Annotated in this window: 55 protein-coding genes; 45 read left to right on the top strand and 10 right to left on the bottom strand. The window is 44.1% G+C overall.

The features are described from left to right. Positions 1-347 precede the first annotated feature (347 nt). On the top strand, positions 348-1,337 hold the full coding sequence (locus Q0K03_RS01020) for a DUF3089 domain-containing protein (protein ID WP_297236807.1): 990 nt from the start codon (positions 348-350) through the stop codon (positions 1,335-1,337). 72 nt (positions 1,338-1,409) lie between these two features. After that, positions 1,410-2,039: a hypothetical protein gene (locus Q0K03_RS01015; protein WP_297236805.1), complete on the top strand. Its 630-nt coding sequence runs from the start codon at positions 1,410-1,412 to the stop codon at positions 2,037-2,039. On the opposite strand, the gene Q0K03_RS01010 is transcribed toward Q0K03_RS01015, so the two are convergent. Continuing rightward, positions 2,018-2,554, bottom strand: coding sequence for a biotin transporter BioY (locus Q0K03_RS01010; protein WP_297236803.1), 537 nt, complete (start codon positions 2,552-2,554; stop codon positions 2,018-2,020). The two genes, Q0K03_RS01015 and Q0K03_RS01010, sit on opposite strands and share 22 nt — an antisense overlap. Positions 2,555-2,667: 113 nt before the next feature. On the opposite strand from Q0K03_RS01010, the gene Q0K03_RS01005 reads away from it, so the two are divergent. From Q0K03_RS01005 to Q0K03_RS00935, 15 genes are all read left to right on the top strand, one after another. Beyond that, positions 2,668-3,162 (top strand): MarR family winged helix-turn-helix transcriptional regulator, encoded by a 495-nt coding sequence (locus tag Q0K03_RS01005; RefSeq protein WP_297236801.1) that lies wholly within the window; start codon positions 2,668-2,670, stop codon positions 3,160-3,162. Positions 3,163-3,305: 143 nt separating this feature from the next. Next, positions 3,306-3,533 (top strand): acyl carrier protein, encoded by a 228-nt coding sequence (locus tag Q0K03_RS01000; RefSeq protein ID WP_297236799.1) that lies wholly within the window; start codon positions 3,306-3,308, stop codon positions 3,531-3,533. 60 nt (positions 3,534-3,593) lie between these two features. Next, complete coding sequence (gene accB / locus Q0K03_RS00995; protein ID WP_297236797.1) at positions 3,594-4,010, top strand: acetyl-CoA carboxylase biotin carboxyl carrier protein; 417 nt, start codon at positions 3,594-3,596, stop codon at positions 4,008-4,010. Next, positions 4,007-5,374, top strand: coding sequence for an acetyl-CoA carboxylase biotin carboxylase subunit (accC, locus tag Q0K03_RS00990; protein WP_297236795.1), 1,368 nt, complete (start codon positions 4,007-4,009; stop codon positions 5,372-5,374). The genes accB and accC overlap by 4 nt, the downstream gene beginning before the upstream one ends. Continuing rightward, positions 5,358-6,230 (top strand): acetyl-CoA carboxylase, carboxyltransferase subunit beta, encoded by an 873-nt coding sequence (gene accD / locus Q0K03_RS00985; RefSeq protein WP_297236793.1) that lies wholly within the window; start codon positions 5,358-5,360, stop codon positions 6,228-6,230. The genes accC and accD overlap by 17 nt, the downstream gene beginning before the upstream one ends. Continuing rightward, positions 6,227-7,162: an acetyl-CoA carboxylase carboxyltransferase subunit alpha gene (locus Q0K03_RS00980; RefSeq protein WP_297236791.1), complete on the top strand. Its 936-nt coding sequence runs from the start codon at positions 6,227-6,229 to the stop codon at positions 7,160-7,162. Before accD ends, Q0K03_RS00980 begins: the two co-directional genes overlap by 4 nt. Beyond that, positions 7,144-8,130 carry a beta-ketoacyl-ACP synthase III gene (locus Q0K03_RS00975; protein WP_297236789.1) on the top strand — a complete coding sequence of 329 codons (987 nt, stop codon included), beginning with the start codon at positions 7,144-7,146 and terminating at the stop codon, positions 8,128-8,130. Before Q0K03_RS00980 ends, Q0K03_RS00975 begins: the two co-directional genes overlap by 19 nt. Further along, positions 8,117-9,064: a nitronate monooxygenase gene (locus Q0K03_RS00970; protein WP_297236787.1), complete on the top strand. Its 948-nt coding sequence runs from the start codon at positions 8,117-8,119 to the stop codon at positions 9,062-9,064. The genes Q0K03_RS00975 and Q0K03_RS00970 overlap by 14 nt, the downstream gene beginning before the upstream one ends. Further along, a complete protein-coding gene (locus tag Q0K03_RS00965) occupies positions 9,058-10,116 on the top strand; it encodes a nitronate monooxygenase family protein (RefSeq protein ID WP_297236785.1) in 1,059 nt (352 codons plus the stop codon). The genes Q0K03_RS00970 and Q0K03_RS00965 overlap by 7 nt, the downstream gene beginning before the upstream one ends. 1 nt (position 10,117) lies before the next feature. Then, the gene (gene fabD, locus Q0K03_RS00960) at positions 10,118-11,053 is read left to right on the top strand and encodes an ACP S-malonyltransferase (protein ID WP_297236783.1); all 936 of its coding nucleotides are present in this window, start codon (positions 10,118-10,120) and stop codon (positions 11,051-11,053) included. Continuing rightward, on the top strand, positions 11,041-11,784 hold the full coding sequence (gene fabG, locus Q0K03_RS00955; protein WP_297236781.1) for a 3-oxoacyl-[acyl-carrier-protein] reductase: 744 nt from the start codon (positions 11,041-11,043) through the stop codon (positions 11,782-11,784). The genes fabD and fabG overlap by 13 nt, the downstream gene beginning before the upstream one ends. Positions 11,785-11,792: 8 nt before the next feature. Then, positions 11,793-13,028: a beta-ketoacyl-ACP synthase II gene (gene fabF / locus Q0K03_RS00950; protein WP_297236779.1), complete on the top strand. Its 1,236-nt coding sequence runs from the start codon at positions 11,793-11,795 to the stop codon at positions 13,026-13,028. Between the two features lies 1 nt (position 13,029). After that, entirely contained in the window at positions 13,030-13,467 is a 438-nt protein-coding gene (gene fabZ / locus Q0K03_RS00945; protein ID WP_297236777.1) for a 3-hydroxyacyl-ACP dehydratase FabZ, read from the top strand. Further along, positions 13,467-13,793 carry a 4'-phosphopantetheinyl transferase superfamily protein gene (locus Q0K03_RS00940; protein WP_297236774.1) on the top strand — a complete coding sequence of 109 codons (327 nt, stop codon included), beginning with the start codon at positions 13,467-13,469 and terminating at the stop codon, positions 13,791-13,793. The genes fabZ and Q0K03_RS00940 overlap by 1 nt, the downstream gene beginning before the upstream one ends. Then, positions 13,780-14,499: a lysophospholipid acyltransferase family protein gene (locus Q0K03_RS00935; RefSeq protein WP_297236772.1), complete on the top strand. Its 720-nt coding sequence runs from the start codon at positions 13,780-13,782 to the stop codon at positions 14,497-14,499. Before Q0K03_RS00940 ends, Q0K03_RS00935 begins: the two co-directional genes overlap by 14 nt. On the opposite strand, the gene Q0K03_RS00930 is transcribed toward Q0K03_RS00935, so the two are convergent. Together Q0K03_RS00930 and Q0K03_RS00925 are read right to left on the bottom strand one after the other, a co-directional pair. Beyond that, positions 14,439-15,206: a biotin--[acetyl-CoA-carboxylase] ligase gene (locus Q0K03_RS00930; protein ID WP_297236770.1), complete on the bottom strand. Its 768-nt coding sequence runs from the start codon at positions 15,204-15,206 to the stop codon at positions 14,439-14,441. The two genes, Q0K03_RS00935 and Q0K03_RS00930, sit on opposite strands and share 61 nt — an antisense overlap. Positions 15,207-15,228: 22 nt before the next feature. Continuing rightward, positions 15,229-16,572 carry an MATE family efflux transporter gene (locus tag Q0K03_RS00925; RefSeq protein WP_297236768.1) on the bottom strand — a complete coding sequence of 448 codons (1,344 nt, stop codon included), beginning with the start codon at positions 16,570-16,572 and terminating at the stop codon, positions 15,229-15,231. A gap of 146 nt (positions 16,573-16,718) precedes the next feature. Here Q0K03_RS00925 and Q0K03_RS00920 point away from each other — a divergent pair, with 146 nt between their 5' ends. Next, positions 16,719-17,177, top strand: a complete 459-nt coding sequence (locus Q0K03_RS00920) for an Lrp/AsnC family transcriptional regulator (protein WP_297236766.1) — start codon at positions 16,719-16,721, stop codon at positions 17,175-17,177. A gap of 56 nt (positions 17,178-17,233) precedes the next feature. Here the strand turns inward: Q0K03_RS00920 and Q0K03_RS00915 are convergent, their stop codons facing one another. Then, positions 17,234-17,770, bottom strand: coding sequence for a PepSY domain-containing protein (locus Q0K03_RS00915; protein ID WP_297236765.1), 537 nt, complete (start codon positions 17,768-17,770; stop codon positions 17,234-17,236). 172 nt (positions 17,771-17,942) lie between these two features. On the opposite strand from Q0K03_RS00915, the gene Q0K03_RS00910 reads away from it, so the two are divergent. The 12 genes from Q0K03_RS00910 to Q0K03_RS00855 all read left to right on the top strand — a co-directional run bounded on the left by Q0K03_RS00910 (position 17,943) and on the right by Q0K03_RS00855 (position 29,456). After that, complete coding sequence (locus tag Q0K03_RS00910) at positions 17,943-18,425, top strand: flavodoxin (protein WP_297236762.1); 483 nt, start codon at positions 17,943-17,945, stop codon at positions 18,423-18,425. A 66-nt stretch (positions 18,426-18,491) separates the two neighbouring features. After that, entirely contained in the window at positions 18,492-19,007 is a 516-nt protein-coding gene (locus Q0K03_RS00905; protein ID WP_297236760.1) for a methylated-DNA--[protein]-cysteine S-methyltransferase, read from the top strand. Then, positions 19,004-19,561 (top strand): DNA-3-methyladenine glycosylase I, encoded by a 558-nt coding sequence (locus Q0K03_RS00900; RefSeq protein WP_297236758.1) that lies wholly within the window; start codon positions 19,004-19,006, stop codon positions 19,559-19,561. Before Q0K03_RS00905 ends, Q0K03_RS00900 begins: the two co-directional genes overlap by 4 nt. After that, positions 19,558-22,023 carry an excinuclease ABC subunit UvrA gene (locus Q0K03_RS00895; RefSeq protein ID WP_297236756.1) on the top strand — a complete coding sequence of 822 codons (2,466 nt, stop codon included), beginning with the start codon at positions 19,558-19,560 and terminating at the stop codon, positions 22,021-22,023. The genes Q0K03_RS00900 and Q0K03_RS00895 overlap by 4 nt, the downstream gene beginning before the upstream one ends. Before the next feature lie 126 nt (positions 22,024-22,149). Continuing rightward, entirely contained in the window at positions 22,150-22,986 is an 837-nt protein-coding gene (locus Q0K03_RS00890; protein WP_297236754.1) for a DUF3737 family protein, read from the top strand. Between the two features lie 174 nt (positions 22,987-23,160). Next, positions 23,161-24,558, top strand: coding sequence for a DUF438 domain-containing protein (locus Q0K03_RS00885; protein ID WP_297236752.1), 1,398 nt, complete (start codon positions 23,161-23,163; stop codon positions 24,556-24,558). 121 nt (positions 24,559-24,679) lie between these two features. After that, positions 24,680-25,042, top strand: coding sequence for a hypothetical protein (locus tag Q0K03_RS00880; protein ID WP_297236750.1), 363 nt, complete (start codon positions 24,680-24,682; stop codon positions 25,040-25,042). A 108-nt stretch (positions 25,043-25,150) separates the two neighbouring features. Then, the gene (gene pnuC, locus Q0K03_RS00875; RefSeq protein WP_297236748.1) at positions 25,151-26,377 is read left to right on the top strand and encodes a nicotinamide riboside transporter PnuC; all 1,227 of its coding nucleotides are present in this window, start codon (positions 25,151-25,153) and stop codon (positions 26,375-26,377) included. Between the two features lie 66 nt (positions 26,378-26,443). Then, entirely contained in the window at positions 26,444-27,001 is a 558-nt protein-coding gene (efp, locus tag Q0K03_RS00870; protein WP_297236746.1) for an elongation factor P, read from the top strand. A 21-nt stretch (positions 27,002-27,022) separates the two neighbouring features. Next, complete coding sequence (locus Q0K03_RS00865) at positions 27,023-27,769, top strand: SDR family oxidoreductase (RefSeq protein ID WP_297236744.1); 747 nt, start codon at positions 27,023-27,025, stop codon at positions 27,767-27,769. A gap of 150 nt (positions 27,770-27,919) precedes the next feature. Further along, a complete protein-coding gene (locus tag Q0K03_RS00860) occupies positions 27,920-28,759 on the top strand; it encodes a DMT family transporter (RefSeq protein ID WP_297236811.1) in 840 nt (279 codons plus the stop codon). Continuing rightward, on the top strand, positions 28,746-29,456 hold the full coding sequence (locus tag Q0K03_RS00855) for a hypothetical protein (protein WP_297236742.1): 711 nt from the start codon (positions 28,746-28,748) through the stop codon (positions 29,454-29,456). The genes Q0K03_RS00860 and Q0K03_RS00855 overlap by 14 nt, the downstream gene beginning before the upstream one ends. Here Q0K03_RS00855 and Q0K03_RS00850 read toward each other — a convergent pair. The 3 genes from Q0K03_RS00850 to Q0K03_RS00840 all read right to left on the bottom strand — a co-directional run bounded on the left by Q0K03_RS00850 (position 29,453) and on the right by Q0K03_RS00840 (position 32,822). Further along, complete coding sequence (locus tag Q0K03_RS00850) at positions 29,453-30,559, bottom strand: hypothetical protein (protein ID WP_297236740.1); 1,107 nt, start codon at positions 30,557-30,559, stop codon at positions 29,453-29,455. The two genes, Q0K03_RS00855 and Q0K03_RS00850, sit on opposite strands and share 4 nt — an antisense overlap. 60 nt (positions 30,560-30,619) lie before the next feature. Then, positions 30,620-31,459, bottom strand: a complete 840-nt coding sequence (locus tag Q0K03_RS00845; RefSeq protein ID WP_297236738.1) for a hypothetical protein — start codon at positions 31,457-31,459, stop codon at positions 30,620-30,622. A gap of 109 nt (positions 31,460-31,568) precedes the next feature. Beyond that, complete coding sequence (locus tag Q0K03_RS00840; protein ID WP_297236736.1) at positions 31,569-32,822, bottom strand: methionine gamma-lyase family protein; 1,254 nt, start codon at positions 32,820-32,822, stop codon at positions 31,569-31,571. 168 nt (positions 32,823-32,990) lie between these two features. Here Q0K03_RS00840 and Q0K03_RS00835 point away from each other — a divergent pair, with 168 nt between their 5' ends. From Q0K03_RS00835 to Q0K03_RS00780, 12 genes are all read left to right on the top strand, one after another. Further along, positions 32,991-34,040 (top strand): glycosyltransferase family 4 protein, encoded by a 1,050-nt coding sequence (locus Q0K03_RS00835; protein ID WP_297236809.1) that lies wholly within the window; start codon positions 32,991-32,993, stop codon positions 34,038-34,040. 13 nt (positions 34,041-34,053) lie between these two features. Next, positions 34,054-35,103, top strand: coding sequence for a lysylphosphatidylglycerol synthase transmembrane domain-containing protein (locus tag Q0K03_RS00830; RefSeq protein WP_297236734.1), 1,050 nt, complete (start codon positions 34,054-34,056; stop codon positions 35,101-35,103). Between the two features lie 9 nt (positions 35,104-35,112). Continuing rightward, positions 35,113-37,068: a RecX family transcriptional regulator gene (locus tag Q0K03_RS00825; protein WP_297236732.1), complete on the top strand. Its 1,956-nt coding sequence runs from the start codon at positions 35,113-35,115 to the stop codon at positions 37,066-37,068. Between the two features lie 2 nt (positions 37,069-37,070). Next, positions 37,071-38,000 carry an HD domain-containing protein gene (locus tag Q0K03_RS00820; RefSeq protein WP_297236730.1) on the top strand — a complete coding sequence of 310 codons (930 nt, stop codon included), beginning with the start codon at positions 37,071-37,073 and terminating at the stop codon, positions 37,998-38,000. Continuing rightward, positions 37,997-39,301 carry a 30S ribosomal protein S12 methylthiotransferase RimO gene (gene rimO, locus Q0K03_RS00815; RefSeq protein WP_297236728.1) on the top strand — a complete coding sequence of 435 codons (1,305 nt, stop codon included), beginning with the start codon at positions 37,997-37,999 and terminating at the stop codon, positions 39,299-39,301. Before Q0K03_RS00820 ends, rimO begins: the two co-directional genes overlap by 4 nt. Beyond that, complete coding sequence (locus Q0K03_RS00810; protein WP_297236726.1) at positions 39,286-39,765, top strand: DNA-deoxyinosine glycosylase; 480 nt, start codon at positions 39,286-39,288, stop codon at positions 39,763-39,765. The genes rimO and Q0K03_RS00810 overlap by 16 nt, the downstream gene beginning before the upstream one ends. Next, positions 39,758-40,258 carry a dUTP pyrophosphatase gene (locus tag Q0K03_RS00805; protein ID WP_297236724.1) on the top strand — a complete coding sequence of 167 codons (501 nt, stop codon included), beginning with the start codon at positions 39,758-39,760 and terminating at the stop codon, positions 40,256-40,258. Before Q0K03_RS00810 ends, Q0K03_RS00805 begins: the two co-directional genes overlap by 8 nt. 99 nt (positions 40,259-40,357) lie before the next feature. After that, positions 40,358-42,010 (top strand): Na/Pi cotransporter family protein, encoded by a 1,653-nt coding sequence (locus tag Q0K03_RS00800; protein WP_297236722.1) that lies wholly within the window; start codon positions 40,358-40,360, stop codon positions 42,008-42,010. 78 nt (positions 42,011-42,088) lie between these two features. Beyond that, positions 42,089-43,549 (top strand): DUF1846 domain-containing protein, encoded by a 1,461-nt coding sequence (locus tag Q0K03_RS00795; protein WP_297236720.1) that lies wholly within the window; start codon positions 42,089-42,091, stop codon positions 43,547-43,549. An 11-nt stretch (positions 43,550-43,560) separates the two neighbouring features. Beyond that, positions 43,561-43,854: a hypothetical protein gene (locus Q0K03_RS00790; protein WP_297236718.1), complete on the top strand. Its 294-nt coding sequence runs from the start codon at positions 43,561-43,563 to the stop codon at positions 43,852-43,854. Then, on the top strand, positions 43,848-44,147 hold the full coding sequence (locus Q0K03_RS00785; protein ID WP_297236716.1) for a hypothetical protein: 300 nt from the start codon (positions 43,848-43,850) through the stop codon (positions 44,145-44,147). The genes Q0K03_RS00790 and Q0K03_RS00785 overlap by 7 nt, the downstream gene beginning before the upstream one ends. A 9-nt stretch (positions 44,148-44,156) precedes the next feature. Further along, entirely contained in the window at positions 44,157-44,966 is an 810-nt protein-coding gene (locus Q0K03_RS00780; protein ID WP_297236714.1) for a nucleoside phosphorylase, read from the top strand. Here Q0K03_RS00780 and Q0K03_RS00775 read toward each other — a convergent pair. Beyond that, complete coding sequence (locus Q0K03_RS00775; RefSeq protein WP_297236712.1) at positions 44,941-46,449, bottom strand: NAD(P)H-hydrate dehydratase; 1,509 nt, start codon at positions 46,447-46,449, stop codon at positions 44,941-44,943. The genes Q0K03_RS00780 and Q0K03_RS00775 overlap by 26 nt on opposite strands. Positions 46,450-46,539: 90 nt before the next feature. Between Q0K03_RS00775 and Q0K03_RS00770 the strand changes: the two genes are divergently transcribed. The 3 genes from Q0K03_RS00770 to Q0K03_RS00760 are packed head-to-tail and all read left to right on the top strand — an operon-like array spanning position 46,540 to position 50,394. Continuing rightward, positions 46,540-48,147, top strand: coding sequence for an oligosaccharide flippase family protein (locus Q0K03_RS00770; protein ID WP_297236710.1), 1,608 nt, complete (start codon positions 46,540-46,542; stop codon positions 48,145-48,147). 3 nt (positions 48,148-48,150) lie between these two features. Next, complete coding sequence (gene mnmG, locus Q0K03_RS00765; RefSeq protein WP_297236708.1) at positions 48,151-50,010, top strand: tRNA uridine-5-carboxymethylaminomethyl(34) synthesis enzyme MnmG; 1,860 nt, start codon at positions 48,151-48,153, stop codon at positions 50,008-50,010. Positions 50,011-50,031: 21 nt separating this feature from the next. Continuing rightward, on the top strand, positions 50,032-50,394 hold the full coding sequence (locus tag Q0K03_RS00760) for a septum formation initiator family protein (RefSeq protein ID WP_297236706.1): 363 nt from the start codon (positions 50,032-50,034) through the stop codon (positions 50,392-50,394). 64 nt (positions 50,395-50,458) lie between these two features. Here the strand turns inward: Q0K03_RS00760 and fucO are convergent, their stop codons facing one another. Beyond that, on the bottom strand, positions 50,459-51,604 hold the full coding sequence (gene fucO / locus Q0K03_RS00755; protein ID WP_297236704.1) for a lactaldehyde reductase: 1,146 nt from the start codon (positions 51,602-51,604) through the stop codon (positions 50,459-50,461). A 91-nt stretch (positions 51,605-51,695) separates the two neighbouring features. Beyond that, the gene (locus Q0K03_RS00750) at positions 51,696-52,241 is read right to left on the bottom strand and encodes a TetR/AcrR family transcriptional regulator (RefSeq protein ID WP_297236702.1); all 546 of its coding nucleotides are present in this window, start codon (positions 52,239-52,241) and stop codon (positions 51,696-51,698) included. Between the last annotated feature and the right edge of the window lie 21 nt (positions 52,242-52,262).

The raw sequence follows: 52,262 nt of genomic DNA, 5'->3' as shown, positions 1-52,262 counted from the left end.
GGAAAGAATGGATTTTGCGATGCCTGTTTCAGCGGCAATTACCCGACGAAGATCCCGAAGGATACACGAAAAGATCGTTTTGAACAAAGATTGTCGGAAATCAAGGGCATCCATAGATAGAAAGATAGTCAAGATTTCAAGCAACATTTTGTAAGGATCATTTAGAAACGAACCGTAAAGTTTGGATACAATCTAAGCGGTTCGTTTTTCTTTTATCATAAATTGTTCAATGATAGAATATCTTAAAGACTTGGGAGATCCATAACACAAAGGATTTGTATAAGCGGATGCCCATTCCAGGATGTACTGGGAACCAGAAAATAAAGTTTTTGAAAGGAAGTTTTGCCATGACGAGAAAAAATATGCGTTCTTTTCTGTTGATTCTTTGTTTATGCATAGGATTGAATCTTACAGGATGTCAAGATGATCGCATCTATTCCAAAGAAGAGAACTGGGCTTATTTGGAAACCGATGTTTCAAATCCGGAGGCGGATATCTTCTTTATCTGTCCTTCGGTTTATAGCGGGGACGAAGATTCTTACAACATGTCATTCGAAGATGCCCAGACCAAAGAAAGTTTTGTGGGAGCCATCAATATGGAAAAAGACATTTATGATGATGAAGATACGCGCTTCTTTGCCCCTTTCTACCAACAAATCGGACTGAATGTTTATGAAATGACACCGCAGGAAAGAGAACCGTATTTAGAGATTGCGTATCAAGATGTAAAAGAAGCCTTTCTATATTATCTGGAACACTACAATCAGAATCATCCTATTGTCTTGGCCGGATTCTCACAGGGAGCCGATATGTGCATACGGCTGTTAAAAGATGTTTTTGATGATCCTTCTGTCCAGGAACTTTTGGTCGCTTGTTATGCCATCGGCTGGCAAATCACGGAAGAAGATCTGGAAAACTATCCGCAATTAAAAATGGCACAAAAGGAAACCGATACCGGCGTGATCATCTCTTTTAACAGTGAAGCCGAGTTTATTGAGGATTCCTTGATGATCCCAAAAGGAACGCGCTCTTATGCCATTAATCCGTTAAATTGGAAAACGGATAGTACGTTTGCCAATCGAAACTTGAATAAAGGTGCCTGTTTTACGGATTATGATGGACAGATCACACAGGAGATCCCGGTATTCACGGGTGCTTATATCGATGAAGAACGGGGAGCCTTAAAAATTACGGATGTAATGGCTAAAGACTATCCGGCCGGTCTTTCTATCTTTGAAGATGGGATCTATCATTTGTATGACTACCAGTTTTTCTATAGAAACTTACAGGAGAATGTGGATAAGCGAATCGATGCGTTTTTGGCTCTTTCTGCATAAAAAATAGGAATACCGTTTTTTTTGAAAATATAAAAGTAGAAATAAACAATCAAAAAAATGGAGGTGGGCCGAGTGAAAAAGGAATGGAAAAAGCTAGAAGGAGAGAAGAAAAGAGTTTTTAAAAAGATCTTAAATCGATTCTCTTTTACAGAACTAAACGAAGACTCTCGAAATCAGATCATAGATACAGTTTTTGCCAAGATCCAGAGTCAATCGGAAGACCTTCCGAAAACTTTTGATGATTATGAAACATTCTGTCAAAAGCTTAAAAAAACCGGCTTGCGGATGAATGCTCTGGAATGGATCTTGTTTGCCGGGGCGCTTTTATGGCTATGTGTCTTTTTAAGCCTTCTTTTTATGGCCCTGGCCGCTGTGTTTCAATGGGAAGGAATGACTGTTACAATGTTGATGACAGACGGATTTCAAATACAGCTCAAGAGTATCCTGGCTTCGATTTTTTCCTTGATCGTTTTCTTTTGGGTTAAGTATATCCTATGTGCCAGCGTCTTTCGATCGAATGGGATTCGATGGATCCCATGGGCTTGTTTTGTGGTGGTTTCAATAGTCTTGTTGCGATTTGTGCCCGATGTATCTTTTACGCTTCCGTTTTTCTGGTTTATTATTATCAGTTTGTTTGCGGTTTTGTGTATAGGTGCCTATAAGTATTATGGTCACTATCGCTATCGCGTCCATGGCAATTGATGAACCAGTCTTTTTCCGATGCGGTCAGCCAAAAAGATCTTGACGATATCGGGGATGACAAAAGGAAATACGCAAACCATCCATACATGAAAAAGGGAAGTAATATTCAAACTGATGGAATCGACAATACAAAACCAGAATGATCCGAAACTGTAACAGAGAAAAAGTCCAATCAGGCTAAACAATAAGAATCGATCCTTTTTGCCAGACCACAGTGAAAAAGTGGCCCACAGAAACAGGGAACTGATTAGAAATCCTAATAGATATCCGCCGGTAGGCCCCAGTAAAACGGAGATTCCTCCTTGAAAGTTGGAAAAAACAGGAAGGCCGAAAAGTCCGCATCCTATGTAACAAGATATATACAGGGTTCCATATTTTCCCCCAAACACATTATGGATCAGAAAGATCGCAAACGTCTGCATGGTGAAGGGAATCGTACAGGGAATCGAGATCCAGGAACAGATCGTCAATAAGGCAATCGCCAGACCGCCGTTAGAAATTGATTTGATTTTCATGATCGTTTCTCCATATGGAAACGATTATAATTTATTTTGACCATCAAATCAAATTGTTGAGAAAGAAAGGGTTTCAATTGACTTTTCCATAGAAACAAGGTATTTTGATACCGATGACACTAGAAGAACAAAAACAACATCAGGAGCGTACACAAAAGACCCGGCATACTCTCAATGAGCTGCTGGTCGGTCTTTTTAACTATATTCTCTATATTGAAGCCAACAACCTGAAACAAAAAGGTGTGGAACTTTCCATCAATGAAGTTCATATTCTGGAGAGCATCCAACGAGCCAGCTCGAATACGATGAGTCATATGGCACGCCGGCTGATGATCACTTCCGGTACCTTAACGATCAACGTATCGCGTCTGGAGAAAAAAGGGTATGTGGAAAGATATCCGGATGAAAAGGATCGCCGCATCGTGCGTATCCGCAACACCGAAAAAGCTTTGGATGTGTTAAAGATCCATGATGAGTTTCATAAAAACATGATCGACAAGGCCATTGGAGATCTGGGATTGGATGAAAATGAGGTCCTCAATGAAACCTTGGAGAATATTTTGGAATACTTCAGTGATGAGTATTCGGATCAAACAAAAGGAGCATAGAAATCTGCCAAAAATGGGCAGATTTTTTTATTTTAAAGAAAAAAATAATAATTTTGATATTCAAACTATTTACTTTGAGAGTCAAAATAACTATAATACCTTCGTTAGATGTTTTGATAATCAAAACAAATAGGAGGAAAATTATGTTTGAAGAAATCAAAAAAGTATTGGTCGATGCGATCAATGTCGATGAAGATGAAATTAAACCAGAGGCCAAATTGAACGACGATTTAGGAATCGATTCGCTGGCCGCCGTGGAATTGGCCCTGGAACTGGAAAATGAATTTGACATCCGTATTGAAGATGAAGAGCTGGCAAAGCTGGAAACCGTTCAAGATGTCATTGATATCATTGAAGCCAAAAAGAAATAAGTAGAAACAAACAGTGAGCTAAGTCATCTTGGCTCATTTTCAGTAAGAGGAGTGATGAGAATGGAAACTAAGCAAATCAGAGAAATTATTGAGATCTTTGAATCCAGCGGCCTTTCCCATATGGAATTGGAAGAAGGAAATTTAAGGATCCGTCTGGAAAAGCCTTCGAGTCCTGTCCAGGGAATCTCTGTTGCCCCAATCGTTCATGAACCGGCAAAAGAAACCGAAACGGCGCAATGTACGATAACTTCTCCTTTGGTAGGAACGTTCTACAAGGCAAAATCGCCAAAAGAGAAACCGTATGTCAATGTCGGGGACTTTGTTCATCGAGGCGATGTCGTGTGTATGGTGGAAGCCATGAAAACCATGAATGAGATCCAGGCAGATCAGGAAGGGATCATCAAGGCCGTTTGTGTGGAAGATGGTTCCATGGTGGAATATGGCCAACCGCTGTTTGTCTTAGGAGATCCAGAATGATTCGCCGGCTTTTGATTGCCAATCGTGGAGAAATCGCAGTGCGCATCATACGCGCCTGTAAAGAACTGGGGATCGAAACGGTGGTGGTGTATTCCTTGCCGGATAAAGAATCGCTGGCTGTCGAGCTGGCGGATCAAGCCGTATGCATTGGACCGGCTTTGGCAAAAGACAGCTATTTGAATATGGGTGTGATCCTGCAGGCCGCTTGTTCCACAGGCTGTGATGCGGTTCATCCCGGCTATGGCTTCTTGAGTGAAAACGCAAGATTTGCCCGTCTGGTCCAGGAATGCGATATGACATTTGTAGGGCCGAATCCCGAACTGATCAAAAAGATGGGAGATAAAACCGAGGCACGAAGGATTATGAAAGAAGCCGGGGTTCCTGTTGTGGAAGGCTGCGAAGATACGTTGTCTTCTTTTCAGGAAGCACAAGACAGAGCGCAATCCATTGGTTTTCCGGTCATCATCAAAGCCCGTTTGGGAGGCGGGGGACGCGGCATGCGGATCGCCTATCATAACGAAGAACTGGAAAGAGCCTATACCGAAGCCAGACAGGAAGCCAAAGCTTGTTTTGAAAACGACGAAGTCTATATGGAACGATACATTGAAAATCCCAAACACATCGAAGTTCAGATCCTGGGAGATCATTATGGACATGTGGTCCATCTTTATGAAAGAGATTGTTCGTTTCAGCGTAAAAACCAGAAGATGATCGAAGAGGCGCCTTGTACTTCGCTGAAGCCGGAAAATAGAGAACGATTGTTGAGGCAGGCTGTCAAGGCGGCACAGTCTATCCAATACGATTCCGTGGGAACCATGGAATTTCTGATGGACAAACAAGGCAAATTTTATTTTATGGAAATGAACACCCGGATCCAGGTAGAGCACCCGGTTACCGAAGCCATCACGGGCGTGGATCTGATCAAATGGCAGATCCGCATTGCCGCTGGACAGCGTTTGTCCTTGAATCAGGAAGATATCCATTGTCAGGGGCATGCGATGGAGTGCCGCATCAATGCCGAAGATGTGGCTCACGATTTTACCCCTTGCCCAGGGCCGATCTCTTTTATGCATGTTCCCGGGGGATTTGGCGTTAGAGTGGATACGGCCGTGTATAACGGATCGATGATATCGCCTTATTATGACTCAATGATCATGAAATTGATCGTTTGTGCGCCCAATCGGCTGGAGTGCATCAAAAAAATGCGGGCAAGTTTAGAAGAAACCATTGTCTCTGGCGTTAAGACCAATATTGAATTCAATTATTTGGCTTTGTATCAGAAAGAATTCATCGAAGGAAGCCATGATATTGGATATGTTCCTTTGTTGATGAAGAGGTTAAAAGAAAATGGAGAATTTATTTAAAGAAAGGAAAAGACGGCTGGACATTTTTCGTCAGTGGCGAAAAAAGCCAAAAGCGAAAGCTAAGGAGATCCCGGATCATGTCTTCATGACATGTGCGCATTGTCATGCCTCTGTGGCGGTTATGGATCTTGTGGAAAATCAGTATGTATGTCCTGTGTGCGACCATCCTTTTAAGATATCGGCCAGAGAAAGAATACGGCAGCTGATCGATGAACATACATTCAAGGAAACCAATGCGAAAATGATCAGTATCGACCCGGATCACTTTCCCGGATACCGTTCTAAGCTGGAAAATCTTCAAAAAAAGACAGGGATGAAAGAAGCCGTGATCACCGGTGTAGGAAAAATAATGGGACATTCTTGTGTGATCGGGGTCATGGATTCCAATTTCTTCATGGGGAGCATGTCGGCAGCCGTCGGTGAGAAGATCACCTGCGCCATTGAACTGGCGACAAGAAAAAAACTTCCTCTCATTTTGTGCTGCACCAGCGGAGGGGCCCGGATGCAGGAAGGAATTCTCTCCCTGGTCCAGATGGCCAAAACTTCAGCGGCGATGAAGCGCCATAGCGATGCAGGCTTGTTGTCGATTACCGTTTTGACGCATCCGACCACCGGCGGCGTCAGTGCTAGCTTTGCGATGCTGGGAGATATCATCTTAAGCGAACCTTATGCTTTGGTTGGCTTTGCCGGGAAAAGAGTGATTGAAGATACGATCCATGAAAAGCTTCCCGATAATTTTCAGACGGCAGAATTTGTACTGGAAAAAGGATTTATTGACCGGATCGTACCGCGGAAAGATATGAAAAGAGAGTTAGGATGGCTGTTGTCATTCCATTGTCACAGGAGGACATCATGAATTTAAAAGAAGCACAGCAGCAGATCCATGAACTGAAGCTCCAACAGATGCAGCTGGATGAAAACGATCTGAACATGTGGTATCAGTACCAGAAACAAATCGAAACCATTGAAAAGGAAACAGAGATGACACCCTGGGATCATGTGGAACTGGTTCGTAGACCCGACCGTCCCAAGGCGCAGGATTATATCGATCTTCTTTTTGATGATTTTATGGAACTTCATGGCGATCGGCGGAGTTTAGACGATCCGGCCATGCGATGCGGACTGGCTCATTTTCATGGACTGCCGGTTACTGTAATCGCCCAATCGAAAGGAAAAACCGTAGAGGACAATCTTAAACAGCATTTCGGCATGCCTCAGCCCGAAGGCTATCGAAAGGCCCTTCGTCTTGCGAAACAGGCCGAAAAATTTCATCGGCCGGTTGTGACCTTTGTCGATACACCGGGAGCTTATCCGGGAAAAGAAGCCGAAGAAAAAGGACAGGCGCAGGCGATTGCGGAATGCTTGTATTCGTTTTCTTCTCTGGAAACACCGGTGATTTGTTTTGTGTTATCCGAAGGAGGAAGCGGGGGAGCCCTGGCCTTAAGCGTGGCCGATAAGATCTTTATGTTGGAATATGCCGTATATTCGATCTTATCGCCGGAAGGGTTTGCCTCCATATTATGGAAAGATGGAACGCGGGCCAAAGAGGCTTGCGAAGTGATGAAGATGACCAGCAAAGACCTGTTAGAGAAACATGTGATCGATGCGATCGTGAAAGAACCTTATGGCGGTGCGGCCTCCAATATACAAAGCGTTGTCGAGAAAATGGATGCATTACTGTCCAAGGCGTTGGAACAGACAAGCGCATTGAAAACAAGGACCTTGTTGGAAAAACGATATGAAAAATTCCGTCATTTAGGAGATGACTCATGGAAAATGTCAAAATAATCGGCTGTGGATATGCCCACGGCTCAAAATGCGTAACGAACGATGACCTGGGAAAGATCGTAGAAACCAGTGATGAATGGATACGCTCTCGGACCGGGATCGAACAACGGACCGTATCGGAAACGATGAATACCAGTGATCTGGCAATCCAGGCCGCCAAAATGGCGATTGAAAAAAGCGGTATAGATAAACATAAGATCTCTTTGATCCTTGTGGCCACCTGTACCCCTGATCATGTAACACCCTCTTGTGCCTGTCTGGTACAGGAAGCCCTGGGGCTGAATGACGATGCCGTTATGGCGTTCGATATCAATGCAGCCTGCAGCGGGTTTCTATACGCTTTACAGTGCGCCGCCAAGCTTCTGGATCAGGGGGTTGCCCTGGTCATAGGTGCGGAAACCTTGTCGAAGATCTTGGATTGGTCTGACCGCAATACTTGTGTTTTGTTTGGGGATGGAGCCGGAGCTGTTTTGATGGAAAGATCCCAGGATGGTTCTTATATGTCATTTTATGCCCGTTCCAAGGGAGACAAAGAACATGCCTTATTTTGCGATGGCCGCTCCCTGCAGCCTCATTTAAAAAATGTGGATGATCCTAAACCTTATCTGCATATGAATGGCAGAGAAGTCTTTCGTTTTGCGATACGATCCATGCCCGATGCCATAGAACACGTATTGGGAAAAGAGAGTATCGATTCGATCGATATGATCATTCCGCACCAGGCCAACATACGGATCCTGGAATACGTCAGCAGAAAGCTGGGGTTTCCCATGGAGAAAATGTTTATCAATTTGGATCGTTTTGGAAACACTTCAGCGGCCAGTGTGCCTCTGGCTCTGGGACAGGCATGGGAACAAAAAAAGATAAAAGAAAATATGAATCTGATCTTAGTGGGATTTGGTGCCGGTTTTACCTGGTCCGCCTGCAGGATCCATATCGAAGGAGGAAATCATCATGATGATCAATAAGATGTTGAATATAAAATACCCTATCTTTCAAGGCGCCATGGCCAATATCGCAACTCCGGAATTTGTGGCTGCCGTATCCGAAAGCGGGGCTTTAGGGATCCTGGGAACCGGGGCCATGAATGCCTCTCAGGTTGAAGCAGGGATCCAAAAAATCCGTTCTTTGACCGATAAGCCTTTTGGGGTCAATGTGATGCTGATGAATCCAGATACGGAGAAGATCATGGAAGTGATTGCCCAGAATAAAGTGCCGGTCGTGACCACAGGAGCCGGAAATCCTGGAAAATATATGGAGATGTTGAAGGCATCCGGGACAAAGATCTTTCCGGTTGTTGCCAGCGTCGCCCTGGCCATTCGCATGGAAAGAGCCGGCGCGGATGGAATCATTGCGGAAGGCACGGAAGCAGGAGGTCATGTAAATGAACAGACGACCATGACTTTATTGCCTCAGGTGGTTGATGCCGTACACATTCCGGTGATTGCCGCTGGAGGCATTGCGGAGGGAAGAGGCTTTAATGCGGCTTTATCCTTAGGCGCCTGCGGGGTCCAGGTAGGAACTTGTCTTCTGGTCAGTGAAGAGTGCCCGATCCATGAAAACTATAAACATGCGGTGTTAAAAGCGAAAGACACCGATACGGTCGTTACCGGAAGAACCTTGAACACCCCTGTTCGCATTCTGAAGAATTCCATGAGTCGAAAGTATCTGAAACTTGAAAAAGAAGGGGCCGATCCCATTGAAATGGAAAAGCTGACTTTAGGCGGACTCAGGAAAGCTGTATTTGACGGCGATATGCAGACAGGATCGGTCATGATGGGACAAGCAGCCGGGCTGTGTAAAGAGATCCAGCCTTTGGCAAGCATTTTTGAGGCAATGATCAATGATTCTTATCGGCAGCTTGAACAGCTCCAAAAGAAAATCGAGGAATTGAAATGTTAAAACCGGTACAAATCAAGGATAAGGTATTGGAAGTTCCTATTATTCAAGGCGGTATGGGAATCGGCGTTTCCTTGTCCGGATTGGCCAGCGCCGTTTTACAGGAAGGCGGTATGGGTGTGATCTCAGCGGCTATGCCGGGCTTTGATGAGCCCGATTTTGAAACGGATCCTTTGGCGGCCAATGTTCGTGTTTTAAAAAAAGAGATCCAGAAGGCCAGAACAATCAAACGCGGCCTTCTAGGCGTCAATGTTATGGTGGCTTCCCGAAATTATGGAACTTATGTCAAGGCGGCCATCGAGGCGGGCGCCGATTGTATTCTCTCCGGAGCCGGGCTTCCTTTGGAACTTCCCAAATATTGTGATGGAAAGGTATTGATGGCTCCTATTGTATCCAGCGGGAAAGCGTGCCGGCTTTTGTGCCGGGCCTGGGACAAACATTATCAAACCCTGCCGGACTTTATGGTCATTGAAGGACAAAAAGCCGGAGGGCATTTGGGCTTTAAAAAGAAAGAGCTGGAAGAGAATACGTTTCCTTCGCTGGAACAGATCTTAAAAGATGTCTTAACAGAACTTGTTTATTTTGAAGAAAAATATAAAAGAAAAATCCCGGTCTTTGTAGCCGGAGGCATCTTTACACACGAAGATATCCAATCGTTTATCCAGCTGGGAGCCAGCGGCGTGCAGATGGCAACGCGTTTTATTGCGACCAAAGAATGCGATGCGCATGAAAACTTTAAAAAAATGATCCTGAAGGCAAAAAAAGAAGACATCGTCTATGTCAAAAGCCCGGCAGGATTTCCCGGCCGTGCCATTCGTAACGAGTTTGTTCAAACCGTGGAAGCACAGCCGAATCGGTCGATTTCTCATTGTTTGGGATGCATTCTCTCCTGTACACCGGCCTCTACGCCGTACTGCATTTCCCGGGCCTTGATCAACGCTGTGAAAGGCGATACTCAAAATGGTTTATTTTTCTGTGGAACAAGCGCCGCAAGAATCAACGAGATCATAGATGTGCATACTTTGATGGAAAGTCTGAAAGGAAGGATGGAGTAAGATGAAAACCGCATTTTTATTTGCCGGGCAAGGCTCACAAATCGTCGGCATGGGAAAGGACTTTTATGAAAAATGTTCTGCCAGTAAGAGGCTGATGGATTCTTTGAATTGTGATTACGATATTCGAAAACTTTGTTTTGAAGGACCGCAGGAGATCCTTAACGATACGGCCTATGCCCAAAGTGCGATCGCCGCTGTCTCCTTGATGATCTTTGAAGGTGTGCGTGCCGCCGGTATCTTACCGGATGTCTGTGCCGGACTGTCGTTAGGAGAATATAGTGCGTTAAGCTGTGCCGGAGCCATGGATCCGCAGACTGTGATCGATATCGTTCGCCAAAGAGGGATCCTGATGGCAAACGCCTTGCCGGAAGGCACTACAGGAATGAGCGCTGTATTGGGGCTGGAAGCAGAAACCATTCTGGAAATCTGTCACGAGATAGAAAAAAAGGGAATGGTTCTTGAAATTGCCAATTACAACTGCCCGGGACAAATCGTGATTACCGGGCAAAAAGAAGCCTTAGAACAGGCAGAACCTTTGTTACTGGAAAAAGGGGCTCGGCGCGTGCTTCCTTTAAATGTGAGCGGGGCCTTCCATTCTTCCCTATTGACAAAAGCCAGTGAGCAGCTTGAAGACGTTTTAAAGAAAGCTAAGCTCTCCTTGCCTGGGATCAGCGTCTATCACAATGTGGACGCCCAGCCTGGAAACTATACGTCGATTCAGGAGTTGATCGAGATCTTGAAAAAACAGATTTGTCACAGCGTTCGTTTTGAACAAACGATTCGAAATATGATCATAGACGGTGTCGATACTTTTGTGGAGATCGGTCCGGGAAAAACTTTGTCAGGGTTTGTCCGCAAAGTGAATAAAGAGGTAAAAGTCTACACGATCAATACACATGAAGATCTGGAAAGGATGTCTCAAACATGGAACAAGTAAGAAAAACAGCACTGGTCACCGGGGCAGGAAAAGGAATTGGAAAGGCGATTGCTTTGGCTTTTGCCAAAGAAGGATATAATGTTGTGATCAATTATAACGGGTCGAAAGAAGCGGCGTTACAAGTAGAACAAGAAGCGCACTCCCTTGGCGTGCAGGCAATCACGGTACAGGCAGATGTCTGTCAAGAAGATCAGGTTGAAGCCATGGTCCATGAAGTCATGGAAACCTTTGGCCGGATCGATGTACTGGTCAACAATTCAGGCATCAATAAAGACGGCTTGTTGATTCGCATGTCCGCCGAAGATTTTCATAAGGTCATCGCCGTTAATTTGGAAGGTGCCTTTCATTGTTTGAAGCAGGTATCAAGGATCATGATGAAACAAAGAAGCGGATCGATCATCAATATGGCAAGTGTGGTTGGTCTGATCGGCAATGCCGGACAGGCCAACTATTCCGCCAGCAAGGCTGGAATCATAGGGCTGACAAAATCAGCGGCCCGTGAATTGGCGCTGCGTCATATTCGTGTCAATGCGATTGCTCCGGGTTTTATTGAGACCGATATGACAGCCCGGCTGAGTGAGAAAGACAAGACAAAAATGATGGAACAGATTCCACTCAAGACATTTGGCAAACCGGAGGATGTTGCCAATGTGTGTGTAGCCCTGGCCAGTGAAGCCTTTGGCTATGTAACAGGACAGGTGCTTCATGTCGATGGCGGCATGGTGATGTAGGAGGAAGTATGCGTAGAGTTGTGATTACCGGATTGGGAGCTGTATCTCCCATCGGAAATGATGTAGAAACGGTATGGAAAAGTATTGAAAATGGAGCCTGTGGGATCGGTTTGATCACACATTTTGATACATCCGATTACAAAGTAAAGCTGGCGGCGGAAGTCAAAGATCTGGATATGGAAGCTTATTTTTCCAAGCGAGATCTTAAATTCAACGATCGGTTTACCCAGTTTGCCCGCATTGCCGCCAAACAGGCCATGAACGATGCCGGCTGGGAATCAAAGCCGGAAGATGCCGCTCGCTTTGGCTGTATGATCGGATCGGGAATTGGTGGAATCGAATCGATTGAAACGGCGTCTCATACGTTGGCTCAAAAAGGAGCTTCTCGTGTTTCCCCATTCTTTATACCCATGGCTCTTGCCAATCTGGCAGCCGGACAGGTGGCCATTGACTGGGGGCTGGAAGGGGCGACTTCCTGTGTTGTCACCGCTTGTGCGGCAGGATCCAATGCGATAGGAGAGGCTTTTCACCGTATTCGCGAAAATCATGAAGACATCATGCTGGCAGGAGGAAGCGAAGCGGCCATTACCCCATTGGCGATGGCGGGTTTCCAATCGATGCGCGCCTTGCATACAGGGGCCGATCCCAATCGTGCCAGTATTCCCTTTGATCAGGCAAGAAGCGGCTTTGTGATGGGAGAAGGTGCCGGTATTCTGGTACTTGAAGAATATGAACACGCCAGGAAACGGCATGCCCGGATCTATGGCGAGATCGTAGGTTATGGTTCAAGCTGTGATGCGCATCATATTACGGCACCTTTAGAGGATGGCTCCGGTGGTGCCAGAGCGATGACTTGTGCCCTGCGGGATGCCGGGATATCACCGGAAGATATCGACTATATCAACGCGCATGGGACAAGTACAAATTTAAACGATAAAACAGAAACCAAAGCTGTCAAGGAAGCTTTCCAGGACCATGCGTATCAACTGGCGATGTCTTCTACCAAAGGAAATACCGGACATTTACTGGGGGCCAGCGGAGCCATAGAAGCCATTATCAGTATCAAGGCTTTGCAGGAAGGATTCATTCCTCCGACCATTCACTATGAACAAGCCGATCCGGAATGCGATCTGGATATCGTCGCCAACAAAGGACGTCATCAGGATATCCATTATGCGATGAGCAATTCCCTTGGATTTGGGGGCCATAATGCATCGCTGATCTTTAAAAAATGGGAGGATTGACATGACTTTATCCAATGAAGAAATAAAAAAGATCATTCCCCATCGCTATCCGTTTTTACTGGTGGATAAGATTGAATCCATTGATGAAGAAAACCAGACGGTTGTGGGAATCAAGTGTGTCAGTGCCAACGAGATGCAGTTTCTCGGCCATTTTCCTGAAATGAGTGTTATGCCCGGGGTACTGATCGTAGAAGCGATGGCACAGACTGGAGCTGTACTGTTGTTGAAGGAAGAAGCGAATAAGGGAAAGATCCCATTGTTTGCCGGCATCAACAAAATGCGGTTTGCCCGTCCGGTCGTTCCTGGCGATGTATTGAAAATGCACGTACAGTTCAAACGTAAGATCGGCGGCATCTGCATAGCGGACTGCCAGGCTTTTGTCGAAGACCAGAAAGTGGCTTATGGGGAGATCCTTTGTGCCTTGCAGGAAGTGAAATAATGTGGATCGGATGTGACATCGTAAAAATGGATCGAATCCAGGATCCTGCATCGCTGGCTTTTCGCATCTTAAGCCCTCAGGAATATGAAAGATTTCAAAGTTATTCCCATCATCGCCAGATTGAGTTTCTTGCGGGGCGCTTTGCGGCAAGAGAAGCCATCATCAAGGCGTTGCCGGTCGAATTGAAAATCAAAGAGATCGTCGTGGAGCCTAAGACGATGATTTTATATCAGGGTTATCAGATCCAGGTGTCGATTGCCCATGATGGAGACTACGCGATGGCAACGGCCCTGGTTCAAAAGGAGAAATCTCATGAAGTGGACTAAGATCGTCCGTGCCGTGCCGATCTTGCCGGCAGCCTGGATCAGTTCAAAGATCTATGAAAAAAGAGAGCAGGAACAAGCACAGATTCGGCTGGAAAAATGGAGCCGCTTCCTTCTTCGGTATTTAGGATATGATCTATGTGTTCGGGGACAGGAGAATGTGCCTCAACAGGAAACGATCTATTTTGTCTCCAATCATCAGGGGACCCTTGACCCGGCTTTGGTTCTGGCAAGCTGTCCGGTTCACCTGGCATTTATATCCAAAAAAGAAAATGAAACGATGCCGATTTTTGGCCGCTGGGCAAGAAATATAGGAACGATCCATTTTGACAGAGATTCAAGAGAAGGCAACGTGCATATGTTAAGGGAAGCGGCCAGAGAATTGAAACAAAAGAAGAATTTGCTTGTATTTCCAGAAGGAACACGTTCCAAGGGCGATGCGATGAATGAATTCAAGGCAGGGTCTTTGCTTCCGGCCTACCTGACCAAGGCCACCATTGTTCCTGTCGTCTTAAAAAATGCGTATACTTTGGATGTAGGTACTTCTCATTCTAAAAAACTGGAAATAGAGTATGGAAAACCGATCCGGGCCGAAGAATATAAAAAAATCAGCCAGGAGGATCTTGCGAAAGATCTTCATGACTGGATTCAAAGCCGAATCGAAATTTCCCCGGAAGACAAGACATCGATGGCTCCGTCTTCTTTTTGAACGATCAGCCGGAAGGACTCGTCGACACCTAAAAGCGTTGCGAGTTCTTTTTTATGGGAAGAACAGATCCAAATTTTGCGGTTTACATACGCCAGCCGGCTTTTGTAGGGCTGAATAAAGGGACGCTGATCGTGATAATAAGAATAAAAATGTTGTAAAAACCTCGTGATCAATTCATTGCGAGGTTTTTTTATGGGGATAAAATCTTCAATGGAAGCCGCCGTGGAAACAATATCATCCGGTAAAATAAAGGAATGAACATTGATTCCCATGCCCAGGATCAGAGATTCAAACTGCTTTCCCTGAAGTTTTCCTTCACACAGAATGCCGCCCAGCTTTTTTTCATGATAGTGGATGTCATTGAGCCATTTGATCGAAGGGCAAAGGCCATATACTTCTTCAATGGCCTCACAGATGCTTACGGCACATAACGCGGTATAATGCAGGATGGATTGGATATCTCCTGGAGGCTTTAAAAGTAAAGAAAGATAGATTCCGTTTCCTCTGGGGGAGTAAAAAGAGCGTCCGTTTCTTCCTTTCCCGCCTGTTTGACCATCGGCAAGAATAACGGTTCCTTCTAGCTCGTTTGGATGGCAAGCCAGCCATTCGTTTGTACTGTTTAGGGAATCAAATACTTTGATTTTATAAAACGAAGGCAGGGAATCTTGAATTTTTTCCATTTGAAGCGGATCGATATATAACTGCATAAAAAAATTATAACAAATAAATTTAAGAAGAAAGATCGAAAAGTTTTTTTCTTCTGGCTACAAAGTAAAACAAGCCAAAGGCATCGGCAAGAAACCATCCAATGGGGATGGACCACCAGATTCCTTTTAGTCCCAGTGCGGGGATCGTGGATAATGTATAGGCAAGAACAACACGGGTCCCCAGCGAAAAGATCGTTAATATCACGGACATTCCCGGTTTCTTTAAAGCGCGGTACAAACCGTAGAAAAGGAATAAGGCGCCAATCATAAAGTAAAATGACCCTTCGATCCGCAAATAGGTCATCCCTTCGAGGATCACTTCGGTTTGACTTTTGTCGATAAACAAAGTCATCAAATCTTTGGCAAAAATAAAAATCAAGCCGGACACAAAGAAACTGAAAAGAAGAGAAACAAGGAAAGCCCCTTGAATTCCTTTTTTGATACGCCGGACTTTTTGGGCCCCATAGTTTTGGGCCACAAAGATGGAGAAGGCATTGCCGAAATCCTGTACGGGCAAATAGGCAAAGGCATCGATCTTAACACCAGCGGCAAAAGCGGCCATAACGGTGGTTCCAAAACTGTTTACCAGACCTTGTACCGCTACGATTCCAAGATTCATAATGGATTGTTGCAGGCAGGTCAGAAAAGAAAAGTTAAATATTTCTTTGACTCGATGGATTCGTAATGGAGTGGAGGAATCGAAACGAAGGAGATCTGAAGATTTTCTTTTGGCATAAATGCCAATCCCGATTCCACTGACGTATTGTGAAATCACCGTTGCCAGAGCGGCACCTTTTACACCAAGATGGAGACCGGCGACAAACCACAGGTCTAATCCGATATTCAGAAAACAGGAAACCGCCAGGAATACCAGAGGGATAAGGGAATTTCCCAATGAGCGTAACAAAGCCGCAAAGAAGTTATATAGAAAGATTGCGAATAAGCCGGCAAAGATCACGTAAAGATAGTCTTTCATCATGGATATCAATTCCTGTGGGGTTCGTAACAGCCAGATAATGGAATCCATACCAAAGTAGATGACAATGTTCAAAATAACGGTAACACCAAACAATAAAACAAAAGCAGCCAGGATATCTTCTTTTAATACTTGGGTTTTTCCTTGCCCAAAACGCAGGGAAAAGACCGTTCCGCTGCCCATGGCCAGGCCTAAAAGTATGGATGTCAACAACGTCATCAAAGAAAAGGAAGAACCGACGGCGGCCAAGGCATCGGCGCCTAAAAACTGTCCAACGATGATGGTGTCGGCAATGTTGTAACATTGTTGAAGAAGATCTCCCAGAATCATGGGGATGGCAAACAGAAGCATTGTTTTTAAGAGGGGGCCTTTTGTGAGATCCGAGCGCATAAAAAATCCTTTCGTTAAGAAATATATCAATTAACAAACGTAAATTAATTATAGAATTTGTATTATATATCGTCAATTAATGATTACCGAACGATTGTTCCAGGGATAAAAATTACTTATAATGGATAGTGTAAAGAGGTGAAACTATGTTTTTGGATGGATTGGATGAACTGGATCAGAAAATATTGGAGCGGCTGATCAAAAACGCCAGGATGTCTTATTCACAGATTGGAAAAGAAATAGGGATTTCCCGGGTCGCGGTCAAGATGCGTGTGCAGGCTCTGGAGAAACGCGGGGTGATCGAAGAATATACGGCAATCATCGATCCGGATAAAATCAGCGGCGCTTTGTCGTATTATTTTGAGATCGAAGTGAAACCGGAAGCTTTAGACAAAGTGATTGCGATTCTGCAGGCCAGTGATACGGTCACCCAGGTTTACCGAACCACAGGCTCTGGGCATCTTCATGTTCATGCCGTAGCTTCTTCCCATAAAGAAATGGAAACCTTGATTCAGGATACGATCGACAAGCTTCCAGGCTTGGAAAACTGTCGTTTTTATATGATTGTCTCGCGAATCAAGGATATCAAAGGATTGCGGCTTTAAACGGGTCTAGAAAATCAAAAAAGGATCTTTTAAAGATCCTTTCAAGATGTGATTCATTAATGAGCGTACTCTTCTTTGACATGAAGCACTTCGCCGGTGGATGCATCGATCACGTAATCGTATTCCATATTGTTGTCTAAAATCTCGATTTCATAAACCGTACGGTTTCCTTCAAAGTCTTTGTCACTGTCCGTGACGACACCATTGGCATGATCGCCTAAGGCAATTTCCTGAGCTTTTTTCATGCCAATATCTGTGGCAGCGTTAGTATCGTCAGCGGAATTATTATCGGAATTTGTGTTTTGTGATGGCGTGGCTGGCAAAGTTTCTTTTTCAAAGTCATCGACTTGTCCAAATCCATTCACGGTGACTTCATAACGATGCGTGTCGGATACAAAAGTAAAGTCGTACTCTGTGAAGATAAAATCTCTGTCTGTTTTTTCTCCGGCCAGTTCCGCACTTTCATCATCGATGCGCTCATAAGCGATTTCTCTTGCCTGATCGATGTCTTTTTGGAGAAAGAAGAATGCGCCGGCTCCTATAACAGCGACAAGGACAATGATCCCTATAAGGATCCCAATCGTTTTTTTCATAAAACCTCCTTTGGTTCTTATCTTTAAGCTCATCATAACAGAAACATTTTTGAATGGCTATGGATTTACCCTCGTTTTTATACAAAATCTATAAAGTGTCAATTATTTTGGGATTGACCTAAAGTTGACTTTAGGATATATGATACTCTTGAAACAGAGAGGAGAAAGGAAAATGTCAAAAATTTTAGTGGTTTACTTCAGTGCGACTCATGTGACCGAGAAAGTTGCCCAATTGCTGGGACAGGGCATTCATGCCGATGTGGTTGAGATCGTACCGGAAGACAGGTATACAGCGGCAGATTTGGATTGGACCAATTCTCAAAGCCGAAGTTCGCTGGAAATGAAGGATCTAACTTGCCGGCCGGCTTTTGTGAAGGAAAAATCTTCTTTAAGCGATTATGATACGGTTTTTGTGGGATTTCCTATCTGGTGGTATAGAGAACCATCGATCGTGGATACTTTTTTGGAGGCTTATGACTTTGAAGGAAAGACTGTGATTCCTTTTGCGACCAGCGGATCCAGTGGAATGGGAGATGTGATGACAAGGTTTCAGAATCTGCTTCCAAAATCTAAGGTCATGGAAGGCAAACGCTTTTCTGCCCATGTTTCTAAAGAGGAGCTGACAGCCTGGGCAGACAATATTTTTAAAAGATAGTTTTGACCAAGGCTGATTCTTTCAGCCTTTTTCTGTCGGTTCTTTTTCAAGCAGAGTACAATATATATGAAAAGAACAAGTGCGGGAGGATACGATATGCTGATGATTCAAAACTACTCTTCGCCTGTCGGGAAACTGATTCTGGCGCAAAAAGAGGATGCGCTGGTGGGATGCTGGATCGAAGGGCAGAAACATCAATGGGGCCGGTTTCAAAACGATAAGAAAAAGCTGGAGAGTACGGATTTACTGGAAAAGACAAAACAATGGCTTGATTTGTATTTTCAAGGACAAATGCCAAAGCTTTCAAATTTACCGATGGACCCGAAAGGAACCGATTTTCAAATTCGGGTATGGCATGCTTTATGTCAGATTCCTTACGGCCAGACCCTAACGTATGGCCAGTTGGCCCGTCAACTCAATGTGAACAGCGCCCAGGCCATTGGACAGGCTGTAGGACACAATCCAATCTCGATCCTGATTCCCTGCCACCGGGTCATTTCATCGAAGCACACCCTATGTGGCTATGCCGGAGGACTGGATGTTAAGGCATGGTTGCTTAGTCATGAAGGAGTTTGCTTATGAACGACGTTAAGCGATGTCACTGGTGTCCTGAAAAGGATTTACTTTATTGTGAATATCACGATAAAGAATGGGGAATCTTGCGTATGGAGGATGCCTATCTTTTTGAAATGCTGGTGCTGGAGTCCTTTCAGGCCGGGCTTTCCTGGGCTTGCATTCTGCATAAACGGGAAGCTTTCCGATCTGCTTTTGACGGATTTGATCCCGTTAAGATCGCTTCATATTCTGAAGAAAAAATAGAGGCTTTAATGCACGATACAGGAATCGTTCGCAACCGGCGTAAGATTTTGGCCACCGTCAAAAATGCCCAGGTGTTTCTCTCCATTTTGGAAGAATGGGGAACGTTCCAATCGTATTTGGAAAGTTTTACAAACGGAAAGATCTTTTACGAACAAGGACAGACCCGTTCAAAACTATCCGATGATCTTTCCAAAGACTTGAAACGAAGAGGAGTTCGCTTTTTTGGAACGACGATCGCGTATTCTTATCTGCAGGCGGTCGGAATCATCAATTCCCATGAGAAAGATTGTTTTTTATATAGGAGGGAAGTTCAATGAAACAAGAACCAGATCATATTGTTATCAAAGGGGCTAAAGTTCATAATTTGAAAAACATTGATGTGAATGTCCCTCTCCATCAAATCGTAGGCATTGCGGGTGTATCCGGCTCCGGAAAATCATCCTTGGCTTTAGGTATTTTATATGCAGAAGGATCCAGAAGATATTTGGAGGCTTTATCGACATATACCCGAAGAAAAATGACCCAGGCGTCCAAGGCTTCTGTTGATGAGATCTACTATGTGCCCGCTGCCTTGGCTTTGCGTCAGCGTCCGTCCATCCCGGGAATTCGATCGACCTTCGGGACCGGGACCGAGCTTTTGAACAGTTTGCGGCTGATGTTTTCCAGACTGGCCAGTCATCGCTGTCCTAACGGGCATCTTGTAGAACCTTCTTTGCATGTAGCTTTAGGGCAGGAATTGATTTGTCCTGTCTGCGGCGTTCATTTTTACGGGCCCTCTGCCGAAGAACTTGCCTTTAATTCACAAGGGGCTTGTTCCAAGTGTCAGGGGACAGGCAAAGTACACATGGTAAATATAGATTCTCTGGTGCCTGATCCCACGAAAACGATTGATGAAGGGGCAGTGGCTCCATGGAATTCCCTGATGTGGTCTTTGATGAAAGACGTATGCCGGGAAATGGGCGTACGAACGGATATTCCATTCAAAGAACTCAGTGAAAAAGAAAAAGAAATCGTATATTTTGGCAAACCGGTCAAAAAACATATTCTGTATCGGCCCAAAGATTCGGATACTGTCACACCCCTTGATTTTACGTATTACAGTGCCGTGCATACGGTCGAGAACGCTTTGGCCAAAGTCAAAGATGAAAAAGGCATGAAGCGTGTCGAACGTTTTTTAAAAGAAGAGGATTGTCCAGATTGTCAGGGGACCCGATTGTCTTTTTTGGCCAGATCCTCCAAGCTGATGGGGCTTTCCTTAGATCAGGTGTGTAGGATGACATTGAGTGAAGTTTTGAAATGGGTAAAGAAGGTGCCCGATTCTTTACCGGAAGAAATGCAGCCGATGGCCAAAGATATCTGTGAATCTTTTGAGATCGTAGCTCGCCGTCTGATGGAATTAGGCCTTGGGTATTTGAGCTTAGACAGAGCATCTAACACATTGTCGACCGGCGAAAGACAGCGTATGCAGCTGGCCCGGGCGGTCCGTAATCGAACCACCGGTGTTTTGTATGTATTGGATGAGCCTTCGATTGGACTTCATCCTTCCAATGCGGATGGACTGATCGGCGTCATGGAAGATTTGATCCACGATGGAAACTCGATCGTTTTGGTCGATCATGAACCAAGGATCTTAAAGAAAGCCGACTGGCTGATCGAGCTGGGACCGCAGGCAGGAGTCAAAGGAGGAAACATCATCAGTGAGGGAACGATCGATCAGATCATCAAGGATCCTTCTTCAAAAATCGGCCCCTTTTTAAAAGAGAAAAGCGGTCCATTAAAAAATCAACACCCGATCTTTGACAAAGGAACCATTGAAATGTTTACAGGACCGATTCATACCGTACACCCTTTGCATGTTCAGATTCCTAAAGGAAAACTAACGGTGGTCAGCGGTGTTTCCGGTTCCGGAAAAACGACGATGGTTCTGGAAAGTCTGGTTCCGGCCTTACGTTCCAAGATCCAGAATCTTTCATTTCCTGATCATGTCAAACAAATCGAAGCGCCTGGGATCCATCAAATAAAACTGATCGATGCCAGTCCAATCGGAATCAATGTGCGTTCGACCGTGGCAACCTATGCCAATATTCATGATGAATTAAGGAAGATCTTTGCCAATTCTTCTAAGCAGTATAAGGCAGGAGATTTTTCATACAATACAGGAAAACTTCGATGTCCGACTTGCGATGGAACAGGCGGGATTTCACTGGATGTACAGTTTTTACCGGATGTTGAAATCCCGTGCCCAGATTGCCATCAAAGCCGGTATGGGAAAGATGCCGGCACCATACGAATCACCAATTCCAGGGGAGTCAGTATGACCTTGCCGGAGCTGATGAGTCTGGATGTCGATTCGGCGCTGGAGTTTTGCCAGGATATGAAAAAGGTAAAGGAAAGGTTGTCTATTCTTTCTGAATTGGGATTGGGCTATCTTACTTTAGGCGAACAGACGCCCAGCTTGTCAGGCGGAGAAGCGCAACGCTTGAAACTGGCCAGTGAAATGAAGAAAGCGCAGACAGATTCGGTCTTTGTGTTTGATGAACCTACCATTGGTCTTCATCCTCTGGATGTACAGGTGTTGTTGAAAGTCTTTTCGACACTGATCGATCAGGGGGCCACTGTGATCGTCATTGAGCACGATCTGGATGTGATCAAACAGGCCGATTATATTATCGATATGGGGCCTGGCGGCGGAAAAGAAGGCGGGCAGATCATTGCGGCAGGAACTCCGTATGAAATAGCGCATTCTTCCAAAAGCGTTACAGGAACGTACCTTAAATAGACGGCTAAAAATGGGTTTCAATCATGACAAAACCCTTATAAAAACGATGATAAAGGATGGAATAGAATGGTTTGTAATGAGGGAAATCATTTCGTATATTGAAAACAAAAAGAGGAGAGGAATTAAATGATTATAGAAAATAAACAATACGACCAGGAACGTGCATTTTATGGATCCAGAGGATTGACGATGAAAAGATGCAGAATCGATGGTCCTTTAGATGGGGAAAGTGCCTTTAAAGAATGTGAAAATATCTGTGTAGAAGATACCTATTTGAATCTTAGATATCCTTTCTGGCACGACCATGTCCTAAAGATCAAAAACTGTGAGATGACCGAAAACTGCCGGGCTTCTTTATGGTATTCGGATCATATTGAGATTGAGAATACGAAGATGCATGGAATCAAGGCGTTAAGGGAATGTGATGATGTTCGTATCTTGAACTGTGATATCGATTCACCAGAATTTGGATGGATGACACGGAATATTTTTATGAAGAATAGTAAGGCCGTCAGCGAATACTTTATGATGCGGGCAGAGAATCTTCGCTTTGAGAATGTGACGTTTCAAGGAAAATATTCTTTTCAATATATGAACAATGCCTATTTTGAGAACTGTACTTTTGATACCAAAGACGCCTTCTGGCATTCTAAAGATGTCTGGGTCAAGGACTCGGTGATCAAAGGGGAATATCTGGGGTGGTACAGCCAGAATCTGGTGCTGGAAAACTGTAAGATCATCGGAACGCAGCCGTTTTGTTACTGCGAGGGGCTCAAACTGATCGATTGTGAAATGATCGATACCGATCTCGCCTTTGAACGATCCCATGTTGATGCCACGATTCGAAGTTCCATTCTCAGTATCAAAAATCCATATTCAGGCAGGATCTTCGCAAACCATATCGATGAAATCATCCTGGACGATCCCAAAGCCAGGGCCGAGATCCAGATGCTTGAGCAATGATCTATATTCTGATCTTTCTTGCGATTTACCAGGGACCCTGGGAAAGATCAATGTTTGCTTTGAAGGATAGAAAAAAGGCAATTCTTTTTTAAAATTTGTTTTTTTGTGGTTTAGACAACAGTTTTCCTGATTTTAAATCCCTATAATGACACTAGGTAAAAGGAGAACCTAACTATGAAAAAAATTGTAGATTTAAACAAAAAAGTATTTGAACTTTGTGAAGAATATCCAGAGCTCATCGAGATCCTTTCTCAACAGGGATTTACCGATATCAAGAAAAAGACGGCCATGAACACCGTAGGAAAGATCATGACGCTTCCCAAGGCTAGCAAATTAAGACAAATCGATATGGCAAATGTTGTTGCCGCTTTGGAAGAAGCCGGCTTTGAGGTCCATGGGCAAGTGGACCGTGTGACTTTGTTGAAAAGTTATATTGAAAGATTGAACGATGGGGAAGATCTGGAAAGTGTAAGGCGTGATTTTGTGGAAGCTTTCCAGGATGTAGAAGCCGCTGAGATCATGCAGGCAGAACAGGAAATGATCCAGGAAGGCATGCCCTATGCAGAAGTTCAGAAGCTGTGCGATGTGCATTCCAGCTTGTTTCATGGCTCCACCCGGGAAGAACAAGTATATAAAGCGGAACTGGCGGTTGAAGATTCTTTACGCCGACAGGGCGCTTCTGTCTTTGTCGCCATCCCGGGACATCCGCTTTCTACTTTGACTTTAGAAAATGAGATCCTGGCGCTGTTGATCGATGAAGCCCAAAGACATATGGACGATGTAAAAAAAACCGATGAGATCCTGAATAAGATTCGGGAAGTCTCGATCCATTATGCCAAAAAAGGAGACTTGATCTATCCGCTTTTAAAAGAACGTTATGAAATCAATGGACCAGCGGATGTCATGTGGGCTGTTGATGATGAGATCCGTGATACCTTCCACGATCTGGCCAAAACCAGAAAACATGATAAAGAGTGGAAAGAACGGTATGCGGCCAACCTGGAAAGAGCGGAAGAAATGATTTATAAGGAGACCAATATCTTATTTCCGTTATGTGCCCAAACCTTTTCCGAGAAAGAATGGGAACAGCTGTATTGGGATTCTTTAGGCTATGAACCTTGTTTCATGGAGCAGATCCCCGAATGGGAAGGGATCCAGCCTGAAAAAAAGGAAACGAAGATCAAAGGACACGAAGTGATCTTGCCGACAGGAAAACTGAATGCAGAACAATTGCGGGCTTTGTTGAATACGATCCCTATGGAGATCTCGTTTGTGGACGAACAGGATCTGAACCGATATTTCAATGAAGGCTGTAAACTGTTTAAACGTCCATCGATGGCTCTGGGACGAAATGTCGCCAGCTGCCATCCGCCTAAGATTTCGATGATGGTGCATCAGATCCTGGAAAGCTTTAAAGCAGGCACGCAGGATGAAGTTTCAGTCTGGATGGAAAAAAGAGGCAGAATCGTCCTGGTCCGCTATGTAGCCCTTCGGGATGAACAGGGAAACTACATCGGAACGGCGGAATTTGTACAGGATATGGAAATGGCCCGAGAGTATTTTTCAAAATAGAAAGAGAGTCAGAGTTTTCTACAACCCTGGCTCTTTATTGCATATGGTTTAAAAATCATTTATAATATCTGCGATTTAGAAAAGAAAGGCAAAAATGATTATGTTACAAGGAAGTAAACATTTGCGAATCGCAGGTATTTTGGAAATCGTGATCGGTGCCGTGATGCTTGTGTTCACATGGATGCTTGTCGGAGCCGGTGATTTTTCTTCTGTTTTGAATGAAGGGCTGGCTTCAAACGCATTGATGTCGATCGTTGTATTATACGGATTTCATATTTTTGAGATCGTGGTTGGTTTGATTGGAGTGGCTTGTGCCAATAAGAAGTCTAGTTTGACATTGATTTTGGGACTGGCTTTGTTCTTTATCAATTTGTGGGAGTTCTTCTCTTATTCAAACGATGTAATGCAGATCGTAATGCATGCCGTAACCCTTGTGGTTCCGTATTATTATCTGCATAACGCTTACCGCAATTTTAAATCTTAAGAAGCCATCGGCACTTGCCGGTGGTTTTTTTATGGGAAATTTACAAACTTTTGTAAATCCATTATAATATTCCCACATTTAAGGGAATTTTGAGAGGAGATATAAAGTATGATTCGCTTTTTTCAGAAAAACATAGAGCCGAATAAAAAGGTGCGGACCCTTGAGATCCTGTGCCTGGTTTTATTGATCATCGGCTCTCTTGTATCCTATGGGATCGGACTTTCGAAAGTCAATTCCCAAGTGGGAGAACTTCAGTTTGTCACCAGTATGAAGATGGAGCGCGACACCTCCCTGGAAGATTATGACGGGGAAGAGAATGCGATGTGCGATGTCACTTACCGAAATAAAGACAAAGAACTTGTGGTGACCTATCCGTATGAAGAGTACGAAGCGCTGGATGCCGATTCCATTACGGGCTATGAATTTGTAAGTGAAGATGGCACTTCGCTTTATTTTGACCACAAAGATGTTTCTTCAAAGGAAGCCAGTGATGCTTACCGGCAGACCATGGCCAACCAGACGATGCCGATCTTCAACTTTGCCAATGCGGCTATGATCCTGGCTTTATCCATTGCGATCATGATGTTGTTTGCCCGCCAGTTTACGACCTATGAAAAATCATGGTTTGTATCGATCATGGTCCTGGCTACAATTTTTTCAGTGGCTTTTCCAGAAGAAAGTGCCAATGGGATCAATGGAATATTGATCATGCTGCTGTATCTTTTGGATACCTTCCTGAATATTCTTTGCGAGCTTCTGATATCGAAACAATCCAGGTATAATTTCCTGGTTTCCGTACTGGTGGAGATCACAGAGATCGTCATGTCGCTGGTGCTGATGTACCGGTTTGCCACTTTGGCCACAACACTGTTGTTCTGGCTGCCGATCGACATCATCAGTTATATCAACTGGAGCCGGCATAAAGACGAAGAGGAAAGTGAGCTGACGATGGTGCGTCGGTTAAAAGGGTGGCAGGAAGTGCTGGTCATCTTAGGCATCATCGTTTGGACCTTTGGCATCGGTTATTTTATCAGCGGGTTAGATATTACGACCGATTTCTACAACAACCAGTCTTTGGAAACCGCCATTATTTATATCGATGCCTGTGCCTCGGCTGTCGGTATAGCCAATGGATTGTTTATCTTTTTCCGCTTCCGGGAACAGTGGATCGCATGGTATATTTGTGCGGCTCTGGAAGCCATCATCAATATTTTATCCGGCCAGTATGTCTTGCTTGTTTTAAAGCTGGGTTATTTTACGAACACGACATACGGCTATATCAAATGGAGCCAATATATCAAAACGCATAAAGAAGAACAGCTTTCGATATTCTGATAATGCCTTGAGGATATCGGTCAAAACTGATAAAATGTTACAGTAATAAAGATAGGAGCGAATAATATGGCAATTTCAGCAGGTGATTTTAAAACAGGTTTAACCTTGATCGTAGACGGAGATCCTTGGCAGGTTTTAGATTTCCAACATGTAAAGCCAGGAAAAGGAGCTGCGATCCTAAAGACAAAGATGAAGAATCTGAAAACAGGAAATACACAGGAAAGAAACTTCAATGCCTCTACAAAATTTGAACAGGCTATGATCTCAAAGAAGATGGCACAATATTCCTATCAGGCAGATTCAACGTATTATTTCATGGATATGGAAACGTATGATACATACGAATTATCCGAAGACCAGGTTGGATTCAACAAATACTTTATCGTTGAAGGCCAGGAAGTGTCTTTGATGTTCTTTGAAGGGGAACTTTTGTCGGTTTCTGTTCCGGAAAAAGTGGAATTAACCGTAGCCCAGACCGATGCCGCAATCAAAGGGGCCCCATCCAATCAGACCAAAGATGCCGTTACCGATACCGGGTTGTCTTTGCGTGTTCCGCAGTTCATTGAACCGGGTGAAAAGATCGTTGTATTCTCAACGGATGGAAAGTATGCAGGAAGAGCTTAATAAGCTCTTCTTTTTCACATCATGAATAAAGTCGTTTTGATTACAGGAGCGGCCCAGGGAATCGGCAGGGCCATCGCCGTAGAGCTGGCCAAAAATCACTATGATATCGTGATCAACTATCATACTTCTAAAAAGGCGGCCTATGATTTAAAAGAGCACATTACAAAAGAATATGGCGTACGCTGTCTGTGTATCGGGGCCGATGTTTCCAATGTACAGGAAGTAGACCGTATGATCGGTGAGATTGAGGAAAAGCTGGGCGGTGTCGATATATTGGTCAACAATGCGGCAATCGACCTTTCCAATTTGTTTCATTTGAAAAACGCGGAAGAATTTCGAAGAACGCTCGATGTGAATGTGATTGGAGCCTTTAACTGCAGCAAGCGGGTCTATAGCCATATGCTGAAACAGGAATATGGACGCATTATCAACATCGCATCCACCAACGGCATCAACACCTACTATCCGATGTGTATTGATTATGATGCCTCCAAGGCAGCGCTGATTTCTTTGACTCATAATTTAGCTTTTGAAATGGGGCCGTATATCCATGTCAACTGCATTGCGCCAGGTTTTATCGGAACTGAAAATGAACTGGATGGCTATGATGAGGAATTTTTAAAGGAAGAAGTGGAAAAGATCATGGTCAAACGTTATGGAGATCCTAAGGAAGTTGCGTATCTTGTTTCGTTTTTGATCAGTGATCAGGCGGACTATATCAACAACACCGTGATCCGTATTGATGGCGGACAGATCGGAAGCTGTTAAAAAAGCCAGAAAACTTTATAAAATGCGATAAAATAAGCCTATCCAAGCTTATCTTATCGCATTTTTATTCAGAAAATAGGTGAAGCCGTGACACGATCTGAAAATACGATATTGATGTTCTCTGTGATTTTATGTTAGGCCTCGACCTATATCTTTATCAAACAGCTGCCGGCCTCTTTGCCTAATTTTGCCTATCTGACCATGAATTTTGGGATTGCGGCCATCTTGTTGACGATCGTTTTTTGGAAAAAGATCCGGGAGATCAAACGATCAACGATCCTTAAATCCGGATTATTAGGACTGATTTTAACGGCCAATATCTTGTTTGATAAGTTAGGCATCGATCGTCTTCCTTCTTTCATGTGTAGCGTCTTTGCGGCCAGTGCAATCTTGATCGTGCCTATGATCATGATTTGTTTGCGAAAATATCCGACCAGGAATAATATAGTGGGCGCTGTAATCATTATGAGCGGCATTCTCTTAACCAACGGGTTTGATGTTTCCAATCTTTTTAGTGTGGGAGCCTTCTTTATGCTGATGTCTGCCTTGTTGGCTTCAATCTATACCATTGTCGCCGATAAGATCACCAAAGAAGAGGATCCAATCTTATTGACAATGCTACAGATGTGGCTCAGTGCCTTGGTGAGTTTTATCATATGGTTTCGTGAAGATCCGATGACCTTTGCGTCGATCGAGTATTCGAACTCGATGTTGTCTTCGATCTTTATCTGTTCCTTTTTTGGCAAAGCTTATGCCTATGTTGCCTTGATGATGGCCCAGAAGTATTCGGATCCAATCCACATCACGATCATCAGCTCGACCGAACCGGTAGTGACCTTGGTGTTGGCCATCTTGATTCCTTCGGTCTTTGAAGAACAATTCACATGGAGTGCTGGATTGGGCGCATTCATTATCATGATGGGGGCCATCGTATCAGGAACGGATTTTTTGACCGGCAAAAAAAAGGAGATCCTTTATGAAACTCAGTAAGAAGAAACAATTTGGGATCGTTTTGGCTGCCTTTTTGATTTTGGGGATCCCTTTTAAGGTCATGATCTTAGTGGAAGGCTTTACTGAAGTCCGCCCGGTCAATGCCATTCCGCCTTTAGCCGGTTTGATTTGCGGCCCTTTAGGGGCTTTGGCTTGCGGGATCGGAAATTTTATATCGGATTTTTTTGGCACCTTGAACAGTGCATCCGGCATTGGCTTGATCAGTAATATGTTGGGAGCGTATCTTCCTTATCGGCTGTGGCATATTTATTCCCATGAGGCTCCCAATGTGCATTCGATCCAGAATATTTTAAAATACATTGGCATCTGTTATACGGTGGCTTTGGTTGTTGCCTGGAGCTTAGGGTTTGGTATGTATTATTGCTTGGGCCAGTGGATGGAAGAGATGTATACTTATGTCTTTTTTAACAACTTTGGCTTCTCCATTGTTTTGGGATTGCCGCTGTTGATCCTATTGACCTCCCAAGATGTCCAGATTGAATGTGCCAAGGCACCTTCTGAAACGATGTTTCTAAAGAACGCAAAGTTTCGTCAGATCTTTTTTATCTTCTATACGATCTTAATGTCAGTGTTTTTGATTCTTGTTGTCTTCTATCAGATGAGTCCGGTGGGCCAGCCTTTGTTTATGATCTTATCCCTCGGCGGACTTTTAGGCTTGTTCTTCGCATTCTGTTAAGAAAGCCGATAAGAATTTCCTGTTAGCTCTTGGAAAAGGGCTTGTGAAATCACCGGCTTATGATCCAGTAAGATCTTTTCGTCGTTTTTTGTGTAGTAGAAAACTTTAGAATACTCCAGATCGTTGAAAGAGGCTGGGGTACAAGGCTCCTGATAGGAATAAGAAAATGTACAGTAGGAACCGTCAACGGAAGTAAAACGGAATTGACTGGCAGATCCCTGAACTTCGTAGGAGCCATCGCGTTTTAATATTTCAAAGAAACCGCCAAATGATAAATCGCTTTCCCGCGTTAAAAAGAGATCGGTATATTGAATCTCGCTTTCATCGGATCGCACGATCGTTAAAGAAGATTGATCACTTTCGGTCTTCTTTTTTTTGAGTGTATCTGGGCAGTTCTCCAGTTCGATTTGATAAGTTAGGGCATAGTTGGCAAAGGAATTTTCAGACCATTCTTGAAGTAAGGAAGACAGAGAGCTTTCTTTGAGCTTTGGATCGTCATTTTCTAAGAAGATATAGGTCTGTCGATCGATAAAGGCTTCTTGAGAAGGCCCTCCATTATCCGCGATAAAAGTCGATGGTTCCTGGTAGGCAATCCCATAGCGTATATGACAAGGATAAGGCTGTTGGTCAAGATAGGCTTCGAATTGTTCCATTTTTTCACAGAGGGTCTCAATTTCTGAAAAGCTGGAATACATTCCGTTGACCGAGGGAATGTAACTGTCGGTAGGAACGCCGCATTCCAAACCTTCAAACACGGCTGGATATTTATTCTGAAATTGTTCCACATAATACTTTCCCATTTCCTGGTGATAGGTTGTGACGATCTCGTGAGTTCGAAACAATTGGATCCGTTCGCGATCGATCAGCTCAAACGAGACTTCCGGCAGATCTTTTAAATGTGCTTTCCACACGATATCTCTGCCGCCGCTGGTGTTTTCTTTTTCCGTATAGGTTTTTGAAATATAAAGATCTTCATCGAGAATGTTTTCCTGAAACCAGCTGGCAAGCTCTTTCTGATTAAAATTCTGTGAACATCCAGACACGATGAAAAGACTGGATAGACAGAATACAAAGATCAAGAGGAAATGGAGTGTTTTTTTCATAAGCGCCTCTCCTTGCATTTAGTATATCAAAAAGGAGCCTTTAAAGGCTCCCATCTTGAATTAGAATCGTTTTCGAATATTTTTGGCGATTTCGTTCAATTCTTTGTATTTCTTTTCTACATTTTCACGCGTTCTCAAGAAAAGCTCCGTATCGAAGTTGGCGTTAAAACGTTGTTTTAAAACGGATTTTAACTCTTTGCGCGCTTCTTTGTATTCTTTCTTGGCTTGATTGTAGTGTTCTTTCAAGTCTTGAGGAATGGCTTTGAAATCTGGATAAGCCTGATAGATACGTCTTTGAAGAAGATTTCGATTCTTCAATAGTTCATGCATTCGCAAAGAGATTTCCTCGGTGTTGTCGCCCGATGTATTGTCGATCTCCTTTTTAACGATGTTCATCAAGATATGCGATAACACATAGTCGGCACTCATGAAAATCAGGATGATCCAGGCCAGAACACTTAAGAGGACAGGATCGATCTTGTCGATGAATTCAAAGTAATGGGGTGCGATAAAGCGGACGATCACGACCGAGGCGATCCCAAACAGAATCAAGTTTCCAATCCAGATCCGTCCGTTGAGGTTCATCGGTTTTGTCGAGTAATCCCACCAGCGGGCATGGAACATTTTTTCCATGTAGAAACTGGTCATGTATTCCAGAAATCCGCAAATCACAAAGCCGGCCATGAAGGTTTCCAGGATCGTTCCTTTCCATCCAATCAGTCCGCCCACCAGAATGGTGACGCCTACGACCCCAAATCCATAAATCGGACAATAGGGGCCAATCAGAAACCCGCGGTCGATAAACCGATGGTACTGTATATATTTTAAAGTTACTTCCATCATCCATCCTAAGATGGAGAAGATAAAGGCCATGATGACAAATTCATAAAACAGCTGCATAAGAAATCCTTTCTAGATATATCTACATTTTACCATGGGCAGATGGAAAAGGCGTGTCATATGCAACAGAGAAAAGAAAAGGACTTAGAAATCGAAGTCCAGAATCGAATTATTGTGTTTTCATTTTTGTCAAAGCCAGCAAGATGGAAAGCTTTCCATATTCAAAAGTTAATCCACCCTGCATATACAGAATATACGGTTCTACCATAGGGGCATCGGCACTGAGTTCGATCGTGCTTCCCTGTGTAAAGCTTCCTGCCGCCATGACTTCGTCAAAAGGATAGCCCGGCATGGGTGCAGGCAATACGTGTACAAACGAATCGATCGGGCTGGTGGCTTGTATGCCCTGGGTAAAGTGCACAAGATTTTCTTCATTTCCCAATTCCAGGGTTTGAATGATGTCGGTTCGCTTTTCATCGTAAGCCGGGGAGACATTTTTATACCCCAGTTTTTCCAGCATGTACGCTGAAAAGACAGCGGTTTTTAGAGCGCTTTTTACGGCGTTGGGTGCCATGAAGATACCTTTGAAAAAGGAAAGGTTCAGATTGAAATTGGCTCCTAACTTTTTGCCGATCCCCGGTGCCGTCAAACGTTCGGCCACCTGGTGGATCAAATCGGTGTTTCCTGCGACATACCCGCCTGTAGAGGCAATGCCGCCTCCCAGGTTTTTCATCAAAGAGCCGACTACGATATCGGCACCGATATGTCCGGGTTCTCTTGTTTCTACCAGTTCGCCATAACAGTTGTCCACCATAATGATGACCTCTTTATTGACTTTTCGGATCTTTTTGATGATTCGTTCCATTTTCTCGATCGTCAAAGACAATCTTTGAGAGTAACCGCGCGATCTCTGGATCTCTACCAGACGGACATCGTGTTTTTTAAGACGTTCGATGATGGTTTTGTCATCGAAATCATCGTTGACCAGTTCAATTTGTTCATAACGGACGCCGTTAGCCTTTAAAGACTGTGAAGAATTTCCATAGATGCCGATCATTTCCTGTAAGGAATCATAAGGGGCCCCGGATAAGGAAATCATGGTATCTCCGTGTTTTAAAAGAGCGGAAAGCGTCAGATAGAGGGCGTTGGTGCCGCTCATGATCTGCGGGCGGACCAGGGCATCCTGACAGCCTAAAACAGAGGCGAAGATCTTTTCGATCTTATCGCGTCCTTCGTCATAGTTTCCATAGCCGTTGATATCCGCAAAATCGGAATAGGAAACCTGATTTTCAATAAAGGCAGAAAGAATGCGGTTGGAGTTGTATAAACAAACCTCATCGATCTTTTGATAGATGTCATTTAAGACCGTATCGGATTCTTTTGCCATGGCTAACAGTTCTTTATCAATTTGTTCTAATATCATTTCGATTCTCCTTAAAAATCACACATCCTCTATTTTACACGATTTCAGCCAGGGCGAATAAGAAATTTTCATGACATAAAATGCGCCTTTTCCTTTAGAAAGCTTATTGATATAATAAATACAACGAAAGAGAGTGGTGAAGTGAAAAACAACAGGCTGAAACTGATCATGTACTCCAGCGCCGATAAAGTGGAGGGCCAAGGGGTAGGAAGTGCTTATGAAGAACAGGTTTCTTTGATCAAGGAAGGAGCCAGTGATTTGTTTGATGTAACGATCAACGATTGGACTTCCAAACCGGACATTCAACATTTTCACACGATCGATCCGACTTTCTATGTAAAAATGCTGGATAAAAAAGCGGTCAACATTGCCTATTGTCACTTTCTTCCAGAAACAGTCGATGAAAGTTTAAAGATTCCTTCTCCCTTCTTTAAGGTTTTCTCTAATTATCTGATTACCTTTTATAAAACGGCCGACCGCCTGGTCGTCGTTAATCCTTGTTTTATTGACGAACTGGTGAAACTGGGGATCCCCAAGGAAAACATTTATTATATTCCTAACTATGTATCGAAAGAAAAATTTTATTCCAAGGGACAAGAAGCCAGAGATGCCTATCGTGAAAAGCTGGGGATCGATAAAGAGGCCTTTGTGGTGATGTCAGCGGGGCAAGTCCAAACGCGTAAAGGCGTATTGGATTTTGTCGAAGTGGCCAAAAAACTTCCGGAATTTACTTTTGTGTGGGCCGGCGGGTTCTCTTTTGGCGTGATGACAGAAGGGTATGAGGAGCTTTCCAAGATCCAGAAAAACCCTCCGAAGAATGTAAAATTTATTGGGATCATTCCCCGTGAAGAAATGGTCGACCTTTACAATGCCAGCGATGTGCTGTTCATGCCGAGTTATAATGAGCTTTTTCCTATGACGATCCTGGAAGCGGTAAATTTGAGGATCCCGTTGGTCTTACGAGATCTGGAGCTGTATAAAAACATTCTTTTTGGCCATCATATGCAGGCTGGCGATAATGAAGGTTTTGTACAGTGCCTGTCTTTGTTGAAGGAAGATCCAGAGATCTATGCCAAATATCAAAGGGAATCGGAGTACCTCAGTGAGTTCTATTCCAAAGAACACGTGCTGCAGATGTGGCGGGGATTTTATCTGAGTGCCTATGGCGAAAAATTAGGGGCTTTAAAGAAAAAGAAATCAAAGAAAAAGAAAAAATAAGAAGAGAACGACTATGAAAAAGAGTAAGTATGTTCTAAACGTACTGGTGATTCTTTTACTGACGTTGGCCGTATTATGGTTTGCGTTAAAAGACAATTACCGGCAGGTTTTAGATGCAATCTCACAAATGAATCTGATATCTTTGCTCATCATCCTTTGTTGGGGCATTCTTTATACTGTGGTCTGGGGTGTCGTTTACTTTGTCCTGGGAAGAAAGTATGTTTCCCGATATTCTTTAGGGAAAGGCATTCTGGTCGCCTTTATCGGGACATTCTTTGCGGGTATTACGCCAAGCAGTACCGGCGGACAGTTTGCCCAGGCCTATATCATGAACAAACAAGGGATCAAAGTGAGCGATGCGGCCAGCCTTTTATGGGCCGATTTCATCATTTATCAGACGACGATGATGATCTATGTAACGATCTTGTTTTTGCTGCGGTTTGGTTATTACAGCGCCCAGTCGGGATGGTTCAATATCATACTGGTAGGCTATATCATCAACGCCATCGTTATCCTTGCCTTATACACGATGGCTTTGTTCCCTAAAGTGTATATTCGGCTGGCAGGGTTTGCGGCCAAGGTGTTAGGCAAGCTGCATATTTTAAAAGATCCGGAAAAATCAAAAGATTCCTGGAATCTTCAGATGACCTCTTTTACTAAGGAAATCAAAGCTTTATCCAAAGATATCAAGCGAATCGTGATTTGCGCGCTTGTCAACGCCGTTCGTTTGACTTTGCTATTCTCGCTGCCGTTTGTGGTGGGCATCGCTTTAGGCATTCCTTTGGAGCTTAGCCAGTTATTGGATGTAATTGCCTTGTCAAGCTTTGTGACGATGGCCAACAGTTTTATTCCGATTCCAGGCGCCAGCGGCGGCACCGAAGTGGTATTTAATTTGCTGTTTACCGGCATGATGGGTACATTGACCAGTGCCGTTATGATCTTATGGCGGTTTTCGACCTATCACATCATATTGTTGATTGGCGGAATCTGTTTTATGGTGGCAAAGAACTATTACACCAAAAAAGATATGCAATCGAAAAAAGATTCGATACAAGTCGAATAGGAGGAACACATGAATATAGGTTTATTTACCGATGCCTATTTACCCGATATCAATGGAGTTGTCAGTTCCGTGGCCACATTGAAGGATGCGTTGGAAAAACAAGGGCATACGGTGTATGTGATATCCAATCATAAAGGGACAAACATTGAAATGAAAGACCATATCCTTCGTTTGGGAGGATTGGAGCTGAAGAAGTTTTATGGATATAAGATGTCCAGCCCCATTCAGATTGGAGCCGAGAAATACATTCGTGATATGAATCTGGATGTGATCCACGTTCAGACCGAAGCCGGTGTAGGGATCTTTGGCCGTCAGATGGCCAAACAGCTTCATATCCCGTTGGTGTATACGTATCATACGATGTATGAAGATTATACGCATTACTTGAATCCCCTTGATTCCCAGACGGTGGAAAAAATGGGACGCAAGGCGGTAAAATCCTTATCCCGAATCCTGGGCAATGGAGCCCAGGCCGTGATTGCCCCCAGCGAAAAGACCAAACAGGCTTTACTGCAGTATGGTGTGATCACACCAATCTATATCGTGCCGACAGGATTGGATCTTTCTTTATTTGATGTAAACAAGCTGGATAAGCAGAAAGTCGATGATATACGTTCTTCGCTTGGCTTGAGTCAGGACGATCATGTCGTTGTCTTTGTGGGCCGCATCGCCAAGGAAAAATCACTGGATATCCCGATTCGCGCTTTATCCTTGTCAAACGATGAAAAACTTCATCTTGTCGTTGTCGGCGGCGGAACCGATGAAGACTATTATCATCAGATTGCCAAAGAGTCTAGGGTGACGGATCGTGTTCATTTTTTGGGAAAGAAACCAAAAGAAGACATTGCGTACTACTATGCCGCTTTTGATTGCTTTGTATCGGCTTCCCTGTCGGAGACACAGGGCATGACCTATATCGAAGCTTTGGCGACGGGAATCCCTGTTTTTGGTCGCCGCGACGAAGTTTTAGAAGGCCTTCTGGAAGAAGGAAAAACAGGATATTACTTTGACGATGAAGAAGAACTGGTACAGAAATGGGAACAGTTTTTTTCTTTGACGATACAAGAACGAAAGAAAATGGCCCAGGACTGCATGGATAAAACCAAACCGTATTCGACCAAGATCTTTGCGGCCAAGGCCTTAGCGGTTTACGAACAGGCCATTGATGACTACAGTCATATGTTTACCGTGGAAAAGATCAAGATCCTGGATGATTTTGCGAAACTGACCTTAAAACGAGACCGTGATGAAGAAGCCGTTTCACTGATGATTCCCATGGATGATTATTTTGATCTAAAGGTTGCGTTAAATACAGATCTGGATGCCTATGTGGTTGAAGATTATCTGGGAATGCAGGATTATTATAAGGCGTACAGTGCTTTAAAGAAAAAAGTTCTTCAAAGCGATTATTCTTCTAAACAAATCAAAGATATTGCCGTTAAGAAATATTTTCTTTCTTTGGACGAAGCCGATTTGATCGTGGAAGAATTTGAACGAAGAAACTGGATAAATGATCAGGCTTATGCCTTGGATAAGGCACAGGTCTGGGCGTCTTATGGCTATGGCAAAAAGAAAATCGAAAGAAAGCTTTATGAAGCCGGCATTCTAGAAAAATGGATCCAGGAGGCTTGTGATACCCTGGAGCCGGAAGCGGAATTGAATGCGGCATTAAAAAGCGCTCAGCGAATCGTTGGAACCATCAAGGAACAAAGCGACCGGTTAAAACGCCAAACGATTGTCAATAAATTGATTTCGAAAGGTTATTCGATCGATGTGGCCAAAGAAGCCGGGAATCGCATTGAATTTCAAAGTGATGAAAAAGAAGCTTTGGCTTTATGCATAAAGAAAGCGCAGAGAATGTATTCTTCAACCGAAGAATCCAAACGGGCGCAAAAGATCCGTTTATATTGTTTAAGAAAAGGTTTCTCGATGATGGAAATCGATGAAATGTTAGAAAGTGAGTAAATATGATCAAAGATATAGTACAGGAAGGGCCCATTGAGCTGGAGTGTCTGATCGCTCGGGCGGAAAAGGGAAAAACGGCGAAGAATACGCCGTATTTATCTTTGGCATTGGAAGATTCTACCGGGATCCTGGATGCCAAATTCTGGAACTTGACCGAAGAGATGATCGCCCAGTATCACGCCGGTATGATCGTACAGGCACAGGGAGACATTCTGTTTCATAAAAATTCGATTCAGCTTCGGGTACGAAAGCTGATTCCCCTGGAAGGAAAAAATGTCAACGATTATGTACAAAATGCACCGATATCCAGAGAAAAGATGGAAGAAGAAATCATGGAGACGGTGCTGGAGATCAAAAATGAAACGATCCAGAAGATCGTTTTGACGATCCTGGAACAAAAACAGGAAGAATTTTATTCCTATCCGGCGGCCACAAAAAACCATCACAATTTTGTCGGCGGCTTGGCTTACCACACGCTTTCGATGTTGCGGATGGCCAAACACACAATCAAAGAGTATCCCTGGTTGGATGCCGATCTTTTATATGGCGGGGTTGTGCTGCATGACATTGGGAAAACGGAGGAGCTCTCTCAGTCGGTTTTGCCCGAATATACCGCCAGCGGCAATTTGTTGGGACATATCAGTTTGATGGCCTCCTACATTGACCGCATTGCCTATGAATTGCATCTGGAAACCAGTGAGGAAGTATTGTTGTTGAAACATATGGTTTTGAGTCATCATGGAAAAATGGAATTTGGCTCACCGGTCCTTCCCATGATTCCGGAAGCGGAAGTTTTATATTTACTGGATAATCTGGACGCGCGTCTGGATATGATGAAGACAAGCATCGATCAGACCAAAGAAGGGCAGTTTGGACCGCGTGTGTATGCTCTGGAAAATCGGATGATCTATCGAAAGAAGGAAAAAGAATGAAAATAGGGTTTATTTCGCTGGGGTGTTGTAAAAATCTCGTGGATTCTGAAGAGATCATGGGAATGATTCAGGCCAATGGACATCAGATCGTTTCCGATCCTTCTTTGGCCAGTGCCATAATCATCAACACTTGCGGGTTTATTGAACCAGCCAAGGAGGAATCCATCAATACGATTTTTGAGATGGCGCAGTATAAACAAAAGAATCTGAAAAAGCTGATCGTATGCGGATGCTTGGCACAGCGCTATACCAAGGCTCTGGAAGAAGAAATCCCGGAGATCGATGCCGTGATCCCGATTCGGGATTATGGCCAGCTTGCCCGACGGCTTGCCCAGGTCTTAGACAGTACATTTGACAAAGGAATCGATCCGGAACAAAGAGTCCTAACTTCTTTGCCATATCGTGCCTATTGTAAGATCAGTGATGGGTGCTCCAATCACTGTACATATTGTGCCATTCCTTTGATTCGCGGAGATCAAGTCAGTAAAACCATCGAAGAAGTGGTTCAGGAAGCCAGACACTTGGCCAAGATCGGTGTCAAAGAATTGACATTGATTGCCCAGGATACGACCAAATATGGTTTGGATAACTATGGCTGTTTGAAACTGGCCGACCTGATTCGAGAAGTCAATCAGATCGAGGAACTGCACTGGATACGTATTTTATATATGTACCCGGATGAGATCGATGACGATCTGCTGACGGCGATGAAAGAATGTGACAAGGTCCTTCCGTATTTTGACATTCCTATGCAGCATGCTAATGCACGTTTGCTTAAGGCGATGAATCGCCGGGGAACCAAAGAAGAAGTCCGGGAGCTGGTTCATAAGATTCGCTCGCTTTTTGATCATCCAACGCTTCGAACGACGATGATCGTGGGCTTCCCTACGGAAACAGAAGAAGAATTCGAAGAAATGAAAGAATTTGTTAAAGAAATCGAATGGGACCGTATGGGCGCTTTCACTTATTCAAGAGAAGAAGATACAGTAGCTTACGGTATGGACGGGCAAATCGATGAAGAGATCAGTCAGGCACGTCTGTCCTCATTAATGGAGATCCAGGAAGAGATTTCACGAAGAAAAAGTCGGGAAAAGATCGGAGAAGTCATCGAAGTTCTTGTCGAAGAAAAGGAAGCTTTGAAAAACCGGTACCGCGGACGTTCGAAATCGGATGCCCCGGATGAAGTGGATGGACAAGTCATTTTTACCAGTGATCAAGATCTTTCCATCGGAAGTTTTGTACAAGTCCAGATCACCGATGCGAAAACATACGATTTGTTGGGAATATGTCTAGAATCATAGGGTTTTCCTGTATTTTGCATGAAGAAGATGAAATTTTGATCCTGGGCTCGATGCCCAGCGAAGAAAGTCTTCGCCAGCACTTCTATTACGCCAATAAAACAAATCGGTTCTGGCCGATGATGGCCAAGGTGTTCAACGAAACGGCCAATACCAGAGAACAACAGCTGGCACTTTTAAAAACGCATAAGATTGCGTTATGGGATGTCTGTCATTCCTGTATTCGCAAAGGAAGCATGGATGCGGATATCAAAGAGGTCACCCCTAATGATATCTCTTTATTGTTGAAGATACATCCCACGATCCAGAAAGTGATCTGTAACGGAAAAAAGAGCGAACAGCTGATGAAAAAATATTTTAAGGAAATCTCTATCAAGACATGTCCTTCCACCTCGGCGGCCAATGCCCGGTATCGTCTGGAAGATCTTGTGGAGATATACGGAAAGGAATTGAAGGAAAATGGATAAAATTTATTGGGCGAAGGTCAAAGACGAGGCCATCATCCCTACCAAAAGGCAAGAGGATGCCGGTTACGATATGTATCCTTGTTTTACCGAAGATTACATGGAGATCGAACCTTTGACAACACGTCTTGTTCCTTTAGGAATCGCCAGTGCTTTTGATGCACAATACGTACTGATCTTAAAGGAAAGAGGCTCTTCAGGCACTAAGGGAATCGCCCAAAGAAGCGGTGTGATCGATTCGGGGTATCGAGGGGAATATATGGCCCCGGTGACCAATGTGAATCAAAAACCGTTAAGGATCGCAAAAAAGGAAGTTGTGGCAACATGGTCGGAGGAAGAAAAAGCGAAATATCTGATCTATCCGTATGAAAAAGCCATTTGTCAGGGGGTATTACTGGTAATGCCTTCTGTGGAAAATGAAGAAATCTCCTATGAAGAACTAAAGAAGATGGAATCTCTTCGCGGGCAGGGGCGTTTAGGCAGCTCCGGAAAGTAAACAATGCGTTAAGATTTCGTAATGGTTTTGTAAATATTTTTATTGCAATCCAAAGATTCGCCTTATATTATGTAAGAGTAGACGATTAAGGAGAGAGCTATGGACATATCTTTAGTGTTAGGATTATTAGGGGGCCTTGCCCTGTTTTTGTATGGAATGCAGATGATGTCAGATGGTCTGGAAAAGGCGGCCGGTGATAAACTGAAGTCGATTCTGGAAAAACTGACATCGAACCGTATTCTGGGTGTCATTGTTGGTGCTGTGATCACGGCTATCATTCAATCCAGCAGTGCGACCACGGTCATGGTCGTGGGATTTGTCAACGCCCGGTTGATGACCTTGCAGCAGGCTGTATGGATCATTATGGGGGCCAATATCGGGACCACGATCACTGGACAGCTGGTGGCGTTGAATGTAAGTGAGATAGCACCATTGTTTGCGTTTGCCGGTGTGGTTTTGATCGTATTCCTCAAGAATCCCAAACTCCATTATTTTGGATCGATCGTAGCCGGTCTTGGTGTTCTGTTCATTGGTATGGATATGATGTCAACGGCGATGGAACCATTGCGGGAATCACAGACATTCATTTCTTTGATCACGAATTTCTCAAATCCAATCATTGGAATCCTGGTGGGGGCCGTATTTACAGCCATTATTCAGAGTTCTTCTGCTTCGGTTGGTATCTTGCAGGCTTTGGCAAGAAGCGGACTGATTGGTCTGGATGGCGCCGTTTATGTATTGTTTGGTCAGAATATTGGTACATGTATTACCGCGGTATTGGCTTCGATTGGAACCGGCCGTGAGGCAAAACAGACCACCATCATTCATTTGAGTTTTAATATCATCGGTACGATCATCTTTACGACGGTATGTTTATTGACGCCGTTAACAAGTTTGGTTGCCGGCTGGTCACCGGATAATGCCGCACAGCAGATCGCCAATATGCATACATTGTTCAATGTAGTGACAACATTGATCTTGTTGCCGTTTGGTACGTATCTGGCTGCCTTTGCACAGCGCGTGCTTCCTTCGGAAAGCCTGGCAGCCGATTCAGAAGGTTTGATGTACCTTCAGCCATTACCAAAAAGCAACAAGCTGATTGGTTTGTCGGCCATCAATGTGCAGCAGGTCAACGATGAAGTGATGCGTATGATGAAGCTTGCTTATACAAATGTATCCGATGCCTTTGATCAGCTGATCCATTATAAAGAAGAACGTTCGAAAGCGATCCAAAAACGAGAAACCGCCGTCAATTTCTTGAACAGCGCAATCTCAAAATATATCTCCGATGCCTTTGGAAATGCCAGCATGAATATGGATACATCCAAAGCGCTGACGGCTTATTATACAATGCTTGTGGATATTGAGCGTATTTCTGACTATGCGATCAACATGGATCGTCAGGCGCTGATCACCAGCAAAGAAGAGATGAGCGATAAAGAAAAATCGATCCTTAAGAAGATGAAAAAACGGACGTTCAAGATGTACGACTATATCTTCAATCTGGATAAGGCCAATGAATACAACAATCAGATCGATGAGAATACACAGGAATGGCGGGCAACGCAGATCCAGGGCCTGAAAGACAAGAGCATTTCAAGCGAACTGGGAATTGCCTTCTCCCGTATCTTGACCGATTATGACCGTATCAATGATCACGCAGTCAATCTGGCTGAAGAAATCGATAAAATCGATGAAAGTCTTCACGAAACACTGCTCGATGAAACGCAGGTAACGATCGCAAAAAATTAGCACCTCAGGGTGCTTTTTCTTATGTGCAATAACGAGGGCGGTGTGATAGAATAGAACATGAAATTCGAGGTGAAGAGTATGAAAATTGGATTCGATAATCAGAAGTATCTGGCCATGCAGTCAGAACATATCAAAGAGAGAATCAATCAGTTTGGTGATAAATTGTACTTAGAATTTGGTGGAAAATTGTTTGACGATTTTCATGCCAGCCGTGTGCTTCCTGGCTTTGAACCGGACAGTAAACTTCAAATGCTGCTTCAGCTGAAAGACCAGGCTGAAATCGTGATCGTTATCTCTGCCAAAGATATTCAACAGAATAAAGTCCGTCAGGATCTTGGCATTACTTATCAGGAAGATGTTCTTCGTCTGATCAAGGAATTCCGCAAGATCGGCTTGTTTGTAGGCAGTGTGGTGATCACACAGTATACAGGACAGGATGGAGCGGATAAGTTCAAACAAAAATTAAAACGCCGGAAGATCAATTGTTATTATCATTATTATATTGACGGCTATCCGACCAATACGCAGAAGATCATTTCTAAAGAAGGATTCGGGAAAAACGACTATATCAAAACACAGCGCCCTTTGGTCGTTGTGACAGCTCCCGGTCCAGGTTCAGGGAAAATGGCTACCTGTCTGTCCCAGCTCTATCATGATCATGTTCATGGCATCAAAGCCGGATATGCCAAATACGAGACATTTCCAGTATGGAATCTCCCTTTGGCGCATCCGGTCAATCTGGCCTATGAGTCGGCAACGGCGGATTTAAATGATGTGAATATGATCGATCCTTTCCATTTGGAAGCATATAACCAGGTGACGGTCAATTATAACCGAGACATTGAAATCTTCCCGGTACTTCGCAATATCTTTGAAGCCATCTATGGAACCAGTCCTTATCAGTCTCCGACAGATATGGGCGTTAATATGGCAGGGTTCTGTATCAGTGATGATGCCGCCTGCCAGGAAGCCAGCAAGCAGGAGATCATTCGTCGCTACTTCAACTCCAAGACACGTTTTGTAAGAGAGCTATGTTCCGAAGAAGAAGTTCAGAAACAGGAACTGGTCATGAAACAGGCCGGTATTACCGAAGAAGACCGACGCTGTGTCGTTGAGGCCCGTAAAAAGGAAAAGGACAGTCATTCCTTCAGCGGCGCTTTGGAACTGATGGATGGGACCATCATCACCGGCAGAACGACGAATTTTATGGGAGCCTGCTCCTCGGTATTGATGAATGCGATCAAGCACCTGGCAGGCATCGATGACGAAGCCCTGCTGATTGAACCGGAGGCTTTTGGACCGATCCAGCAATTGAAGACCAAGTATCTGGGAAGCATCAATCCCCGTCTTCATACCAACGAGATCTTGATTGCACTTAGCTTAAGTGCCAAATCCAACAGTCTGGCTAAAAAAGCGATGGATCAGTTGAAATCTTTAAACGGAGCCCAGGCTCACTTTACTTGCGATGTAGGACACGCCGATGCATCGGTGTATGCAAGTTTAGGAATACAAATTACATTTGAAGCAGAAAAACACTAGGAGGATCATTTATGGCAAAATCAATTCCATCCAGCGGAGCCGGAGCTATCCGAATCATGTTAAAGAACAAGGATGAACTGCACTTTGAACAACAAAGCAAGAAGGAAAGCGAAGAAAGAACAAGCTATTTGTATGACATCTTCTATGACAATGTGACGGGAACCTTGAATATGTCGGTTGTCAAAGGGGAAGTCCATATTGCCGCTTTGAATTTAAGCGTGGGCAAAGTGATCACTTTGGAAAATGACCAGAATCTAAAGAAATTCTGCCGCTACATATTGGAGAAAGACGGAGAGGAATGTTAGTTCGTTTATACGTTGTCATCGATAAAGAAGATGACAACTTAGAAATGGATGTCAAACAAAGATTGAATGCGCTTTGTCCGCAACTGTCTTTTTCGCCTTCCCGGCCTCAGCCTTCCCTGGCGCATTGTCTGGAGTTTTATGGAACCGCCAATATAGAGGCAGAAGATATTGATTCGCTATTACAAGAGTTGAATAACGACTGGGAAGGCTCTCAGGAAGACTGCAGCGCTTATGGATTCAATACGCAGATGTTTCATGAGCATGTTTATTATCTGCAGTTTCAGATCTTGTAGGAGTTATATATGATCGATTATACACAAGGAGCCAATGTACAATATCATATTGGTGTATCGGAAGATCAAGTGGGTAAGTACGTGATCCTGACCGGAGATCCAGCCAGGGTCCGGGAAATCGCTATGTATTTGAAGGATTCTTCTCCGGCAGGAAAGAATCGGGAATACGAAAGCTATACCGGGTATTTAGAAGGGGAAAAAGTTACGGTGATCTCTACCGGGATTGGCGGGCCCTCCATGGCTATTGCCCTTGAAGAACTGGTTCGCCTTCATGCCCATACGTTTTTAAGAATTGGCACCAGCGGCGGGATGGAACTGTCTGTTCAAGGCGGGGATCTTTGTATTGCCAGCGGAGCGATTCGTGCCGAAGGGACTTCCCGTCAGTATGCACCGGTTGAATTCCCGGCGGTACCGCATTTTGAGGTCCTGGAAAAACAGATTCGAGCTGCACGGCAGTTAAAACTTTCTTATCATGTGGGTGTTGTTCATTCAAAAGACAGTTTTTATGGGCAGCATGAGCCGGAGAAATCCCCGGTAAAAAAACAGTTGATCGATCAATGGGAGGCGTATTGCGCCCTGGGTACGATCTGTTCGGAAATGGAAAGCAGCACCTTGTTTATCGTGGGTCAGGCACTTCATGTTCGTACCGGCGCCATGTTTATGGCACTGGCCAATCAGGAGCGGGAAAAGCGAGGTCTTGAAAATGTTCAGAATCACGATTTGGATCCGATGTACCGCTGTGCCATTGAAACAATAAGGGATCTGATCCAGGAAGATAAAAAAGAACAAACCATCAATGGTTTGTCCGAAGAGATTTAAATACATCAGGAATTTGTTGAATAAGATCCTGCGGGAGAATGGAGGCAGGGTCTTTTTCTATGTTTGCGCATTGTGCGTGAATATAGACACCTAAAGCACCGGCTTCCAAAGCGTTTCGGTTTTGTCCGTAGAGTCCTGTGATGATCCCGCATAAAATGTCGCCGCTTCCACCTTTGGCCAGACGGGAATTGGGCTGATTTAAGACAAAGAGCGCTTGTTGATGCCCAATCAGGGTCACATCGGATTTTAAGACAAGAGTGCAGGATGGATATCGCCGGCAAAAATCAGAAACGACAGAAAACGGATCTTCCAGGATATCGGATACTTCCTTGTCGCATAAGTACGTCATTTCTTTGAGATGGGGCGTCAAAATGACGGGCGCCTTACGCTCTAAAAGTGTTTTTTGTTCCTGCAGTCCCCAGCAGGCATCGGCATCCAGCAAAACGCATGCAGAAGAGCACAATGCGCTTTTTACCAGGGCTTTGGTGCTTTCCTGACGTCCCATCCCGTTTCCCAGCGAAAGAATATCGTAGTTTTCTTTTACTTCATCCAGGATCAAAGCGCTTTTTGGGTCAAAATAGCCGTTAGTTTCAGGAGCCATCAGATTCATCGCAAATTCGATCTTTTGTCCGATGATCTCATGGATGCTTTCAGGGATCATGCATGTCAGAGTTCCAATGCCGCTTTGATAACAGGCCTGCAATGCCATTGTGATGGCACCATGCATGGAACCAGAGCCTCCAATCATTAATGCTTTTCCAAAAGTCCCTTTATGGCTGTGATCGTCTCTTTTAGGAAGCAGATGTCGAGCCAGACTTTCATTGATGAGAATGCCGCTTTGATATTGAGACTGGATCTTGGACGGAATCCCGATATCGGCGCCATATACCCTGCCGCCATGTGTTTTTCCCTGATTTAGTAACAATCCTGTTTTTATAGAACCAAGACTGACGGTGATATCGGCCTGGATGGCACAGCCAAGAACCTTTCCAGTAGTGGCATCAATTCCGCTAGGAACATCGACAGAAAGGATGCGGGCTTTGGATGCGTTGACCTTTTCGATCAAGTCTTTATAGAATCCGGTGATCGGACGGCAAAGTCCATTTCCAAATAAGGCATCGATGATCCAGTCCGCGTTTTGAAGATTCTCTACATTTTCGAGGCGTTGATGATCAAGCTGTTTTAAAATGTCCCATTGTACTTTTTCATCGTGGGACATTTTGTTTTCTTCCGGCAGCCATACCGAGGCTACGATGCCTTCTTTTAGAAGAAGGCGAGCCAGAGCGATCCCGTCTCCGCCATTGTTTCCCGGTCCGCATAAGATCACGATTCGATTCTTTGAAGAAAGACCTTGAGCTCGTAAAATATTGAGTATTTCCATGGCCGCATGTTCCATCAGCACCAGTGAAGGAATGTGATATTTCTCTATGGCCAAATGATCGGCGTTTCGGGCTTGAGCCGCTGTGCAAATGTATGTTTCCATAATTTAACTATACTCTAAAAACGAAAAAATGGCTTCTATTTTTTAAAGCTATGTTATAATGATTTTTACTGAACACAAGGGGCGATAACTATGGCAGATTCTTCCAAGATCAAAAAATCAATCATATTGAGCGGGCTGGTAGGCACAGGCGGTATGTTTGTGGCCAAACTGATCGGGATCATTTATGCGATTCCTTTTTCAAGTATTTTGGGTTCCGATGTCTATATGGGAATCTATGGTCAGGCTTATAATATTTATTCTTATGTGCTGAGTGTGTTTACGGCCGGCTTTCCCTTTGCGATTGCCACTCTGGTTGCCCGTTATACCGTATTGGAAGATGCCAAGACGGTCTTAAAAATTCGTAAATTATCAATCATTGCTCTGGCTGTTATGGGCTTTGCGGGAATGTTGTTGATGATGGCGCTTTCTGGGCTTTTAGCTCCGCTGATGGTGGCAGAAAGCGTAGAAGTCATGAAAAAATCTTTACAGATCTTATCGCTGGCTATCTTTTTTGTTCCGGTCCTTTCGGCATTGCGAGGGTTTTACCAGGGAAGAAAAGAGATGGAACAGTACGCCTTTTCCCAGGCGTTTGAACAGCTGTTTCGGGTCGGCTTTTTACTTTCGATTTCGTGCCTTTTTGTATACGCGCTGGGATTGGAAAGAAAATGGGCATTGTATGTATCGGTTTTATCCACCTCAGTGGCCGCCATTGCGGGAATTGCACAGTTTTTGGCTTTTGATAAGAAGAAAAAGCTGGAGATTGAAAACGAGGCGAAAGAAGAACCACAAACAGGAATCACTCAGTCTGCCTTGTTCAAGGAAATGTTTATGCTGGCGATCCCTTATATGATCTCGGCGATCTTTGGCTATTCTCAGCAGATCTTCAATGCGATCTTGTTGCCTACAGGTCTGCATCTTCACCAATATAACGAGCAGACGATTTCCACGATCATTTCCGCAACGAACTATGTCGGGGTCAAGATCACAGCGATCCCGATGATCCTGGCTCCCGGCTTTACGGCCGCCATTATCCCGCATATTACGGAAGCTTTGACAAAGAATGATCTTTCCAAAACCAGAAAAAATGTCATTGACTGTATCAATGTTGTCTTGTGTATAGGGATTCCAGTATCTTTTTGTATCTTTTTATACGCAGGTCCGATCAATTATACATTGTTCTATACAGAAAACCTTTCCATGAGCAATTATGTTCTAGCCTGGCTTTCCATAGAAGGCTTTTTAGGAACGTTAGGTCCCGTTACGACCAATTTGATGATGGCTTTGGGGCTGAAGCGCACCTCTTTGCGGCGGATGATGATCTCCAATGTTATGAAAGGGTGCCTGATGGTTCCTTTGACGATGTTCTTCGGCTTTGCGGGAAGTGTTTTGACATCGGTGATTGCCGATGGCTATTTGATGATTTTCAACTTTAAAGAAATGAAGGATGTATATCAGATTCAATTTAAGAAGACCCTTCAGATCCTTGTTCGTCTGGTATTGGTGATCCTTGCGATGTTTGTGGCCTGTCAGCTCTTGAACTGGATCGGATTGTCTGGCCAGGCCGGATCAAAACTTGTGGCTTTTGCCTGCATGTGTCTCAATGGGGCTTTGAGCGTTCTTACAGGATTGATTGCCGCCTATTTCTTACGCATTCCGCAAAACGTATTCCATATTCGCTTAGGAAAGAAAGGAGCCTGATCCATGTACGATATTATAGTGGTTGGAGCAGGACATGCCGGAATCGAAGCGGCAGCGGCAGCCTGCCGGATGAATAAAAAGGTGGCTTTGGTCACATTGGATCTGAATATGGCAGGCTCTATGCCGTGCAATCCCAGTGTGGGCGGACCGGCCAAAGGTATCGTTGTTCGCGAGATCGACGCCTTGGGCGGTGTCATGCCGGTCATTGCGGATCAGACGGCCCTCCAGTTTAAAATGTTGAATACCACAAAGGGGCCGGGTGTATGGTCTTTGCGTGTTCAAAGTGATAAAGAAGAGTATAAAAAAAGAATGGCCGATCTATTGGCCCATATGAAAAATCTCGATGTGATCGTGGATGCCTGTCTGTCTTTGCACATTGAACAAAATGAAGTCAAGGGGGTCATTCTGGAAAAACATCAACAGATCGAGGCAAAAGCGGTGATCCTGACGACGGGAACGTATATGACTTCCAACATCTTAAGAGGACACACTTCCATTGAGTCAGGACCGGAGGATCAGAAAACGATTCATTCGCTTTCTCAATGTCTTCGCGATCATGGCATCCAGACCTTCCGTCTGAAAACGGGAACGCCTCCGCGAATCCAAAAAGACAGCATTGATTTTTCAAAAGCCGAAGTGCAGCCGGGGACCAACACGTTCTACAGTTTTAGCGAAACAACCCGGGAAGAAGATGTGCTTTCTTATGAGGAGCAGGAAGTGTGTCATTTGATCTATACGACGCCGAAAACGCATGAGATCATTCGCCAGCATCTTCATGATTCGGCCATGTATTCCGGGCTTGTCAAAGGGGTGGGGCCACGGTATTGCCCCAGCATAGAGGATAAGCTGGTTCGCTTTGCGGATAAAGAAAGGCATCAGCTGTTTCTGGAACCGGAATCACGAAGCCTGGATACGATCTATCTTCAGGGCTTTTCTACCTCAATGCCTGTAGAGGTACAGGAAAAAATGGTCCATTCTTTGCCAGGGCTGGAAAATGCTAAAATCGAAAAATATGCCTATGCGATCGAATACGATGCCGTGGATCCTCTTCAGATGAAGCCGACCATGGAAAATAAAGTGATCCATAATTTGTTTACGGCTGGACAGATCAACGGAACCAGCGGTTATGAAGAAGCGGCCGGGCAAGGCTTGATGGCTGGAATCAACGCTTCCCTGAAAATTGACGGGAAAGAACCATTTGTATTAAGACGGGATGAAGCTTATATTGGGGTCATGATCGATGACCTTTGCACCAAAGGAACCAAGGAGCCCTACCGTCTTTTGACATCCCGGGCAGAGTATCGTCTTCTGTTGCGTCATGACAATGCCGATCAGCGTTTATTGGAAAAAGGATACCAGATCGGCGTGGTATCCCAAAAGAGATACGATGCCTTCAAAGAAAAAATGAACCAGATCGAAGAGGCTAAAGTGTATCTGGATCAAGTGCATATCAAACCGACAGAAGAAATCAATGCCTATTTATTTTCTTTGGGATTTGAATCTCTGGCTCATGGCTGTTCGGCTTTAGAGCTTTTAAAGCGTCCAAAGGTTACGGTTGAAGGGTTACAGCCATGGCTGGACAAAAAAATATCGAAAAAGGTTGCCTCACAGATCGAAATTGAAGTAAAATATGCAGGCTATATCGAGAAGGCAAAAAGAGATGCCCGTCATTTACAGTCAATGGATGCACGTGCTCTTCCGGAAAATCTGGATTATCTGCATATGGATAATCTTCGCCTGGAAGCCAGACAGAAACTGGATCAGATTCGTCCGGCGACCTTAGGACAGGCTTCTCGAATTTCAGGGATCAATCCCAGCGATATCGCAATTTTGTCTTTGTATGTGAAAGCGAACAAAAGATGATATAATGAAGTGGGGATATCTATGAAAAAGGAAGTAAAAGTCAGAAAACGAAAAAGGGGACAAAGAAGTTCTTCCCGATCCGGCAATCAGCCTTTATTCAAGGTGATTCTTTGTACTGCGCTTCTGGGGGCCACGGTTTTCTTTATCTGGGGTGGAATACAGGATCTGCAGACTACGACGCAGTTAAAACTCAGCATCCAACAAAACCAGAAGGAAATCTCTGAGTTGGAAGAAGAAAAGGAAGAACTGGAAAAGACATACAATAACTTAAACAATCCGGATTATGCCCGCTATTATGCGATGGGACGCTATCATGTAACCCAAAATGGGGAGCAGGTATTCATTTTCCCAGGGGCGGATGAAAAAGAAGAAACCGAAGAGTAGATCTCTTCGGTCATTTTTTTACTCAATATCGGCGTAAAGCCCCGTGCTTTAGCAAGGGGGAGTGTCAAATCAGTTTTCTAAATAAAGCTTTTAAATCTTCGACGCTGGCATCTTTTGGATTTCCCGGAGCACAGGCATCTTCATAAGCTGATTTTGCCAGGAAGTCCAGATCTTCTTCTTTCAAGGCTTCCAGCTTTGTCGGAATGCCGACATCGATGGACAATTGTTGAACGGCATCTACAGCCGCTTTACGATATTCTTCCTGGGTCATGGAATCAACGTCTTTGACGCCCATGGCACGGGCAATTTCACGATATTTATCACCCGTGCAGTCGGCATTGTATTCCATAACGATAGGAAGCATCATGGCGCAGGCCACACCATGGGGCGTATCATAAACAGCGCCTAATGTATGGGCCATCGAATGAGCAATTCCTAATCCAACATTGGAGAAACCCATACCGGCAATATATTGTCCTAAAGCCATACCTTCACGGCCTTCTTTTTCATTGGCCACCGCACTTCTTAATGAACGGCTGATGATTTCGATAGCTTTTAAATGGAACATATCGGTCATTTCCCATGCCGCTTTGGTTGTGTAGCCTTCAATGGCGTGTGTCAGGGCATCCATTCCGGTAGAAGCGGTTAATCCTTTTGGCATGGAAGACATCATATCAGGATCGATGATCGCGATGATTGGCATATCATGAGGATCGACACATACGAATTTTCTCTTCTTTTCTACATCGGTAATGACATAGTTGATAGTCACTTCCGCAGCGGTTCCGGCGGTCGTTGGAACGGCGATGATAGGAACGCAAGGGTTCTTGGTAGGAGCGGTTCCTTCTAAAGAGCGAACATCCTCAAATTCCGGGTTGGCAATGATAATGCCGATGGCTTTGGCCGTATCCATAGAAGAACCTCCGCCAATCGCAACGATGTAATCGGCTTGTGCTTCTTTAAAGGCCGCTACTCCTTTTTGGACATTTTCAATGGTTGGATTGGCCTTGATATCGGAATAGATCGTGTAATCCAATCCGGCTTCTTCAAGAACCTGAGTCACCTTTCCTGTAACACCGAATTTGATCAGATCCGGATCGGAACATACAAGGGCTTTTTTAAAAGCTCTTGCCTTGGCTTCATTGGCGATTTCCTGAATGGCGCCATAGCCGTGATAAGACGTTTCGTTTAACATAATTCTGTTTGACATAAATTGAGCCTCCTTTATGAAAACGCTTTCTATTTTCATTTTATCAAGCCGAATCGAGGATGGTAAGTTACAAAAAAACGAATCTGTCACTTTATAAAAGATCAAGATCCGTAAATACTTTTCTTAATTTTTCCGGCATGGAATCTGTCATTTGTTTTGCGAGAATCTGCGGGGATGTTTTAGCGTTACTCAACAGCCATTTTACCGTCATGTAGATCGATCCCTGGCAATACATTTCCAATTGAAACTGCAATTCTTCCGAGAGTGGATGTCGCATTTTGTCCTGTATCCGATTTGTATAAAAGGCAAGGATCAGTTCAAAATCATGATCGCGAAGATTGTTCTGGTCATCGTTTTTAAAGGCAGCTTCAAAAAAGAGCTTTTCCTGATGGATAAATGTAAATTTTTTGACCAGCCCGTCGTAGATCGTTTTTCCTTCGCCCATGTGTTCAAAAGATTCCAACAAGATCTTGTCAAAATACCAGTTCACCAGATCCTGACGATCTTTAAAGTGGCGGTAAAAAGTCTGACGGGAAACGCCGCAGGCATCCGTGATATCCTTGATGGTGATTTTTTCCAGGGGCGCTTTTTTCATGCATTGTTTCAAGGCTTGTGCCAGTAAATCCTTCGTGTCCATAGCTATATGATAAGAAAAATA

Source organism: uncultured Faecalicoccus sp. (genome assembly GCF_944327125.1).
GTDB lineage: Bacteria > Bacillota_I > Bacilli_A > Erysipelotrichales > Erysipelotrichaceae > Faecalicoccus.
The sequence above is the reverse complement of the archived record's forward strand: the minus strand, read 5'-3'. Positions and strand labels throughout refer to the sequence as shown.

Coding starts and splice junctions, on each gene's coding strand:
- Q0K03_RS01020 (WP_297236807.1), top strand. CDS start 348: ATGACGAGAAAAAATATGCGTTCTTTTCTGTTGATTCTTTGTTTATGC.
- Q0K03_RS01010 (WP_297236803.1), bottom strand. CDS start 2,554: ATGAAAATCAAATCAATTTCTAACGGCGGTCTGGCGATTGCCTTATTG.
- Q0K03_RS01005 (WP_297236801.1), top strand. CDS start 2,668: ATGACACTAGAAGAACAAAAACAACATCAGGAGCGTACACAAAAGACC.
- Q0K03_RS01000 (WP_297236799.1), top strand. CDS start 3,306: ATGTTTGAAGAAATCAAAAAAGTATTGGTCGATGCGATCAATGTCGAT.
- accB (WP_297236797.1), top strand. CDS start 3,594: ATGGAAACTAAGCAAATCAGAGAAATTATTGAGATCTTTGAATCCAGC.
- accC (WP_297236795.1), top strand. CDS start 4,007: ATGATTCGCCGGCTTTTGATTGCCAATCGTGGAGAAATCGCAGTGCGC.
- accD (WP_297236793.1), top strand. CDS start 5,358: ATGGAGAATTTATTTAAAGAAAGGAAAAGACGGCTGGACATTTTTCGT.
- Q0K03_RS00980 (WP_297236791.1), top strand. CDS start 6,227: ATGAATTTAAAAGAAGCACAGCAGCAGATCCATGAACTGAAGCTCCAA.
- Q0K03_RS00975 (WP_297236789.1), top strand. CDS start 7,144: ATGGAAAATGTCAAAATAATCGGCTGTGGATATGCCCACGGCTCAAAA.
- Q0K03_RS00970 (WP_297236787.1), top strand. CDS start 8,117: ATGATGATCAATAAGATGTTGAATATAAAATACCCTATCTTTCAAGGC.
- Q0K03_RS00965 (WP_297236785.1), top strand. CDS start 9,058: ATGTTAAAACCGGTACAAATCAAGGATAAGGTATTGGAAGTTCCTATT.
- fabD (WP_297236783.1), top strand. CDS start 10,118: ATGAAAACCGCATTTTTATTTGCCGGGCAAGGCTCACAAATCGTCGGC.
- fabG (WP_297236781.1), top strand. CDS start 11,041: ATGGAACAAGTAAGAAAAACAGCACTGGTCACCGGGGCAGGAAAAGGA.
- fabF (WP_297236779.1), top strand. CDS start 11,793: ATGCGTAGAGTTGTGATTACCGGATTGGGAGCTGTATCTCCCATCGGA.
- fabZ (WP_297236777.1), top strand. CDS start 13,030: ATGACTTTATCCAATGAAGAAATAAAAAAGATCATTCCCCATCGCTAT.
- Q0K03_RS00940 (WP_297236774.1), top strand. CDS start 13,467: ATGTGGATCGGATGTGACATCGTAAAAATGGATCGAATCCAGGATCCT.
- Q0K03_RS00935 (WP_297236772.1), top strand. CDS start 13,780: ATGAAGTGGACTAAGATCGTCCGTGCCGTGCCGATCTTGCCGGCAGCC.
- Q0K03_RS00930 (WP_297236770.1), bottom strand. CDS start 15,206: ATGCAGTTATATATCGATCCGCTTCAAATGGAAAAAATTCAAGATTCC.
- Q0K03_RS00925 (WP_297236768.1), bottom strand. CDS start 16,572: ATGCGCTCGGATCTCACAAAAGGCCCCCTCTTAAAAACAATGCTTCTG.
- Q0K03_RS00920 (WP_297236766.1), top strand. CDS start 16,719: ATGTTTTTGGATGGATTGGATGAACTGGATCAGAAAATATTGGAGCGG.
- Q0K03_RS00915 (WP_297236765.1), bottom strand. CDS start 17,770: ATGAAAAAAACGATTGGGATCCTTATAGGGATCATTGTCCTTGTCGCT.
- Q0K03_RS00910 (WP_297236762.1), top strand. CDS start 17,943: ATGTCAAAAATTTTAGTGGTTTACTTCAGTGCGACTCATGTGACCGAG.
- Q0K03_RS00905 (WP_297236760.1), top strand. CDS start 18,492: ATGAAAAGAACAAGTGCGGGAGGATACGATATGCTGATGATTCAAAAC.
- Q0K03_RS00900 (WP_297236758.1), top strand. CDS start 19,004: ATGAACGACGTTAAGCGATGTCACTGGTGTCCTGAAAAGGATTTACTT.
- Q0K03_RS00895 (WP_297236756.1), top strand. CDS start 19,558: ATGAAACAAGAACCAGATCATATTGTTATCAAAGGGGCTAAAGTTCAT.
- Q0K03_RS00890 (WP_297236754.1), top strand. CDS start 22,150: ATGATTATAGAAAATAAACAATACGACCAGGAACGTGCATTTTATGGA.
- Q0K03_RS00885 (WP_297236752.1), top strand. CDS start 23,161: ATGAAAAAAATTGTAGATTTAAACAAAAAAGTATTTGAACTTTGTGAA.
- pnuC (WP_297236748.1), top strand. CDS start 25,151: ATGATTCGCTTTTTTCAGAAAAACATAGAGCCGAATAAAAAGGTGCGG.
- efp (WP_297236746.1), top strand. CDS start 26,444: ATGGCAATTTCAGCAGGTGATTTTAAAACAGGTTTAACCTTGATCGTA.
- Q0K03_RS00865 (WP_297236744.1), top strand. CDS start 27,023: ATGAATAAAGTCGTTTTGATTACAGGAGCGGCCCAGGGAATCGGCAGG.
- Q0K03_RS00855 (WP_297236742.1), top strand. CDS start 28,746: ATGAAACTCAGTAAGAAGAAACAATTTGGGATCGTTTTGGCTGCCTTT.
- Q0K03_RS00850 (WP_297236740.1), bottom strand. CDS start 30,559: ATGAAAAAAACACTCCATTTCCTCTTGATCTTTGTATTCTGTCTATCC.
- Q0K03_RS00845 (WP_297236738.1), bottom strand. CDS start 31,459: ATGCAGCTGTTTTATGAATTTGTCATCATGGCCTTTATCTTCTCCATC.
- Q0K03_RS00840 (WP_297236736.1), bottom strand. CDS start 32,822: ATGATATTAGAACAAATTGATAAAGAACTGTTAGCCATGGCAAAAGAA.
- Q0K03_RS00835 (WP_297236809.1), top strand. CDS start 32,991: ATGTACTCCAGCGCCGATAAAGTGGAGGGCCAAGGGGTAGGAAGTGCT.
- Q0K03_RS00830 (WP_297236734.1), top strand. CDS start 34,054: ATGAAAAAGAGTAAGTATGTTCTAAACGTACTGGTGATTCTTTTACTG.
- Q0K03_RS00825 (WP_297236732.1), top strand. CDS start 35,113: ATGAATATAGGTTTATTTACCGATGCCTATTTACCCGATATCAATGGA.
- Q0K03_RS00820 (WP_297236730.1), top strand. CDS start 37,071: ATGATCAAAGATATAGTACAGGAAGGGCCCATTGAGCTGGAGTGTCTG.
- rimO (WP_297236728.1), top strand. CDS start 37,997: ATGAAAATAGGGTTTATTTCGCTGGGGTGTTGTAAAAATCTCGTGGAT.
- Q0K03_RS00810 (WP_297236726.1), top strand. CDS start 39,286: ATGTCTAGAATCATAGGGTTTTCCTGTATTTTGCATGAAGAAGATGAA.
- Q0K03_RS00805 (WP_297236724.1), top strand. CDS start 39,758: ATGGATAAAATTTATTGGGCGAAGGTCAAAGACGAGGCCATCATCCCT.
- Q0K03_RS00800 (WP_297236722.1), top strand. CDS start 40,358: ATGGACATATCTTTAGTGTTAGGATTATTAGGGGGCCTTGCCCTGTTT.
- Q0K03_RS00795 (WP_297236720.1), top strand. CDS start 42,089: ATGAAAATTGGATTCGATAATCAGAAGTATCTGGCCATGCAGTCAGAA.
- Q0K03_RS00790 (WP_297236718.1), top strand. CDS start 43,561: ATGGCAAAATCAATTCCATCCAGCGGAGCCGGAGCTATCCGAATCATG.
- Q0K03_RS00785 (WP_297236716.1), top strand. CDS start 43,848: ATGTTAGTTCGTTTATACGTTGTCATCGATAAAGAAGATGACAACTTA.
- Q0K03_RS00780 (WP_297236714.1), top strand. CDS start 44,157: ATGATCGATTATACACAAGGAGCCAATGTACAATATCATATTGGTGTA.
- Q0K03_RS00775 (WP_297236712.1), bottom strand. CDS start 46,449: ATGGAAACATACATTTGCACAGCGGCTCAAGCCCGAAACGCCGATCAT.
- Q0K03_RS00770 (WP_297236710.1), top strand. CDS start 46,540: ATGGCAGATTCTTCCAAGATCAAAAAATCAATCATATTGAGCGGGCTG.
- mnmG (WP_297236708.1), top strand. CDS start 48,151: ATGTACGATATTATAGTGGTTGGAGCAGGACATGCCGGAATCGAAGCG.
- Q0K03_RS00760 (WP_297236706.1), top strand. CDS start 50,032: ATGAAAAAGGAAGTAAAAGTCAGAAAACGAAAAAGGGGACAAAGAAGT.
- fucO (WP_297236704.1), bottom strand. CDS start 51,604: ATGTCAAACAGAATTATGTTAAACGAAACGTCTTATCACGGCTATGGC.
- Q0K03_RS00750 (WP_297236702.1), bottom strand. CDS start 52,241: ATGGACACGAAGGATTTACTGGCACAAGCCTTGAAACAATGCATGAAA.